We start from the raw sequence: 57,671 nt of genomic DNA on the forward strand, positions 1-57,671 counted from the left end.
GCCGGAGGGCATGGGGGCCGGAGGGCATGGGGGCCGGAGGGCATGGGGGCCGGAGGGCATGGGGGCCGGAGGGCATGGGGGCCGGAGGGCATGGGCGCACCGCTACCGCCACGGGGCGTCGGGGCCGCCGACACGATGTCGCGCCTGACACGGCCACCGCCGCTGTCACCGCCGAACCGTGGTGGAGCTGGGGCGCCGCAGGCGACCCGAGTACCTGCCAGGCCGCGGCAGGCACCCCCGTGGTGGGACGGCGGAGAGGCGGGTGTCCCGGGGCCGCCTCGGCCCCGGCGCGCCTCGACGGGCGGAGGGCCCTCGTGCCGCACCTGCCCGTGCGACCGGCCGCTCCGCACCGTCACCACCCGCCCTCTCACACCGCGCCCTCGCCGTCCGCGCGGCTCGGGCGCACCTTCACCGGTACCGCGGGTGGGTGGTGTGCCACTCGAAGCCGCCGCCCATCCAGGACCTGGTGCCCTTCAGGAACCTGTGCAGCTCCACCGACGGGATCGCCAGCAGCTCCCGATGCCCCTCCTCGAAGTCGCGCACCAGCTGGTTGTGCAGTTCCACGGTCCGTTCCGTCGCCTCGGCGATCGAGCAGCCCCTGTCCGCGGCGATCTGCAGCACCATGTTGCAGACCGGCTTCTCGTCGGCGGCGTCCTTCTCCACCGACACGAGGTCGTTCACGATCACCGACGCCGTGCCCGCCGCCGTGAGCAGCTGACGGACGCGCGGGTCGTAGTACAGCGGTGCCGGCAGTTCGTAGCCGCCTACGGCGTCGATCAGGGTCATCGACGTGTAGAAGGTGTCGTGCTGGCGGGTCGCGAGGTACTGCCACGCCGGTGGGTAGTTGCCCGTGTGGCGCCAGGCCGCGTAGGCCGACCACGACACGAACATCGCGAACGTCGAGTAGCAGACCCGTTGCACCACGGTCGGTGTGCTGCGTGCCGCCAGGTGGGCGATGCCCGAGCGCAGGCCGACCAGGACCGGGTCGGCGGCGAGCGTCTCCTCCAGTTCCGTGGTGAACTCGGCGGCGGGTGCCACCGGGTCCATCGCGGCCATCGCCAGGGCGAGCCGTGGCGGTAGCTCGGCGGGGACCGCGCCCATCTCGGTGTCGTCCGCGTACAGGTCGTCGGCCGCCCACCACGCCGCGTTGAGCCTCGCGGCGATCAGCAGCTGCTCGACGTCGGCGGTGTCGACGTGGGTGAGGACCGCGAGCCGGCCGAACTGGCCGCCCAGGAACCGTTCCGGTTCCTCGAAGCCGCACTCCCCCGCCCACGCGACGAGCCGTTCGTCGACGGCGGCCGCCAGCAGCGGGTCGTCCCGTTCGAGCACCGGCACGTAAAGCGGGGACGCCGTGCCGTCGCCCCAGGGGCGTTCCGCGTAGCCGGGTTCCGGCGGCGGTGCGACGGCCTCGGGCCGCCCGAGCCGGGCAGCGGCGGTGCCCAGCCCGGACGGCCCGGTGAGGAGGTCGTTCATCAGATCCTGTCCGCCACGATCAGCAGGTAGTGGAAGCTGCCCTCCTTGTAGGCGGTGAGGAACGGGTCCTCGACGCCGGTCGCGACCGACGACTGCTGGCGCAGCTCCCAGTACGGGATGGTGTCCTGCGTCAGGTCGACGACGCTGATCGGCACGAAGCCGTTGTCCGCCAGCGCGCGGAAGTACTCGCTGCGCGCGTGGATGTTGCAGATGTAGTGCTGGTCGATCTGGCTGACGGCCCGCGAACGGCCACCCGTCAGGTCGTTGTAGCAGCCGGTGATGCAGACGTACCGGCCGCCGGGCGCGATCAGGCGCGCGAACTCGCCGTACAGCTGCTGGAGGTCGACGTACATCGTCGTCTCGTTGGTCCAGATGCCGGTGAACGACCCCGTGTCGAAACCGGTGTCGAGCATGTTCTTGAAGTGGAACCGGACCTCGTCCTGCACGCCGCGCTCGCGCGCCTGGGCGTTGGCGAACGCCACCTGCTGCTCGGAGATGCTGACGCCGTCGACGCGGGCGCCGAACCGGGCGTGCGCCATGAAGCTGGTGCCGCCGCGGCCGGAGCCGCCGTCCATCAGCCTGCCGCCGAACGGGACGTCGCCGAACGCGTCGAGCAGCACCTCCGCCTGCGCCGTCTCCAGCCTGTGCATCTCGGCGATGATCGCCGCGTCGCGCGCCTCCGGCGGGGCCTGCAGCACCGCCGGGTCGTACTGGCCGAGCCCGTAGTGGTGGTGGTACAGCCCGTCCACCTCGCCGAGCTTGATGTTGACCGGGTCCTTCTCCTTGTTCCAGTAGTCCGCGACGGAACGCTGGTAGTCGGTGCGCAGAACCGGCTTCACAGTGGGGCTGGCCATGACCTGATTGGCTCCTGTTTCGTAAGAACGCCCTGCCGAACGGCTCTGACCTTTCCAGCCTTCGGCGCAGTAGGCGATACACCGTTCAGGCTTGGTTCGGACACGAACGTGTAAGCCGGAGAGCACGTCTGCGTGGCGCCTCCCGGCCCTCTAGCAGGCAGGCACGTCACCTTCGGGGAATCTCGCCGCCCGACCGGATGACGATCACCGGTCGGCGCCCGCGAACCTCAGCGCCCGCACCTCGTCGCGCAGCTCCCGCACCTCCCGCAGCAGCAGGTCGTCGTGCGGGGACGGGGGCGCGGGCTGGGGCGCGACCTCCTCCTGCATCGCGCTGCACACCACGGCGATGAACAGGTTGAGCATCGTGAACGTGCCGACGACCAGGTAGACCAGGAAGAAGATCCACGCGTAGGGCTTGTGCTCCATCAGGTCGCGCATCACGTCGGACCAGCCGTCCCCGGTCGTGAGCTGGAACAGCGTCAGCAACGTCGGGCCGAGACCGGAGAAGCGCGGGTCTCCGGTGTCGCCGAAGAGGTTGCTCGCGATCACGCCGCCCACGTAGACGAGCAGCGCCAGCAGGCCCAGCAGCGACACCAGGCCGGGGATCGACCGCACCAGCGCCGTGACGACCCTGCGCATGCTCGGCACCAGCGCGACCAGCCGCAGCGCCCGCAGGATGCGCAGGCTGCGCAGCACCGCGAGCGACCCGGCCGCCGGGACCAGCGCGATGCCCACGATCACGAGGTCGAAGACGTTCCACGGGTCGCGGAAGAACCGCCACCCGAACGCGTACAGCCGCGCGCAGAGCTCCGCGACGAAGATCGCGAGCGCGAGCCGGTCGACCGCGGCGGGCACCGGCCCGAGCTCGGCCCGCAGGACCGTCGACGTCTCCGCGCCGAGCGCGACCGCGTTGAGCACGATCACGCCGACGATGAAGACCTGGAACCGGTTGCTCTCCACCAGCTCGCCCACACGGGCGCGCACCATGTTCACTTGCTGCTCCTACGACGGGGTTTTGATGCCTATCGGTCGCGGAGCAGGTCGAACTGTTCACCCGGTGGTGTTGATCAACTCCAGCCTGCTCGCCGTCCTGGCGAGGTCGAGCGCCTCGCCGCCGACGATCTCGCGCAGCGGGTGGTCACTCACGAGCGTCAGCCGCACGTCCGCGTCCACGAGCACGTCCACGACGTTGGCGAACCGCTGCCGCGCCTCCCGGTCGCACGTCCGCAGCCGCGGCACCCCGGCGATCACCCAGTCGTCGAACCGCCGGGTGAGCGCGAGGTAGTCGCCGGTCGAGGTCGGCTTCTCGCACAGGTCGCCGAAGTCGAACCAGACGGTCCGCCCGCGCACCCCGAGCGCGGTGAGCGCCCGGCCGCGCACGTCGAGCACCACCGGATCGGCGGGCAGCTCGGCCCGCGGCACGACCCGGCCGGTCTCGAACCGCGACCGCGCGGTCCCGTGCAGGTGCCGGTAGTCGGTGGGGCCGTCGAGCTCGACGACGTCCATCAGCTCCTTCACCAGTGCGATGCCCGGCAGGAACAGGTGGTGGTAGAGCGGGTTCGGCAGCAGCCCGTCCGGCGGGTAGTTCGAGGTCGCGACGACCATCACCCGCCGGTCCCCGAGCACCTCCAGCAGCCGGGTCATGAGCATCGCGTCGCCGACGTCGTGCAGGTGGAACTCGTCGAACGCGAGCACCTCCACCCGGCCGGTGAGCGCCTTCACGGCCTTGGCGACCGCGCCGCGCTCGTGCATCCGCTCGGCGATCCGCTCGTGCAGCTCCTGGAAGAACGAGTGGAAGTGCACCCGCCGCTTGGCCCGCACGGACAGCGCCTCGAAGAACGCGTCCGCGAGGAAGCTCTTCCCGCGCCCGACCGGTCCGTGCAGGTAGACACCCCGCCGCCGCTGTCCCAGCTGCTCCAGCCGCGCGATGGCGGCGAGCTGCGCCTCGTCCAGCACGTACCCGCTGCGCGACACCCGTTCGCGAAGATCCACTGCTACCCCCGCGCCAGCATACGATCGGTGCCGTGAGCAATGTCGAGGCCCGGCCCGCAGAAGTGACGTGCACCTCCACCCCCGGCGACGTCGAGGTCCTGGGTCCGCGCGACGTCCCCCTGGGTGGCCCGCGCGCCATGCGGGTGCGCCGCACGCTGCCGCAGAAGCAGCGCTCGCTGATCGGCGCCTGGTGCTTCTGCGACCACTACGGCCCCGACGAGGTCCGCATGGACGTGGCCCCGCACCCGCACACCGGCCTGCAGACCGTGAGCTGGCTGTTCACCGGCGAGATCGAGCACCGCGACAGCCTCGGCAGCCACGCGCTCGTCCGTCCCGGCGAGCTGAACCTGATGACCGGCGGCAGGGGCATCTGCCACTCCGAGGTCTCCACCGACACGTCGGCCGTGCTGCACGGCGTCCAGCTCTGGCTCGCCCTGCCCGACGCCCACCGCGACGCCCCGCGGAACTTCCAGCACCACGTCCCGCCGACCGTCACGCTGAACGGCGCCGACATCCGCGTGTTCCTCGGCAGCCTCGCCGGCTCCACCTCCCCCGTGCCGACCTTCTCCCCGCTGCTCGGAGCCGAGATCGTCCTGCCGGCGGGCGCCGCCCTCACGCTCGACGCCGACCCGTCGTTCGAGCACGGCGTCCTCCTCGACACCGGTGACGTGACGCTGGGCGAGACCGCCCTCCAGCCCGGCGACCTCGGCTACGTCGGCACCGGCCGCACGTCCCTCGCCCTCTCGTCCGCGAACGGCGCGCGGGTCGTCCTGCTCGGCGGCGAGCCGTTCGGCGAGGAGATCGTGATGTGGTGGAACTTCGTCGGCCGCACCCACGACGAGATCGCCGCCTATCGCGAGGAGTGGCAGGCGGAGTCCGACCGGTTCGGCCGCGTCGACGGCTACCCGGGCTCCCGCCTCCCCGCCCCCGCACTGCCCGGCGGCCGCCTCCGCCCACGTGGCAACCCGGCGTAGAAGACGCACGCACTCCGTCACTTTCCGCACAGAACCAACTGCGGAAAGCACCACACTCCATTACTCCGAACAGCCCAACCGCATCTCGGCCCGCGTACCCGAATTGCCGGTCGCGCACACCCATAACATCAAGTCGACTGAAGCTCCACCACAAAGGAAAACGCAGGTCAGAGACTCCAGTGACGGACATCTCAGATCATTCTCGCGCCTGGATGTCACATCTCATACTTCAGGCCCATTGAAAAACAGGTTCCGATCGCATTACCTGGCAGAGGCATCCACCGGGGTTGCCAGACGTCCAAGGGGGCATGAAGAACGTGACACGAGTGGGTGCCGAGTCTGTTTTCGCCTTCATCGCACCATCCGGCCGCCCGCTTCCGGTCGAGGTCGACCTCGGCTACCGCGCCGACGACCCGCACGCCGTGACCATGACGTTCCGCATGGGCAAGCAGGAGACCGTGTGGCTGGTGAGCCGCGACCTGCTGGCCGACGGCCTGCTCACCACGGCCGGCGCCGGCGACGTGCGCCTCCGCCCGCACAACAGCACCACCGCCGTGCTGGAGCTGCGGTCCGACGTGTCGCACGCCGTCTTCCACGTGCGGTCGTCCGAGCTGCAGGAGTTCCTCAACTCGACCTACGACGTGGTCGCGCCGGGCACCGAGAACGATCACGTCGACTTCGACGCGGAACTGCGCAAGCTCCTCGGCTGACCGGCGCTTTTTCACCCGGACGAGTCCGTACCTTGGACTTTCTCCAACCCATAACGTCGGCCGGGTGACCACCACGAGTTCCACCGCGTACAGCCGAGACCTGGGTGACGAACTGCGCCGGCTGCGGCAGAGGTTCACCGGTCTGCGGGGCCGCGGCCTGGCCGTCCAGCTCGGCTGGGACCCCAGCAAGGTCTCCAACCTCGAGCACGGCAAGATCAGGGCGAGCCCCGTCGACCTGGCCCAGTACCTCACGGCGTGCGGCAAGGACGTCGACTTCCTCGACGACTTCCTCCGCCGCTACCACAACGCCTTCGACCCGTTCTTCGCCCAAAGCGCGGACGACCACCGCACGCTGACGATGGCACAGGCGAGCGCCACGAAGATCACGGCCTACGACGTCCTGACCGTGAACAGCCTCCTGCGCACCCCCGCCTACGAGCAGGCGCTGGAGACCACCACCGGCATCGCCCCGTCGGACGTCGACCGCCAGGCCGTCCTGCGCCGCCCGAGCCGCCCGGAGTGCACCTTCTTCCTGCACGAACTGGCCCTGCGCACCCACCCGGGATCACCCCAGGTCATGGAAGACCAGTACACGTGGCTGCACGCCAACTCGGCGGTCCTGCGCATCATCCCGGCGGACGCCACCACGGCCGTGCTCCACTCCCCGTGCACCCTCTTCGAGTTCGAGAGGACCCCACCGGCGGTCCACGTGGAGACGAGCATCGCCAAGGTGTTCGTCCAGGACGACAGCACGGTGGCGAAGTGCCGGGTGCTCTTCGAGCTCCTCGACGCGATCGCCCTGGACGAACACGAGTCACGGCGCAGGCTCACGGAGCACCGGGGCCCGACCCCGCTCCGAGCCCTGGCGAGGACTCAGTAGCCGTACACGAGGTCGAAGGCGAGCTGCGGGTCGAACTGCCCGGCATCCACCCCGGGTGCCTTCCCGCACCGTCCGTCCGAGTCCCCGGGAACCTTGACCCACAACAACATCTCGGCCCCACCCCCGGTCCGGGCGACAGTCCCGAGCTTGCGCCCACCGGGGTTGCACCACTCCCCGTTGTGCCCGTTCCCGTTCCGGCTCGTGTCGATCACGAAGGGCTTGCCCCCACCAGGCAACGCCCCGCTGACGGCGTTCGCGTAGGTGACGGACGCGGCCGTCGTGTGGTAGTTCGACACGTTGACGGCAAACCCGCGAACATCCCGAACCCCAGCGGCATCAAGCCGCCCGGCCATGGTCCCGGCAGGCACCCACTGGGCATTACCGGCATCCAGGTACACCCACGTGTTGGGTGCCTTCGCCTTGAACTGCTCGGTCGCATACTTGATCATCGCCGTCCGCTCGGCGATCTGCCCGCTGTCCATGCAGTTGAAGTCGGCCAGCGAGTCAGGCTCGACCACCACGACGGCAGGCCGGTTCCCGATCCCGGCGGCGAACGCCGAGATCCAGCTCCGATAGGCAGACGGCGACCCGGCCCCACCCCCGGAATGCCCACCACAGGCATCACGACCAGGGATGTTGTAGGCCACCAGCACCGGCAGCTTCGACCCGGTCCCGCCGACATGTCCGCTGACAGCGGACCGGATGTCCCCACTCCAGCTCCCGAACCACCGGGCGATCGGCTTGGACGAGATGTTCGCCTTGATCGCGGCCTGCCGCCCGTCCTGCGGATGATCACGCACCCACACGGCGGGGTTCGACTGCGGATCAACGTAAAACCCGTCGGTCATGTCCAACGGACTACCAGCGGCCTGCGCAGCAGGCGCAGCAACAACAGCCGCCAAAACGGCCACCACAAGCGCTCGAATCATGCCCAGAACCCAACCGCCCACCGCTTAAGAGGCGGTAAGTCGCACACAACCCCAGATCATGCGACCCACCCACCCGCGGCCCCGGCTCCTTCGGCAGCGCCCCTGTCAGGGAGGCGAAGCCCCGAACACCTCACCGAACCCCGGGCAACACCCCCGCCTGCAACGGCAGCAACGGCGCCACCACCCGCGAGAACGGTCCCCTGACCACCATGCCCCCCACAGCCGAAAACGGCGAGGAGGCATCGAAAACATCAGGAACCCGGGCGAAAACAGCCCACCGCTCATCCCAGGACTGGACAACGTCAAGATGCCCACCGGGCAGGAACCGGGTGAGATGCACCCCGGCGACCTCCCCGGTCTCCCCCAGCAACGGAAGCAGCCGGAACCCGCCTTCCCGCCGCAACCGCCCGATCAACTCGACGCTGTCCATCTCACCGTCACATCCCTGGCTGGGCCGTCGCATCCGGGACGGGGGCGGCCGAAGACACCTCCGCCCGGTAAGCAGAGACCGCAGCATCCCGCTCCTCATCCGACCAGCCAAGGGGTCCGGCGATCAGTTCAGCCACCTGGCCCGCCACCGATACACCGAAGTCGAGGTGTTCGACCGCGATTCGAGTCCGCCTGGCAAGAACGTCCTCCAACCCCAGCGCACCCTCGTGCGTGACCGCGTAGACGATCTCCGCACCCAGGTACCCACCCACCGGCGAGGCCAGCGACGAGTCCTGCGCGATCATCGCCAGCAGGTCCGAAACCGCAGATCCGTACCGCCGCAGCAACCGCTCCACAGTGGACAGCGACAGCCCGGACTCCGCGGCCACCCGAGCCCGGTCAGCCCACAGCTCGTGGAACCCCACAGCCCCGTGCAACGGCAACCGGGCGGTCAGCGAAGGCGCCACCGCACGCCCGAGCCCGGCAACGGCAGCGTTCACCACATCAGCGGCCATCACCCGATAGGTCGTGTACTTGCCACCGGCGATCACGAAGAACCCGGGCTCCGGCTGAGCCACCGCGTGCTCGCGCGACAGCTGGGCGGTGTCACCGGATGCCCCGTCCAGCAACGGCCGCAGCCCTGCGTACGTGCCGACGACGTCCGAAACGGACAACGGCGTCCGCAGCACGGCGTTCACATGATCGAGGATGTACGAAACGTCTTCGGCGTCAACACCGACGTCCTCGGGTGCACCGGAGTACGGCGTGTCGGTCGTGCCGATGATCCAGTGGGCGCCCCACGGGATCACGAACAGCACGGACTTCTCGGTCTGCGTGATCAGGCCGCCGTCGAGCTGGATCTTCGACCTGTCCACCAGGATGTGCACGCCCTTGGACATCCGCACGTGGAACGGCGGCGTTCCCGGCGACAGCGAGTTCAGCGAGTCCGTCCACACACCGGTCGCGCTGATCACCCGCCGAGCACGCACCACATGCGTCACACCGGTCAGCTCGTCCCGCACGGACGCCCCGGACACGCGGCCATCGGTGCGCAGCAACGAGGTCACGCGTGCGCGGGACACCACGGTGGCGCCGTGCTGGGCGGCCGTGCGGACCAACGTGGACACGAGCCGGGCATCGTCCATCTGCGCGTCGTAGTACCGGATCGCGCCGGCGAACGCGGACGCGTCCAGCGACGGTCCGATCGACGCCATCTTCGAGCGCGACAGGTGCCGGTGCATCGGGACCGCACCGGCGCCGCCGATCGAGTCGTACAGCAGCACGCCCGCGCCGACGTAGGCGCGTTCCCACTGCTTCTTCAGCGGGAAGAGGAACGGCACCGGCCGCACCAGATGCGGTGCGAGCCGGCGCAGCAGCAGGCCGCGTTCCTTCAGCGCTTCCCTGACCAGCTTGAACTCCAGCTGCTCCAGGTACCGCAGACCGCCGTGCACGAGCTTGCTGGACCGGCTCGACGTGCCCGCCGCCCAGTCGTGCGCCTCGACGAGCGCGACGGACAGGCCGCGGGACGCCGCGTCGAGTGCGGCACCCGCCCCGACCACACCGCCTCCGACGACCAGCACGTCGAACTCCGTGCCGTCCAACGCCTCCAGCGACCGGGCCCGCCGGGCCGGATCCAGCTTCGCGAACAACTTCTTCAGCTCCTCAGCAACAACAACGGTTCAGCGGACGTCGGCGTCGACCCAGTCGAACGACTTGGTCACGGCCTTCTTCCAGTTGCGGTACTCGCGCTCGCGTTCCTCGGCGGGCAGCGACGGCGTCCAGCGCTTGTCCTCCGCCCAGTTGGCGCGCAGCTCGTCGAGCGACGACCAGTAGCCGACGGCCAGTCCGGCGGCGTACGCGGCGCCGAGCGCGGTCGTCTCGGCGACCACCGGACGCACGACCGGGACGTCCAGCACGTCCGCCTGGAACTGCATGAGCAGCTCGTTCGCGACCATGCCGCCGTCGACCTTCAGCTCGGTCAGCGGCACGCCGGAGTCGGCGTTCATCGCGTCCAGGACCTCGCGGGTCTGGAACGCGGTCGCCTCCAGCACGGCCCGTGCGAGGTGGCCCTTGTTGACGAACCGGGTCAGGCCCACGACGGCACCGCGCGCGTCCGCCCGCCAGTACGGCGCGAACAGGCCGGAGAACGCGGGCACGAAGTAGGCGCCGCCGTTGTCCTGCACCGTGCGGGCCAGCGTCTCGATCTCCGGCGCGGAGCCGATGATGCCGAGGTTGTCGCGCAGCCACTGCACGAGCGACCCGGTGACGGCGATCGAGCCTTCCAGCGCGTAGACGGGCGCCTCGTCACCGATCTTGTAGCAGACCGTCGTCAGCAGGCCGTTCTTCGACGCCACCTTCTCGGTGCCGGTGTTGAGCAGCATGAAGTTGCCGGTGCCGTAGGTGTTCTTGGCGGTGCCCGGCTCGTAGCACGCCTGGCCGAACGTCGCGGCCTGCTGGTCGCCGAGGATGCCCGCGATCGGCACGCCCTTCAGCACGCCGCCGGGGCCACCGGTGCCGTAGACCTCCGAGGAGGAGCGGATCTGCGGCAGCATGGACAGCGGGATGCCCATCTCCCCCGCGATCTCGGCGTCCCACTGCAAGGTGTCGAGGTCCATCAGCATGGTCCGCGACGCGTTGGTCACGTCGGTGACGTGCAGGCCGCCGTTGACGCCGCCGGTGAGGTTCCACAGCGTCCACGTGTCGGAGTTGCCGAACAGCAGGTCGCCCGCCTCGGCGCGCTCACGGGCGCCCTCGACGTTGTCGAGGATCCAGCGGATCTTCGGGCCGGAGAAGTAGGTGGCGAGCGGCAGGCCGACCTTGGCCTTGTAGCGGTCGGCGCCGCCGCCGAGCGCGCCGAGCTCCTCGACGATCGCCTGGGTGCGGGTGTCCTGCCAGACGATGGCGTTGTAGACGGGCTCGCCGGTGTTCTTGTCCCACACCACCGCGGTCTCGCGCTGGTTCGTGATGCCGGCGGCGGCGAGGTCGCCCGCGTTGAGGTCGGCCTTGGCGAGGGCCTGGCCGATCACGAACCGGGTGTTCTGGGAGATCTCGACGGGGTTGTGCTCGACCCAGCCGGCCCTCGGGAAGATCTGCTCGTGCTCCTTCTGGCCCACGGCGACGATGGCGCCCGCGTGGTCGAAGATGATCGCCCGCGTGCTGGTCGTGCCCTGGTCGACGGCGAGAACGTACTGCGTCATCGGGGGAAAGTCCTTTCGGGATGGTCAGAACACGTCAGAACGCGAGCGAGGCGACGACACCGGCGAGCGCGCCGCCGATGAGCGGTCCGGCGACCGGCACCCACGCGTAGCCCCAGTCGGAGTCCTTCTTGCCGGTGCTCTGGCCGTCGGCGCCCTTGTAGGACAGCGGCAGGAGGGCGTGCGCGATGCGCGGGCCGAGGTCACGGGCCGGGTTGATCGCGTAGCCGGTGGGGCCGCCGAGGGAGGCGCCGATGCCGACGACGAGCATCGCGACGGCCAGCGGGCCGAGCTGGGTCGGCGTCTTGCCGAGCGCGAGGACCACGAAGACCAGCACGAACGTGCCGATGATCTCGCACACCAGGTTCCAGGTGTGGCTGCGGATCGCGGGTCCGGTCGAGAAGACCGCGAGCTTGAGGCCCTCGTCGGGCGTCTCGTCGAAGTGCGGCTTGTAGGCGAGCCAGGCGAGCACGGCGCCGAGGAACGCGCCCAGCATCTCGCCGGCGAAGTAGACGAGCGTCGACGCGACGCCGACCGGAACTCCCGGCGCGTACTCCTCCGCACCGCTGGCGAGGATGCCGACCGTCACGGCGGGGTTGAGGTGCCCACCGGACTTGTAGGCGATGTAGACACCGGCGAAGACGCCGAGACCCCAGCCGAAGTTGATCAACAGCCAGCCGCCGTCGAAGCCCTTCGTCTTCGCGAGCAGCACGTTGGCCACCACGCCCGCACCCAGCAACAGCAAGACGCCCGTGCCGAGCACCTCGCTGAGGAACACAGTCCCGAGACCCACGCTGGCCTCCCATTCGTCCTTGAACGGCTGATCACCCCGTGGTGATTGAGGCGGACCGTAATGACCGGCGTCACGCCCGCTCAACAGGTGCTGTTCGACAATGTCGACACCCCCGAACCCCGGTTGAGTGACGACGCGGTCACGCTGGGCACAGCCAAGGCGTTTCGGCCGGGTTTCGTGTGACGCCGCCCGCTCTACCTGTTCGACATTGCCGACACGGGTCGTCTCAATTACGTTCGTCGCGTGCCGGGACCCATCCAGTCGATCGAACGAGCCGCAGCCGTGCTGCGGCTCTTGGCGCGCGGCTCCGGCCACCACGGTCTCACGGAGATCGCGGACTCGCTGGGTCTAGCGCGCGGTACGGCGCACGGAATTCTCCGCACGCTGCAACGGGTCGAGTTCGTCGAGCAGGACCAGTCGACCGGCCGGTACCGCCTCGGCGCGGCACTGCTGCACCTGGGAACGTCCTATCTGGACGCCAACGAGCTGCGTTCTAAATCGATCAACTGGGCGGACACGCTGGCCGCGCGCAGCGGTCAGGAGGTGCGCATCGGAATGCACCACGACGGCGCCGTCCTCGTCGTGCACCACGTGTTCCGGCCGGACGACTCGGTGCAGACACTCGGCATCGGCGCGATGCTGCCGTTGCACGCGACCGCACTCGGCAAGGTGCTGCTCGCCTACGACCCGGCGCTGTCGGCGGCCGCGCGGCAACGGGAGCTGACGTCGTTGACGCGCAGGACGATCACGCGCCCGCAGGCGTTGGAGCGGGTGCTCACGGAGGTCCGCGCGCAGGGCTGGGCGGGCGAGGCCGAGGAGTACCTGCCGGGCGAGGCCAGCATCGCCGCGCCGATCCGCGTGCCTGGCGGCCTCGTCGTCGGCGCGATCGGCGTCTCCGGCGCGGCCGACCGGCTGTGCGACTCGGCGGGCAGGCCGCGCGCGACGCTGGTGCGGCAGGTCGTCCAGGCCGCGGAGGCGGTCACCACCTCGCTGGTCGACGAGAACTGAGGGGCAAGGCGTGCAACGGTTCGTGATGGCGATCGACCAGGGGACGACGTCGACGCGGTGCATCGTGTTCGACCAGAACGCCCGGCTCGTCGCGGTCGCCCAGCGCGAGCACCGGCAGTACCACCCGCGGCCGGGCTGGGTCGAGCAGGACGCCGTGGAGATCTGGCGCAACGTCGACCGGATCATGCCGCAGGCGTTGCGGCAGTCGGGGATCACCGCCGCCCAGGTGGTCGCGCTGGGCATCGCGAACCAGCGCGAGACGTTCGTGCTGTGGGACAGGCACACCGGCGTCCCGGTCGGGCGCGCGATCGTCTGGGAGGACATCCGCACCGAGGAGCTCGTCGCGGAGCTGGGCGAGAAGCCGGGCATCGAGGAGGTCCGCGACCGCTGCGGCCTGCCGCTCGCGACCTACTTCTCCGCGCCCTCGCTGCGGTGGATGCTCGACCACGTCCCCGGCCTGCGGGAGAAGGCCGAACGCGGCGACGTCCTGTTCGGCACGATGGACACCTGGCTGATCTGGAACCTCACCGGCGGCGTGAACGGCGGCCTGCACGTCACCGACGTGACCAACGCGTCGCGGACCATGCTGATGAACCTCTCGACGCGGCAGTGGGACCCGGTGCTGCTGGAGTTCTTCGGCGTGCCCGCCTCGATGCTGCCGGAGATCCGCCCGTCCACGGAGATCTCCGGCACGACCACGCGGGTGGTGCCGGGCATCTCGATCACGGCCGCGCTGGGCGACCAGCACGCGGCGCTGTTCGGCCAGACGTGCTTCGAGAAGGGCTCGATCAAGGGCACGTACGGCACCGGCGGGTTCCTGCTGATGAACACCGGAACCGAGCTGGTGAGGTCGAAGCACGGCCTGCTGACCACGATCGGCTACCAGATCGGCGGCGAGCCCGCGTACGCGCTGGAGGGCTCGATCGCCGTCGCCGGGTCGCTCGTGCAGTGGTTCCGCGACAACCTCGGCCTGATCCACTCCGCGCCGGAGATCGAGACGCTCGCGCGCACCGTGAAGGACAACGGCGGCTGCTACATCGTGCCCGCGTTCTCCGGCCTCTTCGCGCCGCACTGGCTCGCGCAGGCGCGCGGCCTCGTCGTCGGGCTGACCTCGTACATCAACAAGGGCCACCTGGCACGTGCCGTGCTGGAGGCGACCGGCTGGCAGACGCGGGAGGTCGTCGACGCGATGAACGCCGACCTCGGCACGCCGACGCCCGCTCTGAAGGTGGACGGCGGCATGACCGCGGACCACCTGCTGATGCAGTTCATCGCGGACGTGCTGGACGTCCCGGTGATGCGGCCACTGGTGGCGGAGACGGTGTCGCTCGGCGCCGCGTACGCCGCGGGCCTCGCCGCCGGGTTCTGGCCCGACCTGGAGGGGCTGCGCCGCAACTGGCACCTGGCCGCGCGGTGGAACCCGGTGATGGACGCGCGGCACCGGGAGGACGAGTACGCGAACTGGAAGCGGGCCGTGGAGCTCACGTTCGCGTGGGCCCGCTCCACCCCGTCCTCTTAGGACCGGGATCGACCGGTGGCGCGGCCCGTCGCGGGACGCGCCACCGTGCTTCGGCGAGCTGTCAGGAGCGGTGCTCGCGCACCCACGCCACCACGTCGTCGGCCGCGATCGGCAACGTGTCCGACAGGATCTCGGCGCCGTCGCCGGTCACGACGAGGTCGTCCTCGATCCGCACGCCGATGCCGCGCAGCTCGGGCGGCAGCGTCTCGTCGTTGGGGTGGAAGTACAGGCCCGGCTCGACGGTGAGCGCCATGCCGCGTTCGAGGATGCCCTGCTGGTAGGTCTCCTGGCGGGCGTCGGCGCAGTCGTGCACGTCGAGGCCGAGGAAGTGCCCCGTGCCGCAGACGATGTAGCGGCGGTGGTGCTGGCCGCCGGGGTCGAGGGCCTTGTCGACGCTCACCGGGAGCAGGCCCCAGTCGTGCAGGCCCTCGGCGAGCACGCGCATGGCGGTGTGGTGGAAGGCGCTGTAGTCGTTGCCGGGCCGCACCTCCGCGAGCGCCGCGACGTGGGAGGCGTGCACGAGGTCGTAGACCTGGCGCTGGGCCGCGGAGAACTCGCCGCCCACCGGGAACGTGCGGGTGACGTCGGCGGTGTAGAGGGAACGCATCTCCACTCCCGCGTCGAGCAGGAGCAGGTCGGTGTCGTTCACCCGGCCGTCGCACCGGGTCCAGTGCAGCACCGGGGCGTGCGGGCCGGCGGCGACGATCGAGGTGTAGCCGGGGCCGTTGCCCTCGGTGCGGGCGCGGCGGTCGAACGTGCCCTGCAGCCAGCGCTCTCCCCCGCCGCGCACGGCCTGGCCGAGCTCGGCGGCGACGTCGGCGAAGCCGCGCACGCTCGCGTCGACGGCCTGGCGGAGCTGGCCGATCTCCCAGTCGTCCTTGATCCGGCGCAGCTCGGCGAGGGTGGTGCGCAGCTCGTCGCTGTGCGAGCCGGTCAACGCGTCCAGGACCGGGTCGACACCCTTGGCGACGAGCGTCTCCGGGTGACGGCCGCGCAGCGCGTTCGCCAGGTCTTCGAGGGGGCGGGCGGTGATGCCGAGCGCCTCACCCCACTCCTTCGGTCCCGCCGCCGCGCCGATCCAGAACGGGCTGCGGTCGGCGTCGCCGAAGAAGTCGACGCTGTGGGCCTCCGACGGCACGGGCACGAACAGCGTCGCGTCGTCGCCGGACATCACCAGCACGGCGCCCTCGACCTGGCAGCCGGTGAGCCACACGAAGTCGCTGTCGGCGCGGAGCTCGTGGAACGTGTCGTTGGACCGGACGTGCGCCCGTCCCGCCGCCAGCGCGATCCGCCTGCCGGGCAGCGCCTGCGCGAGCCTGGCCCGGTGCGCCGCGGCGGCCTCCGCGGTGCCGGCCGGCAGGTCGATCGAGCTGTCCCACTCGCCCCAGCCGTCGCGGATGAAGGTGCGGAACCCGTCCGCGTCCACCAGTTTCGCCATGTCGCGGCGTGTCCGAGCCAATGCGCTGTCCTTCCGGGAGTGGTCTTCCCGACCACCCTTCCTCCTGCCGGAGGGGTCCCGCCACTCCCGAACGGGGATAGCCTCAGGCTATGGAACTGGAGATCCGGCACCTGCGGGCGGTCTGCGCCATCGGCGACGCGGGCAGCCTCTCGCGCGCGGCGACCCAGCTCGGCATCTCCCAGCCCTCGCTCACCACCCTGCTGCAACGGGTGGAACGGCTGGTCGGCGGCAAGCTCTTCGACCGCGGCCGGTCCGGCGCCGTCCCCACCGCGCTGGGCGCGCAGATGCTCCGGCGGGCCCGGCTGCTGCTGGTCGAGCTGGAGGCGTTCGGCTCCGACCTGGCCGGGCGCGAGGGCCCGGTCCGCTTCGGGTCGGTGCACATGGAGTGCGTCGCACCGCTGTTCGGGCGGCTGGAGGAGGTGCTCGACGACGTCACGCTGGTGGTCGACCCGTCGTCCACCGGCCTCGCACTGGCGCTCGCGAACGGCCACCTCGACGCCGCGGTGATCGCCGTCGACGAGGACGGCGACCTGGGCCTTCCCCGCGGCGTCGGGCAACGGGTCGTGGTGCCCAGCGTGCCGGTCTTCCTCGCGCTGCCCGCGACCCACCCGCTGGCCGAGCGGTCCGAGCTGGACCTCGCCGACCTCGCGGACGAGGCGTGGGTGGCGCCACCGGGTGCCGAGGACGGCTCCCTGACGTCCCTGCGCGCGGCCTGCCGGGCGGCGGGGTTCGTGCCGCGGATCCGGTTCGAGATGCCGAGCGGCGCCGGCCGCGCGCTGGTCGCGGCCGGCAAGGCCGTGCAGGTGGTCGAGCCGACCTCGCAGGGCGGTCCCGGTGTCGCGGTGCGGCCGCTCGCCGGGTCGCCGATGCGGATGAGGCTGGTGTTCTGCTGGCGCCGGGAGCGGCTGACCTGGGACCAGGCCAGCCGCGTGTTCACCGCCGTCCTGGACGCCTACGCGGCCCAGGCGCTGGCGAGCCCGGTGTTCCGGCCCTGGTGGGAGGAACGGGGCGCCGTTCTCACCTGGCCGGGCTGAGGCCGTCGAGCCAGGCCCGCCAGTCGGCGTCGTACCGGGTGCCGATGACCCTCGTCAGGTGGTCGCGCGCCCCTGCCCAGTCCCCCGCCCGGTAGTCCGCCAGCACCGCGGCGACGTCTTGCGGGTGTCGTTCCACCAGGTAACGGACCGCGAGGTAGCCCCAGTTGTAGACGCGTTTCGTGTCGTGGTCGTAGGTCGTGTCGAAGAGAGCGCTCAGCGCGTAGGTCTGCTTCTTCGCCTCGGCCAGTGCGTCCGTGTAGACCTCTCCGCGATACGTGTAGGAGAGGTACTCCGCGAACCCCTCGATCCACCACACGGTCGGCGTGGTCATGTTCTCGGCGAAGTCGCCGTGCATGTTGAACCGGCCGTCGAGGTAGTGGGTGTACTCGTGGTTGAGGTTCCAGATCGCGAACGACGGCAGCCAGTCGGCCTCGTGCGCGATGAACCGCGCCTGGTTCGCGGCGGGGTCGCCTTCCAGGTACATGCCGCCGTTGTTGGTGGAGATGTCGAACAGCACCCCGGCGTAGGTCCGGTAGTCGGCGGAGGTGTCGAAGACGACGACCTCCAGCGAGGTGTTGCGGTCACCGGCCACGGGTCCGGGGTCGCGCACGAGCCGGTGGAACACCGCGTCCTGCCCGGCGAGCGACGCGCACGTCTGCCGCAGCTGCGACCGCGTGAGCTGCTGGGCGCGGATCGTCAACGACGCGCTGCACGTGTGCCGGACGGTGAGCACACGCCTGTCGATCGTGGCGCGGAAGTCGCACGTGCCGTAACGGCCGCAGTTCGCCTTGTCGTACCAGTCGACCATCTCGGCGACGCCCACCCACAACGGTGCGAGACGCCCGACGACGTCACCACGCCTGACCAGGTCCATGAGCAGGGAGCGCGGCGCGATGTCGGCGTACTGCAGGAACCTGCCGAGCTCGCGGGTCGCGTTGTGCACCAGGTACTGGCGTTCGGTGCCGAAGAACGCCAGATTCCGCACGACGAACCTGTGCAGTGCGCGCAGCACTTCAGGCTGCGCCCGCACCGCTGCCACGAAGTCCGGCGAGCTGTGGCCGTAGTAGAGCATCACCATCCCGGCGTGCACCGCCGCGTCGTCGGCGCTGGTGTAGTTGTCCAGCAACGACGTCAGCGCGCGCAGCTCGGCCGGATAGTCGGCGACGGCCGTGTAGATCGTGGACTCGGGTGTGGTGTGGTGGAGGTTCCTGGCGATTTCGGGTGGCAGCAACGGACTGTGCGGTGCGCCAGGGGTGGCGGCGTGCGCGGGTGAGGGCGCGAGCAGGCTCGCCACCAGGGCGAACAGCAACACCAGTGGTCTCACGGGGAATGTCATTCGAGGACCTCCGCAGGGTTGAAGGTTCCCCGAGCGTCACACCGCCGGAAGCCCCGCGAGCATCCCGTCCGCTCATAGCACGCTGCTATGGACCCGCTACTCCGGTTTCGGTGGCTCCGCGTAGAGCAGGTGCCGCACCTGCGGCGGTCCCTCGGCGAGCACGAGGGCCGCCTCGTAGTTCGCCTGGTCTACGACCGTGCCCCGTTCCAGGTGCTGGCGCAGGTGCTCCTGCCAGGTGGCGACCGTGAAGGTCTCCAGCATCGTCCCAGGCTTCTCGGTGTCCCGGAACAGGCCCCACATCGTGGCGCCCGTGCGTCGCCGTGCCCTGCCGACGCGTTGCATGGCGTCGACGAACTCCCGCTCGTTCTCGGTCGGCACCCGCCACTCGACGGTGACGAGCACCGGCCTACCGGCGGTGTCGGCGATCTGCGGCGGTTCACCCCAGAACGTCGCGGGACTGACGTCCAGCGGCCGGTCGATCAACGGCAGCCACCTCGTGGCGACGACCGCCAGCACCACCATCGCCACCGCGGGCACGATCATGGCCGTGCGCAGCCCGTAGGCGTCCGCGATCGAGCCCCACACGACCGCGCCGAGCGCCTGCCCGCCCATGAGGATCAGCTGGTAGTAGGACAACGCCCTCGCCCGCGTCCAGGCGGGCAGCAGGATCTGCGCGGAGGCGTTGAACGTCGACAGCGTCGCGATCCAGCACGCGCCCGTGAACAGCATCGCGACGATCACCAGCGCGACGCTCCCGGTCAGCACGGACGTGCTCGTGGCCGCCGCGTAGACGAGGGTCGCGTACAGCACCAGCCGGTTCTTGCTCATGAGCCGCAGCAGCTTCGGCACGATGAACGCGCCGCCGATCGCGCCCGCGCCGACGCTGCCGAGCAGCACGCCGTACCCACCGGCGTCGAGCTGCAACGGCCCGCGGGCGATGGCGGGCAGCAACGCCCACAGGCCGCTGCCGAACACGATGAACAGCGTCAGCCGGGTGAGCACGCGCCGGAACAGCGGCGAGCTGCCGACGTACCGCGCACCCGTCCGCACGGCCGTCGCGATGTGCTCGGCGCCGAGCGGCCGGTTGTCCGCGGGCCGCCGCCACCGCGCGAGGACGATCAGCACGCCGAGGAACGACACGGTGTTGAACCCGAACGTCGCCTCCGGCCCCACCGACGCGATCAGCAGGCCGCCGAGCGCGGGCCCGATCGCCCTGCCGACGTTCATGTTGACGCCGTTGAGCAGCGCGGCCTGCGGGATCTCCTCGCGCGACACGAGCTCCGGCTGGATCGCCTGGAACGACGGCATCGACAGGGCCTGACCGACCGCCATCAGCGCGAGGAACCCGAGCAGTCTCGCGGGCGTCGCGCTGTCGGTGCCCGCCAGCAGCATCAGCCCGCCCGCGCCCGCCAGCATCAGCGCCTGCCCCGCGAGCAGCACGTGCCGGCGGTCGAGGATGTCGCCGAGCGCCCCGAACGGCACCACGAGCAGGAACACCGGCAGCGTCGTCGCGGTCTGGACGAGCGCGACCTGCAGGGCGGTGCCGCCGAGGTCGCCCATGAGCCACTGGGCGCCGACGGTCTGCGCCCAGGTGCCGATGTTCGAGGCGAACTGGGCGAGCCACAGCGCGCGAAACGCGCTGCGGCGCAGAGGTGCCCACGCGGAGACGGTCACCGCCTGATCTTCACACCTGCGGGACCTCCGGGCAGACCGGCGACCACGACGGGCTTGCTTTCGGTCAACACTGAAGCTATCGAGTCGATCAGACCACGGTCACCGGGTGCCGGACCACCGCCCCGAACAGGTAGCCCTGCGTGTTGAGGGGAACCTCGTCCGGCTGGCCGGCGACCCGCGCCCGCAGCACGTGCGCCCCCGGCCTCGCCTGCCACGGGACCTGCCACCGCGTCCAGCCGCCCCGCGCGACGGGCGTGGCGCGCCGCCAGGTCCGTCCGTCCGTCGAGACCTCGACCTCCCGCACGCCGTGCGGCGACCACGACCGGCCGGTGAGCACCCGCCTGCCCGCGGGCACGGTGGCGTCCCAGGCCAGCTCGAACGCGCTCTTGCCGACCTGGGTGGTCACCAGCGTGCCCCCGGCCGGGTAGGAGGGCCCGATCAGGCGGTAGTAGTCGGTGTCCCACGGCGAGTGCAGCTCGGACGTGGAGACCTCCAGCGAGCCGAGCCACTTGATGCTCGCGATCCCGACCCAGCCCGGCACGACGAGCCGCGCGGGGAAACCGTGGTCGGGCGGCAGCGCGGCGCCGTTCATCTCGTAGGCGACCAGCACGTCGTCGAGGGCCTTCTCGACCGGCAGCGGGCGGCGCACGCGGCCGAGGTTCACGCCGCCGGTCACGTAGTCGTCGTCCAGCCCGGCGGGCAGCACCGAGACCGCCGACGGCCGCAGCCCGGCGCGCCTCAGCAGCAGGCCGAGCGACACCCCGCGCCACCGCGCGTTGCCGATCGCGCCGAGCCGCCACGGCGTCCCGGACACCGCCTGGCCCTGCTGCGAGGTGAAGAAGCTCCTGCCGTTGCCCGCGCACTCGATCACGGCCTCGACCGAGACCGACGGCAGGGCTTTCAGGTCGCGCAGTGAGAGCGACAACGGCCGGGCGACCCCGGACCCGGAGATCCGCAGCCGCCAGGTGGCGGCGTCGAGCAGCGGGGTCGACGTGTGGTTGCGGACGAAGAACTTCGAGACCGGCGTCAGGGAACCGGTGCCGCGCAGGGCCTCCCAGCGCGTCTCCGCGTTGGTGCCGTGCACGACGAAGTCCGTGGCGGGCAACGGCTTCACGATGGAAGGCGCCGCCGCGGCACGAGACGGGAGCAGGGTCAGTCCAGCAGCGAGGAGCACACCGCGCCGAGAGATCATGCGTCGACGCTAGCCAGGCCCACCAACACCGCTCCCACATCGCGGGACCGTCTCAACAGGAAGTCGCTGACGTGAATTGGGTCACACCCACGACCGGGTGACATCCGCCAGGGCGCGGACCTCCGCCACCCGGTCGGACCAGCGCTTCCGAGCACTTCCCGCAGCAGGTGGGACCGCCTTTCCGGTGGTCAGGCGGCCACCGGGACGGAGTTGGCCACCACCCGCAGGCACCGGCTGCGATCATGATCACCTCCCGGCGCGCCACAGCGGAAACGTCAACGTGCGCACGGGTTCTGCTCGATACTTCGCGCACAGCACCGCAGGAGAGAAAGGCCCGAGCACACGTGATCTCGCCCGAGTACTTGCTGTCGACCCGCGAGTTCGAGGTGCTGTGGCACGCGCTGCGGCTCGGCAGGATGCCGTACCCGCTCGACGTGCCCAGCGCGGGAGACACCGAGAGCGAGCGGAAGGCGCTGGTGGCGAGCACCCTCGAAAGCCTGCGCCGCCGCGGCGTCGGCGACGACGCCCGGCTCGAGGAGCTCATGCGGGTGCTGGACGAGCACGACGTCTCCGTCGACGCCGTCGCCGGGCTCGACAGGACCGTCCGGGGGCTCGCCGCGTCCAACGGGATGCTCGCGGTGCTCGCCGTGATCGACAACGACAAGGTCGGGCTCACCGAGATCAGGCCCACGGGGCTCGCCAGGGAGATCGTCCGCCTCCTCCCGGCGGGCGAGGCGGGGCCGGGCAGCGCCCTGTCCGTGCGCCTGGAGACGTTGCAGCAGGCCGTCGCGCTGCAGGAGGCCGAGGAGGAGGACGACGACGACTCCGAGGACCCGTGGGGCGCGGCCGACGAGGAGCTCGACGACCGCCAGGCGCTGCTCAGGGCGGGACTGTCCGCACAGGACGCGAGGCAGATGGACGAGCTGGCGGCCAACCGCGTCGCGGGCGGCCAGTTCGGCGTGACGCACGGGCGGCGCCGCGCGGACGTGCTCATCAACTGGTTCGACACCCACCAGGGCCGCTACCTGATGGTCCGCTCGGACGGCTGGCTCAGCCTGTCCCCCACCGACAACGACCGGATCGCGACGCGGATCGACGCCGTCCTGGCGTGACCGGTCCCCGCCCGCGCGGGCGTCATTCTTCCGGAGTGCGCCCGCTCGCGCGTCCGATTCGACGGGTTCACCCCATCCAGTGAAGACGGTCCGACGTGGACCAAGCTCAAGAGCACCCTAAATCGATCACATTCACCACTGTGATTTGAATCACAGCCACCTCCGGCGAGGTGGGCGCGCACACTGTGATCAGGCGCGGAGCGCCCGTTCGGGCGACACCTGGAGAGCGCTCCCACAACCTGCGCAAACGATCACGTTTGTTACAGGCCGTTCACCTGGTAGTGGCCCGGTCAGCTGCGGCGAAGCCATTGTGAACGCTGGTCTCAATTGGTAACTCGCGCGAGAGAATTACGGGCGATGCACCGGGCGACCCACGATACTTCCCGCATGTACATCGTCGGTGAGAAGGACGCTGTCCCGCTCAGGGACACCGTCACCTCGGGTCAGGTGCAGCTCGACCCGACCGCGGGCGAGGAGCTCCGCAAGCAGTTGCAGGCGCAGATCGACCAGGTCGACCACTGGCTGGAGCGCGCCAAGGTCAGCATCGCCCGGCCCGTCCCGCTGGGTGCCAACCCCGTCGGCGACAAGATGCGCGACAAGTTCACCCACCGGGCGGAGGGTGAGCAGTACTCGTTCGTCAACGTCATGACCGCCTACCGCTCCGTGCTCGAGCAGACGAAGAACTCGATCGTGGCCGCGATCGACAACTTCACCCGCCTCGACGAGGAATCCCAGGCCGAACTGAAGAAGCACATGGGCACCAGCTGAGCCGAGGCCAGCTGGTTCCACCGAAGCGAGAGGCGAGCCGGTCATGCCCCCCGAGACCGACCCCAGTCAGATCGAGAACGTCCCGGTCCTCACGGATCCGCAGAACTGGGCGTCGCGATCGCACCAAGAGCTGTACGCCGCGGTGCACACGAACAACGACCCCGGCCAAGCCGGTCAGATCAGCTCAGAGTGGAGCAAGTACGGCAACGAGCTCACCGAGGCGTCACGCATGATCAACTCGGTGATCGCCTCGTCGGAGTCGAAGTGGACGGGTGAGTCCGCCGAGGCCGCGCGCGACGCGATGAAGAGGCTCGGCGACTGGGTCGACGAGACCGCGCGCACGGCCGTCGAGGTCGGCAAGAAGGTCGCCGACCAGGGCCACGTCATGGAGAACGCCCGCGCGCAGATGCCCGCCCCGATCGAGTTCGACTGGGCGAAGGCCGCCGCCGCGCTGTCGCAGCCGGGCACGGCCTCGTTCGTGCTGGCCGCGGCGGACATCGCGGCCGCCAACTCGGCGTCGCGCGCGGCGCACGACCACGCGATCCACGTCATGACCGACATGGAGAACAACTCCCGGCAGATCGACTCGTCGGTGCCGACCTTCAAGCCGCCGTTCAACCCGAACACGGGCACGGTCGAGGAGCCGGTGCTGGCGCGCACGCTCGCCGCGGGCGCTCCGACGCTCGCCAGCGCGGAGACGCTCATGGCCGCGCAGACCGCGACCGGGGCCGCCGTGTCCGACGTGCCCGCCGTCAACGGTGGCGCGGGCGCGGGTGGCGCGGGTGGCGGTGCCGGTGGCAACGCCGCCGCCTACAACGGTCCCAGCGCGACCCAGCCCGCCGCGGCGGCCTACTCGCCGGCGGCCCCCGGCTACGCGGCTCCCGGCACGGCCGGTGCCGTCAACGGTGGCGCGGGTGCCGGTGGCACGGGCGGGGCAGGCGCCGGTGGCTCGTACACGCCGCAGATGCCGAACTACAACCCCGGCAACACCAACGCCGCGGCGGCCTACACGCCGACCGCGCCGGGCTACACCCCGGCCGCCAACACGGGTGGCACCTACACCAGCGGTGCGGGCAGCAGCACGTACACGCCCCAGCTGGGCGGCGGCTACACGCCGAGCCTCGGCGGCGGCGTGACCAAGGGCGGCGGTGGCAACAGCGGCAGCTCGTACACGCCGCAGATCCCGAACGTGCCGACGGTCGGCAAGGACATCGCCAACCCGAACTACACCCCGCAGAACCCCAAGTTCACCCCCACCGCACCGGGTTACACCGGTCCGGGCGGCACCAGCGGCTTCGGCGGCGGAGCGGGTGGCGCCGGTGGTGGCGGTGCCGGCGGCGGTGGCGGTGCCGGCGGTGGCGCGGGCATGAAGGGCGGCCCGATGGCGTTCACGCCCTCGATGGGCGCGGGCGGCGGTGGCGGTGCCGGCGGCTTCGGCGGCGCGGGTGCCGGCGGTGCCGGTGGCGCCGGCACGATGACGCCCGGTGGCTCTGCCGGTGTGCAGGGCCAGCAGATGCGCGGCGGCATGCCGATGGGCATGGGCCCCGGTGCCGCGTCCGCGGCGGGCGCCGGCATGGGCGGCGCGCCGATGGCCCCCGGTGCGGGTGGCCGCGGCGAGGACGACAAGGAACACCGCTCCGCCAGCTACATCATGGGCGGCGACCTGTTCGAGATCCCCGGCGAGAACCTGCCCCCGTCGGTGATCGGTGCCGCCAAGGTCAAGAAGCAGAAGGGGTCCGAGCAGTCGTGATCACGCCGGAGTTCCTGCTCACGCCGCGCGAGTTCGACGTCCTCTGGCACGAGCTGCGGCTCGGCCGGGTGCCGTACCCGCTGGACGTTCCGAGCGAGGGCGACACGGAGCAGGACCGCCGGGTGCTGCGCGAGAACACGCTCGAGGACCTGCGTCAGCGCGGTCTGGTCGGCAACCAGCGGCTGGAGGACCACCTCCGGCTGCTGAACGACCACGAGGTCTCCGTCGACGCCGTCGCGGGGCTCGACCGGACCGTGCGGGCCCTCGCCGCCTCCAACGGCGACAGGGCCGTGCTGGCGATCATCGACGACGACCGGGTCGGGCTGCTCACCATCCGGGAGACCGGCATCGCGCGCGAGATCGTGCGGGTGCTGCCGGACGGGGAGCCCGGTCCCGGCACCGCCGTCAACGTGCGGGTGGAGACCCTGAAGGAAGCGGTCGCGATCAAGGAGGCGGAGAGCAGGAGCGCCTCCGACGACCTCCTCGGCGTCGGCGAGACCGAGGACGACGACCGCGAGGCGCTGCAACAGGCCGGTCTGTCGCCCCAGGACGCCAAGCAGGTCGGCGAGCTCGCGGCCAACCGCGTGGCGGGCGGCCAGTTCGGCGTCACCCGTGGCCAGCAGCGAGCCGGTGTCGTGATCAACTGGTTCGACACCCACCAGGGCCGTTACCTGATGGTCAACTCGGACGGCTGGCTCAGCGTCTCGCCGACCGACAACGACCGCATCGCCACCCGCATCAACGCTGTGCTCGCGTGAGCTGACTCGCGACGCAGCCGAACCACCGCCGCCGGAGGACCGTGTGAATCCCGCCAACCCCTACCAATGGGTCGAAGAGTACGAGGCCAAGCTGGCCGACCTGAAGCAGAAGTCGGAGAACCTGACCGAGAACTTCGCGGCGTCCTCCGCGACGGTGACGTCGAAGGACGGCTCGGTGACGGTGACGGTGGGCCCCAACGGCGGCCTGCAGAACCTCCAGCTGGGTCACCGCGCGGTGGAGCTGGGCTCGTCCCGGCTCACCGCGGTGATCCTGGAGACCGCGCGACGTGCCCAGAAGCAGGCGGCGGAACAGGTGCTCGAGCTGTTCAAGCCGCTCGGCGAGGGCACGGAGGCGTACCAGATGGTCTCGGACTCGATCCCGTCCGACGACGAGGACGAGACCGAGGACAACGACACCTACGACGAGATCGACGACGAACCGGAACCGGCCCCTGCACCGCCGGCACCGGTGAGCCGGCCCCCCGCCGCCCCGCAGCCGCCCCCGGTCCGCGGACGGCCCCGTGCGGCCGACGACGATGACGACGACAACCAGCCCTGGTAAGGATCAACGATGACAGCGCCAGAAACTCCACTCCCGTCTCCTCCCGGGATGCACATCACCGAGGAGAACAAGCTCAAGGGCTCGCTGTTCATCGAGGCGTACGGCAGCCTCATCGACGGCATCAGCAAGGACGCGGAGTCCGAGACCGAGAAGGCTCTCGACATCACGTTCAACGCCATCGGCGCGGCGTCGGCCACGGTGATGCTCGCCATCGACCCGCTGGGCAGCATCATCGGCGCGGGCGTCGGCTGGCTGATCGAGCACGTGAGCTTCCTGCGCGACGCCCTCAACCAGCTGATGGGCAACCCGGAGGAGATCCAGGCCAACGTCGAGGCCAACAAGCAGCGGGCGGTCGAGATCCGCCAGCTGGCGGAGGACCACAAGAACGGCCTCGCGACGTTCGACGGCTGGACGGGTGAGTCGTCCGAGCTGTTCAAGACGTCGATGGACGGCATGTACCAGGAGCTCGACGAGCTCGCGAGCGCCGTCGAGACCAAGGCCAAGATCGTCGCGATCATGGGCATGCTGGTCCAGGTCCTGCGCGACATCGTCCGCGACCTCATCGCCCAGCTGATCGGTTCGCTGATCGGTGGCGCGATCCTCGCCGCCGCCGCCATGATCCCGACCTTCGGCGCCTCGATCCCGATCTTCTGCGGCTTCGCCGTCGGCAAGGCCGTCGCGCTGGGCACGAACATCGCGTCCCGCGTCGCCCGCGTCGTCGCCGCGCTCGCCCGGCAGATGAAGCGCATCGGCGACCTCGACGACATCATGGCCAAGATCAGCAAGGGCTGGCAGCGCTTCGAGAACGGCGCGGACGTCGCCGAGATCAGCTGGGAGGCGTACAAGGCCCAGAACGACGTCGACAAGGCCGTGGACGGCGCCCGTGGCGGCTCCGGGTCCACCCAGACGTCGGCGGCGGAGACGAACGCCCGCACCGAGACGGTCCAGGCCCGGCCCGCCGAGACGGTCGCGCGCGTCGCCGCCGAGGCGCCCACGGCCGAGCGCGCGGTGATGGCCAACGCGTTGCACCGGCCGACCGAGCAGGCGACCGCGCAGGTCCAGGGCAAGCTGGCGAACGAGGTCATGCGCCCGACCGCCCAGGTCCAGGGCACCCCGGCCCACGCGCTCCTGCGACCGACCGAGCAGGTCCAGGCCACCCCGGCCCACGCGCTCCTGCGTCCCACCGAACAGGTCCAGGCCACCCCCGCCATGCGGGCGATGGCTCCGCTGGAACCCATGCAGCAGGGCACGCCGGCCATGCAGCCGATGGAAGCGTTGCAGCCCCGGCACGAAGCGCTGCGGCCGCTGGAGCCCACGCAGTCCTTCGTGCGGGCCGAACGCCCGGTGGAGCCGTTGCAGCCCATGCAGTACGGCGAGCGCATCGCGGCCGAACCCGCCCAGCCGTTCCAGCAGGCACGCCTGGCGGACACGCCCGTCCAGCCGTTCCAGCAGGCGCAGGCACGTCTCGCCGACGTGCAGCCCATGCAGTACGGCGAGCGCATCGCGGCCGAACCCGTCCAGCCGTTCCAGCAGGCACGCCTGGCGGACACGCCCGTCCAGCCGTTCCAGCAGGCGCAGGCACGTCTCGCCGACGTGCAGCCCATGCAGTACGGCGAGCGCATCGCGGCCGAACCCGTCCAGCCGTTCCAGCAGGCACGTCTGGCGGACACGCCCGTCCAGCCGTTCCAGCAGGCGACCGCGTCGGACTCGACGGTGGCGTCGGGCGTCAGCATGACGGCGGGCTCTCCGGTCCACGACGTGCAGCCGATGCAGGCGCGCGAGATGTACTACAGCGAGTCCACGCCGTCGTCCGAGCCGCTCCAGCCGATGTCCTCCGGCTACGAGCCGATGGCCAGGACGCAGATGGCCAACGTGGCCGAGACCCTCGCACCGTCGCAGCCGCGTGAGTTCTCGCGGATCGAGGCGCAGCCGTTCTACGAGAGCGTGAACCCGTTGACGGCACACGAGGCGCTGCGGCCCACCGCGGGCTTCGAGGCCGGTGGCGAGACGAGCGCGACACTGCCGTCCGCTCCCGAGCGGACGGTCCGGCGGACCGACTGAGTCCGTCCCCGCAGCCGGGATCCCTGCTTTACCCGCCCTGACGCAGTATCTGGAGAAAGCCTCTCATGGCCAAGGTGAACCCCGCCCCCGCACCCGCCGTGGAACCGGCACCTCAGCCGGCCCCGGCGAACCCCGCGGCGAACCCTGGCGCGACGCCGTCGTCGCCCAGCGCGGGCACCAGCGGTGGTCCCACCGGCAAGAACGGCTTCTCCGTCAACCCCGACTCGATGCAGGGGTTGCAGAACAAGGCGGGTGACCTGGGCTCCCGGCTGCAGGGCATCGCGGGCGGCCTGCGCGGCCTGAACTTCAGCGGCAACGCGCTCGGTCCCATCGGGCTGTTCGCGGTGCCCGCGCTGAACCAGTCCAACGACAACGCCGTCCAGCAGGCGGACAAGGCGTCCAAGGCGTTCGACGACGTCAAGACGAAGCTCAACGCCACGCAGCAGACGTTCAACAGCGTCGACGCCGCGCAGCAGAAGACCTTCCAGTCCCTCGACCCGACCACGTCGGCCAAGAACGCGCCCAACAACCCCGGCAGCGCCCAGGGCCCGAACACGCCGGGCGGCCCGAACTACCAGGCGCCGCCCACGATCAAGGGCGGCGACGTCAAGGGCGGCCCCTCGGGCACCAACGCCCCCGGCGGGGGCAAGGTCACCGGACCGGCCACGATCAAGGGCGGTGACGTCAAGGGCGGTCCCGCGGGCACCGGCACCGCGGGGGGCGGCAAGGTCTCCTCCGGGCCGCAGGTCAAGGGCGGACCGGCGAGCTTCACGCCCACCGCCCCCGGCTACAACGGCCCCGGCGGCTCGGTCAGCACCCCGCCCAACGTGAAGGGCGGCGCCGGCGCCACGCCCGGTGGCGGCACCAACGCCACCACCGGTGGCTCCTCCGTCAGCGCCCCTCCGAACGTCAAGGGCGGCGCCCCTGGCGCTACCGGTGGCGCGAAGACGCCCGCCGCGTTCACCCCCACCGCGCCCGGCTACACCGGCCCCGGCGGGACCAACACCAGTGGTGGCGCGAAGGGCGGCACCACTGGTGGCACCGGTGGCGCCAAGACGCCCGCCGCGTTCACCCCCACTGCTCCTGGCTACACCGGTCCCGGCGCGACGAACGCCAGCGGTGGCGCCAAGGGCGGCGGCACCACCGGTGGTGCGAAGACTCCCGCGGCGTTCACGCCGACCGCGCCCGGCTACACCGGTCCCGGCGCGACGAACGCCGCCGGTGGCGCCAAGGGCGGCACCACCGGCGGTGCCAAGACTCCCGCGGCATTCACCCCCACCGCGCCCGGCTACACCGGCCCCGGCGCCACGAACCCCGGCGGCGCCAAGGGCGGCACGACGGGTGGCACCACGGGCGGTGCGAAGACGCCCGCGGCCTTCACCCCGACCGCTCCCGGCTACACCGGCCCCACGACTCCTGGCGGTTCCGCCAAGGGAGGCACGACTCCCGGTGGCACGCCTGGCGGCACGCCCGGTGGCACGAGCAGCGGTGGCGGCGCCAAGGCGCCCGCGGCCTTCACCCCGACCGCTCCCGGCTACACCGGCCCGAGCACTCCCGGCGGCAGCGCCGGGGTGACGTCCCCCGGCTCCCAGAACGCGGCCGGAGCGGCCGGTGGCGCACGCGGCGGCACCGCGGCTCCCGGCGCGGCGCCGGGCATGGCACCGCCGATGGCTCCCGGTGGCGCTCCCGGCGCCGGCGCGAGCGGTGGCGAGCGCAGCGGCAACAAGTTCGGTGGCGGAGTCGGCGGCAGCAAGGGCGTCTTCGACGCGCCCAAGGCCCCCACGCCCGACAACACCATCACCAAGGCTCCCGGCACCTCGCCCTCGACGCCTCCCCCGGCACCGAAGCCCACCCCGGCCCCGTTCACCCCGACGGCCCCCGGCTACACCGGCCCCGGCGCGGTCCCCGGCTCCAACGCCGGTTCGACCCCCGGCGGTGCCACTCCGGCCGGTTCCAACCCCGGCGGCTCCACCACGCCCGGCTCGACCCCCGGCTCCACGCCGGGCACCGGTGGCGCGAAGACGCCCGCGGCGTTCACCCCGACCGCGCCCGGCTACACCGGCCCCGGCGCCGTCCCCGGCTCCAACGCCGGTGGAACCTCCGGCGGCGCGACGCCGGGCGGTGCCACTCCGGGCGGCACCTCGCCTGGCGGTGGTGCGCCCAAGGGTTCGGTCCCCGGCATGCCCCCCGCCCCCGGCACCCCGGGCACCCCCGGCGGCACGCCGGGTGCACAGACCCCCGGCCCGCAGGCGTCGACGGTCACCTCGCCGTCGCAGAACGCCCCGCGCGGCGGCGCCACCGCCGGCCCGATCGCCTCCCCGGCGGCCAACGCCGGCGGCATGGCCCCGCCGATGGCTCCCGGTGGCGCTCCCACCGCCGGTGCGACCGGCGGCGAGCGCAGCGGCAACAAGTTCGGCGGCGGAGTCGGCGGCAGCAAGGGCGTCTTCGACGCGCCCAAGGCCCCCACGCCCGACAACACCATCACGAGGGCCCCCGGCACCTCGCCCTCGACGCCTCCCCCGGCCCCGAAGCCGACCCCGCTGACGCCCCAGCCGAGCACCACGACGCCGAACACCCCGGCACCGAACACGAACACCCCGCCGCCCGCGCAGACCCGCCCGGCCCCCACGCCGCCGCCGGTCACGCCTTCGCCGGCCACCACGCCCGGCACCCCGGCGCCGAACACGAACACCCCGCCGCCCGCGTCGGCCCGCCCGGCACCGGCCGCGCCCCCGGTCAACGCCCCCAGCACCAACGCGCCCAGCACCAACGCGCCGAACACGAACACGCCGCCACCGGCGTCCGCACGTCCGGCGCCGGCTGCACCACCGGTGAACGCGCCGAACACCAACACTCCCAACACCAACACGCCGAACACGAACACGCCGAACACGAACACGCCGCCGCCCGCGGTCACGCCGTCGCCCAGGGCCGACACGACGCCGTCCCCGCAGCAGCCCAAGGCGGACACGCCGCCTCCGGCCCAGACGCGCCCGGCGCCGGTCACCCCGCCACCGGTCAGCACGCCGCCCGTCAACACGCCGAGCCCGACTCCGAGCCCGACGCCCACGCCGAGCCCGGCGCCGAACGTCACCCCGCCACCGGCCAACGTCGCCACCCCTCCGCCGAGCACGACGTCGCCCAACACCGCGACGCCGCCGGCGAGCGTGCCGTCGCCGCGGCCGGAGTCGACCGTCCCGCCCGCCACGCCGGCGCCCAAGCCGGAGGCCACCACGCCTCCGGCGGCGGTGCCGACCCCGAACACCCCCAGCCCGAGCACCCCCGGCCCCAACACCGCGAACCCGGCGCCCGCCCCGAACACCAGCACGAACACCCCGAACCCGGCGCCCACCCCGGCAACGCCGAACCCGAACGCCACGCCCAACCCGCGCCCGGAGACGACCGCTCCCCCGGCCGGGACCAGGCCCGCGCCGGAGCCCGTGCAGACCCGCCCGGCCCCGGCCAACCCGAACACGCCCGCCCCGAACACGCCCACCCCCAACGCCGACGTCCCGCCGGCCAACCCCAACACCTCCACCGGCGACCCCGCCGTCAAGACGCGCCCGGCTCCCGCCGCGCCGTCGCCCACGCCGTCTCCCGCGCCCAGCCCCAACGTCACGAACACCGGCGCGGCGCCGGACGTCGTCGTGGTGGCGCCGGTGGCCGGGCCGAACCCCGCCCCCGGCACCGACGGGGGCCGTGGTTCCGACCCGGCCAACTCGTCCCCCGACGCTCCGCCGCAGGACAGCACCACCCCGGACGCCGGTTCGTCGGTGAAGGACCTGCTGGCCGACGTCGACAATGTCGTCGTCGCGGTGGGCAACGCGAAGGGGCTCGGCCACCAGGCCGCCGCGACGACGCTGGTGAAGTCGTTGCGCGACGGCGGTTTCCAGGACAAGGTCACCTTCGTCGCCGACCCCGAGTCCGCGACGAAGATGGAGCTCCTGATCACTCCGGACCTCCAGCCGGTCGAGATCGTCAACTCGCCGAACCACTCCCCGGACAGCAAGACGCTGTTGCTGTCGGCGGGTGAGGACACGGTCGGTCCGAAGAACCCGCGTGCCGCCCTCGAGTTCCTCGACAAGAACAACGTGGACGAGGCGGTCGTCCTCAAGCCGTACGCCTGGGAGATCAGCTCGCGACTGCTCCTGCAGCGCGATCCGAACGCCGAGGGCGGCGTCAAGATCACCGATCTGGACCCACACATCAGCCCGCAGGCGCGCTACGTCTACGACGTGCCGAAGGTCGGCGACCTGAAGGACCTGGCCGCGCTCATCGACAACGAGATGCCCAACGACCCCGCGAAGGCGCAGGGCATCAAGACGGTCGCCGACGCGGTGATGAGCGACAAAGCCGACCTGATGCCGGTGTACGGCCTCGGGGCCGTGGACCTCATGTACCGCCCCGGCGTGTCCAACAACCTCGCGACGGCCCTGCACTCGCTGGACACGAAGCCGTCGATCATGATGGAGATCACCGACTCGTCGGTGTGGTTCGTGCCGAAGTTCGAGGCGGACTGGCTCAAGCGCGCGGACATCGCCTCCCCCGACCTGCAGCAGCAGATCGACGACCTGAAGCAGGGCGACGTCCTGGTGGTGAACACCGGGTCCATGCCCCAGAACGTGTTCCAGCAGGTGTTCCAGCTCGGCAGCCTGCCCGCGATCAACGAGGGCGCGAACTCCACGAACCTGACGCACCTCATCGAGAGGCCGAACATCTCCGTCCTGACCGCCAAGACGCCCTACCCGGACGTCCCCGGCGCGGACGGTGCGGCCAAGGCCGACCTGGACAAGGCGAGCGAAGGTCTTCGAGCAGACACCCCCTGGATCACACACGTCACCGAAGGTGATGCGAAGGAGGCTGCGGCGCGGGCGATGAACGTCACCGCCGCCCTCGAGACCTTCAACGCCCTCAGGGACTACGTGCAGTCGCCGGGCCGCGACCCCAACGAGCCGGCCAGCAGCGTCACCCAGGTCTCCACCGTGCTCAAGCCCGCGATCGAAGGCCAGGGCGCGGCGGTCGCGGACATCCTCTCCGATCTGCCGGAGGCCGGGCAGATCGCCGACTACATCGACAGCAAGCCGGGAAGCTCCGGGAGTCAGTTCAACTTCGGCGCCGACGACGTCGACCTCACCAAGGACCAGCTCGACAAGATCATCGACCTGCTCGAGGCGCAGAAGCCGGGGCTTCAGGACCAACTGTTCAACACCCCCGCGAGCAACGACCCGGGCGGTACGGTCGACTCCCCCGATCCGAAGACGGCGGAGAACGTCGCCCACCTCACCGACCTGCTGAAGAACCTCTCGCAGCCGGACAGCGACGTGAGCAAGTACTTCTCGCAGGTCTACGAGGACGCGCGCGCACCGCACAACAACCAGGTCGTCCAGGCCCTGACCCTGTGGCAGAACCCGCCTTCCCCCGACACGCCACCCCGGTACGCGCCGCCGGCGCCCGAAGCCCCGTCGTCGCCGACCGCTCCCCCGGCCCAGCCGGCGCCGGCCGCCCAGGTGCCGAGCCCGCCGACGACGGTGGACGCGCCGCCACCAGCCGCACCGGCCCCCGCGCCTGCGCCCGGCCCGGTCAACACCGACACGAGCACCGGCACGGACGTGGAGTCCGACACCGAGTCCGACGGACCGGACATGACCGACGTCATGTTCGACTTCGGCACCGACACCAACACCGACGCACCCGCGCCCGCACCTGCTCCCGCGCCCGCGGTGAACAACCCCGCGGACACGAACGCCGACAGCGACGCCGAATCCGATGCCGAGTCCGACGGACCGGACATGACGGACTTCCTGTTCGACTTCGGCACCGACACCAACACCGACGCGCCTGCGCCTGCACCGGCGCCCGCGGTGGACAACCCTGCGGCGACGAACGTCGACAGCGACGTCGAGGCCAACACGGAGTCCGATGCCGAGTCCGATGGACCCGACATGACCGACTTCCTGCTCGACTTCGGCACCGACACCAACACCGACGCGCCTGCACCCGCGCCTGCACCCGCGCCTGCACCCGCGCCTGCGCCTGCGCATGCGGTAAACAACCCGGCAGAAGAGAACGCTGACAGCGACGTCGAATCCGATGCCGAGTCCGACGGACCCGACATGACGGACTTCCTGCTCGACTTCGGCACCGACACCAACACCGACGCGCCTGCGCCCGCACCCGCGCCTGCGGTGGACAACCCGGCGGACACGAACGTCGACAGCGACACCGAGTCCAACGCCTCGAACTACTTCGACGCCCGGTCCAACCCGGACACCACCAGCGACGTCGACTCGGACACCGACTCCTTCTTCGACGCCCGGTCCAACCCCGACACCACCCCTGGCACCACCACTGACACCGACACGGCCGCGGACACCCAGACGCCCGCACCGAGCACCTCCGCCGACGCGCGGCCCGCTCCTGCCCCTCCGGCACCCCCGGTCGCACCGCCGCCGCCCGCCGCGCCGCCGATGCCCGCTGCACAACCGGCTCCGAGCACGAGCACGAGCACGGACAAGGCCGTGGATGGCGACGGTCCCAAGCGCATCAAGGTCGGCGCCCCGCCGCCCATGACGCCGCCGACGCCGGAGTCGCACCGGGGCAAGGACGTCTTGACCGACGAGTCGTGGCGGCATGACCCGGCGAAGACGGCGGACTGGTCGACGCCGAACAACCCGGCTGACCGCAGCACGTGGGCCGATCGTCGCAACGACACCGATGTCCGCACGGTCGACCAGATCGTGCATGACGTGCGCACCGACAGCACGGTGTCGGACATCAAGTCGTACCAGGGTTTGATCAACTACGACCTGCGGCGGATCGAGACCACGCCGGGCAACTTCGTGCAGGAGTACACCGTCAAGGTGCACCTCGACCCTGCCGCGAACGTCACGCCGGAAACGATCGCCCAGGTCAAGGACAACGCCACCAACGGCGTCAACAACCTGGTCAACAAGGGCTTCCGCCTGCCCAGCGGCGACCAGTTCCACCTCAACCTCGAGTTCACCGACAACAAGGCCGACGCCCACACCAGCGTCAAGGTCGACCCCGCCAACCCCAACCTCGACCAGACCCACTGGAACGGCGACGCCAGCCCCGAGGTCCTCGCCCACGAAACCCTGCACTACCTCGGAATCCCCGACGAGTACAAAGACAGCACCCGCGTCTTCCAGCAACACGACACGAACTCCGGCGTCCACCAGAACGACGGCGGCATCATGGGCGCCGACCTCCACCTGCCCGACCCCGGCGTCCTCCCCCGCCACCTCTGGCTCATCGAACGCACCGCCAACAGCCAGGTCATGGTGCCCGACACCACCATCGAACCCGCCGGACCGGCCACCGTGCCACCACCGGCAGGCTGGACTCCGCCCGAGTCCACCACCGACACACCGTCCACTCAGGACACCTTCACTCCTCCCAAGACGTTCGTCGGACCGGACGTGCAGACGCGGCCGATGGACGCGGACATGCACATTCCCGGCGCCTTCCCCGTCGACGCGGACGCCGACGTGCGTCCTCCGCAGACGCACCTGCCGAACCTGGACAAGGTCGGCCTGGTCGAGTCCGTCCTGCGCGGCGCGGCCTTCCAGGGCGTGGACGTCCCGAACGCGGCGCCGCTGGTCGGGTTCACCGACATCAAGACCACTGTGGACGGTGTGGTCGCGGACGTCCGCGAGAACCCGGGGAAGCACGACCACCCCGCGCTGAACCCGCCCGCCCTGTCGAACTGGGTGGCGGGCAACGTCAGCCCCGACGCGCTGGCGAAGTTCCACCCCGACCTGGAACCGAACACCCCCGGCCTCACCGGTGACGCCAAGGTCGACCAGTGGCGGGCCAACCTCGCCACCGACCTCGCCACCGGGTCGGCGAAGCGCTGGGACGTCGTCAACGCCGGGCTGGACACCACCGGCATGAAGCCGAGCGACGTCGACGTGATCAACCACATCACGCAGGAGGTCCGGCAGAACGGCGCGCTGCCGTCGTCGCCCGATCTCGTCGCCCACGCGCTCCAGACGCCGGCGTGGGCCGACTCCCAGGTCGGCAAGGTCCTGCCCGACTCGATCGCGCAGGCGTTGGACGTGCAGATCGTCGTCGACAACGACGGCGTGCGGACCGTGCACGGCCCGGCGGGCGCGACGCAGGTGCAGCTCGTCTCGCAGGACGGCACGTTCGGCGCGATCGGCTCCCCGACGCCGCGGGAGTTCCAGGCAGGCATGGAGGCGTGGCTCGCGGGCAAGTCGTCCGCCGAGATCAACCAGACCATCGGCGACCTGTACAAGGGCCGCCAGGACAAGGGCCTGTACGACGCCGCGCAGAAGACCCAGCTGATCAAGCGCGCCGCCGCCCACCCCGGCGGCCCGACGGGGTTCAAGAAGGACCTGCTGGACGAGCAGGCGAAGATCGAGCGCAGGCTCAAGGACTCCCGGTCCCAGCTGTCCCTGCTGCCCCAGTCGTTCCAGTCGCCGCAGCAGCGTCAGCAGCAGTCCCAGGTCAAGCTGGACATCGCACGGGACACCGATCTCCAGGCGAAGGTCAAGAACCAGATCGCCGAGCTGGACGCCGCCAAGCAGCGTGCGGCGCTGATCCACGCCGTCGACACCTACGTCGCGGGTCCGACCGCCGACAAGCTCACGAAGCTCGGGCCGGGCGCACGGCGCGAGCTCGAAGCGCACGTGGCGGCGGAGATCGCGGCGGCCCAGAACGCCGGGTTCGACGTCACGGAGCTGAAGGTTCTGCAGCGGCGGCTGGAGAACGAGACCAACGCGCGGGCCGCGGTGACCCAGGCCCTGCGGCACGGCGGTGTGCCCGCGCTGCAGAAGGAAGTGGACAAGGCCAGGACCGCGCTGGAGGACTTCCGCGAGGGCAAGGACGTCTACACCGGCTTCAACGGCTTCATGAACCGGTGGTTCGGCACCGGCGAGAACATGAGCCATGTCGACTTCGACGCGCTCATCGCCGAGGCCGAGGCGACCGTGGCGGCGAACGAGCGGCAGCTGGCGTTCGCCACCGATCCCGAGTACAGCAACCGCTTCACGAAGATCACGGAGATCTGGGACCGGATCCACCGGGTCGAGCAGATCAGCAAGAACCTCGGTGAGGGCGGACGGCGCCAGGCGGAGCTCGAAGCCAAGATGCGGGCGGCCGCGGACGCGCGGGAGAACCCGGCGCCGCGCGACGAGGCCGGTCCGAGCACGAACCCGGCCCCGGCCACCGGCGTGGACGCCCGGCAGGACGGCCCCCGGCTCAGCGACTGGCAGGAGCACTCGGCGTTCAAGGCGTCGTTGTTCGGCAAGTCCTCCGCCGAGCTGGACGCCCTGGCGGCGCTGCACCGCGACAACCCGGAGCGGTCGTACGCGATCGAGCTCATGTCCCGCAACCTGGAGGTCGCCGGCAAGGACGGCGGCATCGACCAGGAGCTGCGGGACCTCGAAGCCGAGATCCGGACCACCCGCGGCGACATCGACGACCTGAAGCACCTCTCCGACGCGCTGCCGGACGCCTGGAAGACCGAGCTGATGCTCACCGACCAGGCGCAGCGCCAGGCCGAGCGGAGCGACCTCGAGCTGCAGGCGCTGAAGCTCGACGTCGAGGCGGCCAGGCTGCAGAGCGACCGCCTGGACATCCTCACCGCGTACGCGCTGAACCAGCCAGCGAACCCGGACGCCCCCGGCTGGCAGTCGATGACGCCCCAGGACAGGGCGAACCTCCAGAACCACGTCGGTGGCCTCGTCGAGGACGCGCGGGCCGCCGGACGGCCCGTCCCCGAGCTGGAGCGGCTGGCCGACACGCTGGCGGGTCTCCAGGTCGACCAGGGTCCGGTCCGGCAGGACCACGCCCCGGCCGCGCCCGTGGCGGAGACGCGCCCCGACCGGCCGTTCATGCAGGACCCGGCGTCGCGGTCCACCGCCCCGGACGTCGACCTGGCCGTCCCCGGTGGCTTCGGCCCCGTGCACACGGGCTCACCCGCCCAGTCGTTCGCGGCGTCGCTCTACGGTCTCGACGCCCCGGCGCTGCGGGAGATGCAGCAGAACCCGCACTACGCCAAGAACCCCGAGCGCGCCGCCGCGATCCAGCACGCCATCGACGTCGCGACCACCGCCAGCGCGCCCCGGATCTACGACGCGCGGATCCAGTACGTGCAGGACGGTCTCGACGCCGCCAAGGCGGAGCAGAACCGGTGGACCGCCGCCGACGTGGTGCCGGACGTGCTCAAGCCCCAGTCGGTGCTGGACGAGCAGGCGGCCCGGCGGGAGACCGCGGAGCGGAACATCCAGCGGCAGCAGGACCGCCTCGACAAGCTCACGGCCAACCGCGACGCGGCGATCACGGCGTTCGCGCTGCGCCAGCCCGCCGACCCGAACTCCTACGGCTGGCGTCAGCTGAGCGACACCGACGTCGCGGCCGTGCGCACCCACGTCGACCAGCAGATCCAGGACGCACGGACGGGCGGGCACAACACCCGCCACCTGGAGGCGTTGCGGGACTTCACCCAGCAGCTCCAGCAGGACCGGGCCGCCGGCTTGGCCGACGTGGACACGCGCCCGGCTCCGCCGGCCCCGGAGGCGGACACCCGCACGGCTCCGGCCACCACCCCCGAGCCCGAGGTCCTGACCCGCCCGGCCCCGCCGCCCGTCGGCCAGGTGCTGGCAGACGCGAAGGTCCTGCCGGAGTACTTCCAGGGCAACAAGGCCCTCGGCACCGTCTCCCCCATCGAGGTGAACGGCGCCGCGAACGTCACGGCAGCCATCGCGGGCATCACGGACGCCGACGCCAAGCGCATCCAGCGGGCGATCACCGGAGACTTCGAGTCGTTCCTGGACAAGGGCAGGAACTTCCAGATCAAGATCGGCGGTGACTGGTACGAGGCCAACATCCGCGCGACCATGACCGCGCAGACCGTCGTCCCGCCCGGCGCACCGCCCACCGCCGCGGTCCCCGTCCGGCCCGTCGACACGCCGGCCAACAAGACCGACCTGATCGTGGCGTCCGGCAACACGTCGACCACCACGCACACCGTCGCCACGGCGAACGACGTCGGCACCGGCATCTCGGCCACCCAGGGCGTCGGCCCGTACGGCTCCGTCAGCGGCAAGGCGCAGCTGGCCACGCCTGCCCGGTCGCAGGCCATGTCGTCCTCGCTCACCGACTGGCGCGCGATCCGGCCGGGCGTGGGCTCGGTCGAGGCCACCGTCGAGGTCTCCTACCAGATCACCCTCGCCAACACGAGCGGTGGCATCAGGCCCCTGCCCCCGGTGGAGACCGGCACGTCCGTCAAGCTCAGCATCTCGAACGACCTGGCGGCCCTGACGGCGCCCGGCAACGAGAAGTCCGCCGTGACCCCGGCGGTCCCCGACTGGGGGGCGAAGCTCGAACACCCCGCCCCCGAGGCGGTCACGGTCGACGACCCGGTGAAGGCGTTCAACGACGTCGCGCGGAACCTGCACCCGTCGATCACGGCGATCGGCGCGCCGGGCCGCGAGGCGTTGCAGAACTTCCTGAGCCCGACCGAGATCCGCAACAACCTCGGCATGATGCTCACGGGCGCGCACGTGATGTCGCCGGACCTCGTCAGCGTGAACGCGGGTAAGGGCGCCGTGGTGCAGATGAAGGCGACCCTGCTGACCGCCGAGCTCGTCGGCAAGACCGACAGCACGGTGCTGCGCCTGCACGACATCGCGTCGCACAGCAGCGGTGTGTCGGCGACGACCAAGTCCGGTGGTGACGTCAACGCCGGTGTCGGCTTCAACTCCGGCGCCCCGAACCAGGTCGGCGGCCAGGTCGGTGTCACGGCCGGCTACTCGGCGCGCGTCGCCGAGAACGTCAGCGCGGGCATCAACACGAACCACCGGTCCGGCATGCAGGTCAAGGGCGACACCGGTCTGTACAAGGTGCGGGCCGAGATCGAGGTCAGGACGCCGAGCGGCGCCCCGGTGACCGTTCCCGTCACCACCTACCTGCGCGTCGGGTTGCCCGAGGCCGCGGCGATGGGCATGCCCGCGCCGGACGGCACCAGGAACACGGTCGCCGACACGAGCACCGCGGGCACCAAGTTCCCGCCGCCCTACATGGCGGGCGCGCTCGCGGCCGGCAACGCGCGGGTCGGCGAGTTCGCGGTGGCCTCCCAGGTCCAGACCCAGGTCGAGAACGCGCTGCGCGGCCTGGACGGGTTCGAGAAGTTCCTGCCGACCTGGTCCGACCCCGCCGCCGACCCGCGGTCGAGCAGGGGCAAGAGCTACGCGGACGTCGCCGAGCAGGCCGCGAACCAGCGCAAGCTGACCTCGCAGCTCTCGCCGACGGCGCTCAAGACCAACATGGACAGCCTGCTGGGTCCCGGTCTGACGGTGCAGCTGAAGAACAGCGGCACGACCAGCAACACCTACGTCAACGTCACCGTCAAGGCGGTCCTCGACGACGTCCGGCACGTCGGCCAGTCCGACCGCAACGTGCGGGAGTCCTCGGCGACCGGCCCGAAGCTCGACAGCGCCACGACCACCACCAAGGGCTTCAGCGCCGGCGTCGAGGGCAAGGTGGTGATCCCCGGCGAGAACGCCTCCGTCAAGGTGGTCGCCGGGCCGCAGGTGGGCGTGAAGTACAACCAGTCGAAGGCGGACAGGACCGCGGCCGGCCCGACCGTCAACAGCACCTCGCTCAACGTCGGCAGCCCGAACTCCCAGCTGTTCGAGAGCAACGTGCGGTTCGAGGTCGAGATCACCACGTTCACCCGGCACCGCAACTGGGTGCGGCACGTGACACCGGGCTCGCCCCACCTCAAGGTGCCCACGCCGCAGACCGTGGCGACCACCGGCACCGGCCCCGGCAGGCACCTCACGCCCATCACGGGCAAGGTGGGCCTCTGGGTGTCCGACAGCTCCACCATGAACCGCGACAGCAAGCCCTACACGCCGGGCACGCCGACGTCGCGGGTCTTGGACGCCCCGCCGACCATCAACACCCTGCTGACCACCGCCCCCGCGCGCAAGCCACCGGAGTTCCTGCACGTGGAGGCCGTCGCGAACACCGCGGCGGTGCACGCGCAAGCCATCGACGCGCTGAACCGCGCGGCGGGCGGTGACTCGGTGCTCACCGTGCCGGGCACCGCGTCGCGGGCGCAGCTCGACAAGATGCTGTCCCCGGAGAACATCAAGGCGAACCTGCGCACGCTGACCACGACCGGCGTCCAGGAGCAGGGCTTCAAGTACGACCGGCGGGTCACCGACCGCTCCGGCGCGCTCGCGGTGAAGTTCGAGCTGGGCAAGGCGAAGTTCGTGTCGTTCGCGGACGACACCGCCACCGAGAACGCGCACACCGGCGGTTACAAGGCGAGCGAGTCGTCGACGAAGAACCAGTCGGTCGACATCACCGCGAGCGCGAGCGCGTCGTTCAGGCCGAACCTCCCGCCCACGCCGGAAGGCCAGCCGTCCACCGCCTACGGCACCGGCGGTGTCGCGGTGGCCGGCAAGTACACGCCGTGGTCGCAGTCGAAGACCACGGCGACCGAGATCAGCGGCAGCCACGACCGCAACCGCGTGACGCCCTCCAGCGGCCGCACCGTGCTGGTCCAGATCGACGCGACCGCCACGGTGGTCGCCGAGAGCCGCTCCGGCAACTTCGTCTACGGCGGCACCCCGTACGTCGAGGGCGCCACGGTCGACCTGCCGGGTGCGGTGTTCGTCCGGGTGAGCGAGGACGTCGCGCGCGAGATGAAGGCGCTGCCCGACATCCGGCCGGAGCTGCCTCCGGCCCCGCCGATGCCGACGGGGCCGGACGTGACGATGGCGCCGCCCGCGACGGTGAGGGCCGACGAGCCCAGCTCGCTCGGCCTGTCCACGGTCGAGAGCGTGCCGGACCTGTCCAACCTGGTCACGGATCTGATCGGACGGGCCAACACCAACACCGCAAAGCCGCTGAGCGGCCCGCTGCTGCCCGACTCGGTCCTCAAGGACTCGATGAGCAACATGCAGCGCCTGGTCGACTTCAGCTCGCCCGCGAGCGTGAAGGCGATGATCGACAGCGCGCTGGACGGCGGCGTGCCGCTGCTGGTGCACCAGCCCGGCACGTTCGGCAACGACTCCTACCAGGTGACCCTGAAGGCCACGACCGGGACGCCGAGGTACGAGAAGGTCGTCAACGACGGCGTCGAGATGGAGTCGACGGTCGCCGCGGCGAAGAAGGGGACCGACGGCCAGGGCCGCGGCACCTCCTGGGCGGTCGGCGTCAAGGCGACGGGCGCGGGAGTGCCGAGCACCGACAACCCGAAGGTGTCCACCGCCGCGGGCGCGGCCGGGGCCATGACCGTCGGCGGGGCCACCAGCAGCTCCGTCACGACCTCGACCACCGACCAGGACAGCCACTTCCGCGCCGCGAGCGGACCGGCGGTGCTCTACTCCGTGCCGCTCACGTTCGAGCTCGTGGTCGAGAAGGGGAACACGGAGATCGCGAGGGCGTCCGACGACACCCCGCGGGACATGGTCGTCCGCCTGCACGGGGACAACCAGAAGGTCAGCTCCTCGCCGGGGGCGACCGCCACGGGGTACTCGGCGACGGCCGACTCGCGGCCCGCCGCCGACGGCTCCCCGGAGGCGACCGCGGCGTTCCAGCAGGACGCCCGTGCCCACCAGCTGCCCCAGAGCGCGTCGGTCGAGAACCTCCGCGGCGCGCGGGACCTGCGCCGCGCCGCGGTGGCCGCGCTGATCAACGCCGGGGCGGGACAGGGCATCACCGGCAAGGGCACCGCCCCGCTCAACAGCCTGCAGGCGACGCTGAGCCCGGAGAACCTCCAGGCGCACCTGCCGCTGATGCTGTCCGGCCCGATGGAGGTGCCGGGCCTCAAGGAGGCGGCGCTGACGTGGGGCCAGCACGCCGACCTCAAGGTCTACGCGAAGCTCGTCGACCCGACGCTCGCCGGCGTCAGCGACAACGTGGCGCTGGAGAACCTGAAGACGCAGATCACCGCCACCACCGCCGAGTCGAAGGTCACCCAGTCCGCCGACATGTCGGTGGGTGTCGGGACCGTCGGCGTCACGGTCAAGCAGAACAACGACCCGAAGGACAACGTCACCTTCGCGTCGAACGGTGTCGAGGCGAAGCACGCGGGTGAGGACTCGTCCGCCACGTCCGGCGGGCAGACCGACAACAAGGTCAACAACGTCAAGCCGAAGACCCGGACCGGCCTCGTCCAGTTCGGCGTCGAGTACCGCCTGGTCGCGACGGTCGACGGCAGGACCGCCGTCGTCGACCTGTCCGTGCCGGGCTCGGCCGGTGTCCGCATGGTGGCGTCGGACGCGCAGGCCCTGCTGGGCAAGGACTTCCCCCCGGCGCTGGACACCGCCCAGACCAACCTGAAGCAGGCGGCGGACGCCTGGCGCGCCGCCGAGGTCCAGGTCGACCAGAAGCTGCACGCGGCGGAGGACGTCTACCAGCCCTCGGCGGACCTGTACGAGCAGCACAAGACGAACCTGGACGCGTCCCAGGGTCCGCTGGCCGAAGCGGTCAAGACCCACGAGACCGAGGCCGCGAAGCTCCCCGAACTGCAGTCGAACCTGGAGGCCGCGGAACAGGCGGCGGAGCGGGCCCAGAAGACCGTGACCGACCTGGAGGAGCGGGTCGACGCCCTCAACGGCGAGGCGACGCGCGCCCGGCTCGGGGTGACCGAGCTCAAGGACAACGGCGCCTCCGTCGAGGACGTGATGAACGCCGACGCGGACGCCACGAAGGCGAAGAACACGCTGAAGCAGGCGCAGACCGCGCTGGAGGACGCCAAGACGGCCCTGAACACCCGCAACCAGGAGGTCCGGGAACGCCGGGAGGAGCTGGAAGCGCAGCAGGAGGTCGTGAGGCAGGCCGACGCGGCCCGCGAGACCGCCCAGAACGCGCACGACCAGAACATCGCCCAGCGCGACGCCGACCGCGCCGTCTGGGAACCGCGGCGGGACACCGCGAGGACCGAGTTCGGCGACGCCCAGACCGCGGCCCGCGACCGGCAGCTGGAGTGGTGGGAGCAGAAGCGCCGCGTCGACGCGGAGATCGCCAACTACAACGCCGGGACCACGTCGGCCACCTCTGGCACCGATGAGAGCGGCGGGGGCGATTCCAGGAGTGGGGCCGAGCCGTCCAGCAGCCGCACCGATGAGGTTGTGACGCCCCCCGCGGAACCGGTGGTGCCGCCGATGCCGACCTGGGCCCCGCCCGAGGTGCCGGTGGTGCAGTCCGCGCCACTGGACCCGGTCGACGAGACGACCAGCGAAGCCGTGCCATCCAGCACGGTGGAGTCCACGGACAGCCCTGCGGAGCTGTTCGTGCCGCCGATGCCGACCCGGACCGCACCCGAAGTGCCCGTGGTCCAGTCCGCGCCACTGGACCAGGTCGACGAGACGACCAGCGAAGCCGTGCCATCCAGCACGGTGGAGTCCACGGACAGCGAAGTCCAGGCCGACTCCACGCAGGACGTTCCCGAGACGCCGAGCACCAAGGACGAGCCCGGCGAGGTCGTGACATCCCCCTCCGAGTTCGTGCCGCCGATGCCGACCCGGACCGCACCCGAAGTGCCCGTGGTCCAGTCCGCACCTCTGGACCAGACCGGGGAGACCGACCCGCAGGAGGTCGTCGGCCAGGACAGGAGCGCCGGCACCGACTCGACCACGTCCACCAGTGCCGAAGCGGCATCCGCACCCCCGACGCCGTGGGTGACCGGGACGACGACCGAGGTCCGGACTTCGCCCCGCACCGCGAACTTCGTGTGGGAGCCGGTGCTGCCGGGCCAGGTGTCCACGCCGAGCACTCCGGCGAACGTCCCGGCCGACACCGCGGCCCAGCCGCAGCCGAGTGCCGCGGAGGGCCAGTCCCAGCCGAGCACGGGGCCTGCCAACCTCGGCGAGACGCAGCGGCAGCTGGCGTCCCTCAACGAGGAGGTGCGCAGCGGCCGTCAGCCGGCGCCGACCCCGAACGGCCTCTACGCCGCCATCGGCAACGCCCTCCAGCTCGACCCGGAGGGGCTGCGCAAGGAGGTCGTGAACCTCGCGGCGTCCCACAACGCGGTGACCAAGGAGGTCGCGGGGTGGACCGCGGCCAGGCAGGTCCACCCGAGCCACGTGGCCGGTGCGTTGCTGGACAACCTCAACTGGCACCTGCAGGCGAACACGGCGGAGAACATGAGCGCCGGTAGCGCGCGTGACCTGGCGGCGCGGGTGATCGCGACGCAGCTCGGGGTCAACATCCGGATTCACCAGCCGTCGGGTCACCCGGTGCTGGTGCGGCCGATGGGGCCGTTGTTCGACAAGACCGTCGACATCGACATGGTGCTCGACGGGCGTCAGGTGACCTACCGGGCTCACCAGCCGCGGCAGTAGGCGTGCGGGCGCTTCGGGAGGTGGTCACGCCTCCCGAAGCGCCTGTTCTGTCATCTGGTGCTGAACCGCCGCGACGACGGGACCAGCGCGGCCGCGGCGGGGGCGGCCAGGCAGACCGCCGCGCAGACCACGAGCACGGTGCTCGCTCCCGCGAGGCCGACCGCGGGAGCGATCAGTGCCAGGCCGATCGGTGCCAGCCCGTACGACAGCAGGAAGTCCAAAGAGGACACACGGGCGAGCTTGGACGGTTCGACCTCGCGCTGGATCGCGGTGAACCAGGGGACGTTGAACAGCTCGATGCCGATCCCGGCCACGGCGTACGCGGCGACCAGCACGACCGGGTGCACCGGCAGCAGCAACCCGACGGGGATCAGGCCGTAGCACGCAAGCCCTGTCAGCGCCGCCCACCCGGCCGAACGCGGTCGCCAGCGGGCGATCAGCACTGCTCCCGCGAGCGCGCCGAGGGTGTGCGCGGTCGTGGCCGCCGCCAGCACCGCCTCCGTGCCGTAGCGGTCCCTGCTGACCACCGGCAGCAGCACGGCCGTGGCGGAGTAGCCGGTGGCGATCACCGCGGTCAGCGCGGCCAGGCCCGCGAGCATCCACGGGTGGCGGCGTGCTTCGCTGATGCCGTCGGCGAACTCCCGGACGAGCCCGGCGCGGGTCTTGGTGGCGATGGGGCCGCCGGTTCCGCGTGGTGGCACGAGAGCCGCGCACAGCCACGCGACGGCGGTCACGGCCAGCAACGTGCGTGCGTCCGCGACGAGGGACGCCAGTGCGGTGAGGCTCGGCGCCACCAGGGTCGTCACCCGGACGGCGAGGGTGGTCGCCGCGTTGGCCTGCTGCCGGTTCTGCTCCGGCACCACCTCGGCCACCAGCGCCTGGAACGCGGGCCGGCAGGCGCCCTGCCCGGCGCCGACGACCGTCGCGGCGACCGCCATCAGCAGCAGCGACCGGCCCATGCCCACCGCGATGAGCGGTGTCGCGATCCCGGCCGTGAGACAGGACCAGAAGACGACGGCCCGCCGCGGGTGCCGGTCCGCGAGCACACCGGCGACCGGGACGGCGGCCAGGAACCCGATCGTCCTGGTGGAGAGCACGACCCCCAGCTCGACGGCCGTGATCGACCGTTCGAGCACGCCCAGCCCCAGCACGAACGGCAGGGCCCACATCGCGAGCCCCGACGCCGTCGTGCCTGTCCAGAGCCGCAGGAAGGCGGTGTCGCGGAAGACGGACGCCGGTGCTGCATTCTCGGTCACGTGGCTCACTCCGGGGTCAGGGGCCCTGAAGACCAACATCCCACCTGGCCCCGCACAGCACAACGGACGGCCACTCCCCCGCGCTCACCGGGGAGCAGCCGTCCGTTCGTCCACTGTGGACCTTCGTCAGCCGATCTTCTCGATCAGTGCGCGGCGGATCAGGAACTTGCCGGGCTCCCGCACCTGCTCGAAGGCCGCGTTGTTCAGCAAGGCACAGCTGCCGGACACCGACGCCACCTTCACGGTCGTGGACTTGTTGTTGTCGAGGTTCGTGACCCGCAGCGTGGTGCCGATCGGGAACTCACCGCTGGACGCGGCGGGAGCGCCGCCTTCCCCGGACAGCGTCACGGTCGAGCCGGTGCAGACCTGCTGACCGGTCGCGCCGTTGTTGGCTCCTGCGTTGTTGCCGGTTTCTGGTTGCTGGGTGGCCGGTGGGGGCGTGACCTGGCCGTTGCCGGCGTCGGCCGCGCCGTCGCCCGTGCAGCCCGCGGCCTTGCGTCGCTGCTGGATGAGGTCGACGACGGCCTGGCGGTTGGCGATCCTCGCCTCGGACTGGGCGTCTGGTGCGGCTTTCTGACCCGCGATGAAGTTCAGGTTGTTCTGCAGCGCCTTGTCCAGGCCGCCGCAGTCCTCGCCGGACGTGGCTGCCTGGCCCTTTTCCGGCTGTGCCTGGACGTTGTTGCCGCAGCCTGCTGCCGCACGACGCTGGTTGATCAGGTCGACGACCGCTTGGCGGTTGGCGATCCTGGCGTCCGACTGGGCATCCGGGGCTGCCTGCTGGGCCGCGATGAAGTTCAGGTTGTTCCGCAGAGCCGTGTCCAGACCGCCGCAGTCCTCGGCCGCGTTGGAGGACGTGCTGCTGAAGGCGAGGATGCCGCCCGCCACCGCGGCGACCGCGAGCATGGCGCCTGCGCCGATCATGACGGGTTTGCGGTGCCTGGCGCCCATTTCGTTCTCCCTCGGGGTCTGTGGTGTGGCGATTACACCGACTAGTACGGGGAGGGCGGAGGTCAGGTTCAAGGGAATGGGCGGGAGGTGGTTTTTAAATTCGTTTAAGGTGCGGGGCAGGGCGGAGCTGGCGAACCCGGGGAGTGCTCAGGCGGCCGGGGCGCACCTGGGGATGACCAGGGAGTTCATCGCCGGGACTGGAGCCGACCAGGCAGGAAACTTGCTGGATGCATTGCGAGTTGCGGAAGTTGTGCGGTATTCGGGGATTTGTCGCGGCTAACAGTTCGGGCGGGTGGGTTTTGCCGCGAAGCGGTCGCCCAGCCAGTTCAGGGCGTTGGTGCCCCAGACGCTGACTGTGGTCACGTGGCCCAGCAGCGGGAGGGCGGTCCACTGGACGTCGGCGCCGAGGGCGCACCACTGCGAGCGGAGCTTCTGGCCCACGGCGAAGGGGATCAGTTCGTCCAGCGTGCCGTGGTAGAGGTGGACGGGGGTCGCCGGTTTGACGTTGCCCAGCTTGTTCTCGGTCAAGCGGTTCTGCCACAACGGGTTCTGGATGACGTCCGGGGTGGTGGTCAGGGTGTTGAGGCGGGTGAACGGGGCTACCAGGGCGATTTCCGCGGCGCACGACTGGCGGATCGTGTCGATGACCTGGCGGCCTCGGGAAGTCAGCACGGAGTCGAGCGGGAGCTCCCGGTAGGCGGCGGCGTAGCCGGCGGCTGCCGCGAAGACCAGGCCCGAGCCCAGGTTGCCGTCGTTGAACTTGGCCACGGCGTTGAGGTCGGCCGGGACGCCGCCTGCGGCCGCGCCGACGACGTTCACGTTGGGGGCGTAGGTTTTCCACTGTTCGGCGGCGGAGGATGCCGCCTGTCCTCCTTGGGAGTAGCCGAACAGGCCGACCGGGGCGTCCGCGGACAGGGTCGGGATCGATGCCGCCGCTCTGGCCACGTCCAGCAGGGCTCGGCCCTCCGAGCGGGCCACCGCGTAGGTGTGGTCTCCCGGTGTGCCCAGGCCCTCGTAGTCCGTCACGGCCACGGCCCAGCCCTTGAACATCGCCTGCGCCAGGAAGGCGATCTCCACCTCGGTGCCGTTCTGCAGCTGCCGCGAGGGTGCGCAGCGGTCGGCCATTCCTTGGGTGCCCATCGCGTAGGCCACGATCGGGCGCGGGCCGTTGGTCCACGGCAGTGGTGACACCAGGACCATGCCGGACACGACCGTGGCCTCGCCTGTAGCGGTTGTCGAGCGGTAGCGGATGTCGTACGCCTTCACCGGGGCCGGCAGGAGCCTCAGCGGCTCCGGGTGCCAGGTCACCTCTTGGCTGCTGACCAGTTCGCCCGGTGTTGCCGCCGTGGCGGGTGCGGTCAGGGATAACAGCAGCAAAAGAGCGGCGAGCAGGGCGCGGAGCGGCATCGTTGGACCCCTCGTGGTAACCGGCGTTACCGCAAGCTAGGACCGAACGTCGTAGAGCGGCAATACGACGTTCGGGTCCGCGACTTGCTCGAAAGGGTGGTGTCCTACGGGTTCACGGCCAGGAAGAGGAACGCGGCGAGCAGGATCAGGTGGACGCCGCCCTGCAGCCTCGTCGCCCGGCCCGGCACGACGGTCAGGACGCTGACCAGGACCGTCAGCAGGAGCAGGATCATCTGCATCGGGCCGAGGCCCAGCAGCAGCGGGCCGTCCAGCCAGATCGTGGCGAGCGCGATCGTCGGGATGGTGAGGCCGATGCTCGCGATGGCCGAGCCGTAGCCGAGGTTGAGGCTGGTCTGGATGCGGTCGCGCAACGCTGCCCGTGCCGCGGCGATCGTCTCGGGCAGCAGCACCAGCAGGGCGATGACGACACCGACGAACGACTGCGGGAACCCTGCGGCGCGCACGCCCGCCTCGATCGCGGGCGACTCGATCTTCGCGAGGCCGACCACCGCGATCAGTGCGACGAGCAGGAAGCCGAGCGAGGTGAGCGCCGCCTTGCCGGACGGGGCCTCGGCGTGCTCGTCGGCCTCGATCACGCCGTCCTCGTCCACCGGCAGGAAGAAGTCGCGGTGCCGGACGGTCTGGGTGAAGACGAAGATCGCGTACAGGGACAGCGAGGCGAGCGCGGCGAAGAGGAGCTGCGGCCCGGAGAACTCGGGGCCGGGCGTGGACGTCGTGAACGTCGGCAGGACGAGCGTGAGGCTCGCCAGCATCATCACGGTCGCGAGCGCGCCACCGCTGCCCTCGGCGTTGAAGAGGATCGTGTGGTGCTTGAGCGCGCCGAGGAGCAGCGCGATGCCGATGATGCCGTTCGTCGTGATCATGACCGCGGCGAAGACCGTGTCACGCGCCAGCGAGGAGGCTTCGGGGCCGCCGGACACCATGAGCGTGACGATCAGGGCCACCTCGATGATCGTCACCGCGACCGCGAGGACGAGGGAGCCGAACGGCTCCCCCACTCTCAGCGCCACGACCTCGGCGTGGTGGACGGCCGCGAGCACCGTCGCCGCGAGCACCAGGGCGACCAGCCCCACGAGCACGCCACCGATATCTCGGCCCCAGGTCAAGGCGAGCAGGAGCACACCGAGGACGGGGGCGATGGTCGTCCAGGAGAGCAGCGGGAAACGCGTGGTGGCGGCCATGATCACACCTTCGCACAGGCGAAGGATCTTCCGCCATTCGGCTCAGCACCCATCCGAGGGTGTGAGAAATGTGGGGCGGGGCGCCCCTGCCGCGCCCCGCCCCACATTGATGGCCGGTGCTAGAAATCGAACAAAGCACCGGTGTGCGCCAGCATGACGCACGAGTTCGGGTAGGTGTGCTCCTCGTTCACGGGCACGCCCCGCCAGATTCCGAACATCGACACCCGGACGGGTGCGTAGAGGAACGTGCAGGCCCTGCCGTCCGGAGTCATCGCCTCCAGCTCGGTGCCGGCGGAGGCCAGCGTCGCGCAGGCGAGGGCCCCGCGCGGGTGCTGGTCACCTGCCCCGCAGGTCAGGACGGTCGCCTTGAAGGCGTTGTCCTCGACGTCGGAGTACTGCGCCGACAGCACGAGCACGGTCGCCCGGTGGTGTTCCGGGGCGGCCTGCGCGGTGCCGGCGAAGGCGAGAACGGACAAGAGCACAGCAACGAACGCAACAATGCGGCCGTACATGGAAACGGTCCTCCTGAGACCTCACAAAAACGGGCCGGTTCTCGGCCGCCGCAGATGTTGCCACCATGTTTCGTGGCACCGAAAGGGGCCAGAAAACGTTCACCGATCACATTTCCCCGCCCCGCTGGGCCGAACGGATGTGGCGATCGCCACGTCGGCCGGGACACAGCTGCCGACGGACTGTTACGGGTTGCTGACAGACGCGGCCGGGCCGGTCCGTATTATCGAATTCATGTCCAAAACCTCCAAGCGCGTCGTGACAGGCGTGCTCGTGATCGTGGCGCTCGCCGTTTCCGCCGGAGGCGCACTGGGCTACCTGGGGAGATTGACGCTCGTGTTCGACCGCCACCCCGGAAAGGCTCTCGCGATCCTCGCGGAAGTGCCGGGACCGCCCGAAGGGCCACCCTGCCCGATCGACGCCCGCTACTTCGACGAAAAGCCGGAAGGGCTTCCGCCGGACGTTCTGCGAGCCTGGCAGAACCTCCGCTCCAAGGCCGCTGAGCAGGGCGTTCAGCTGTGCCTGAACGACGGCAAGCGCAGCAGGGGCCAGCAGCGGAAGGAGTTCGACGACGCCGTGGAGAAGTTCGGCACCGAAGAACTCGCGTCCCGTTACGTGCTGAACCCGCCGGACCTTTCCATGCACGTCATCGGCAAAGCCGTCGACATTCAGCCGATCGAGTCCGCACAATGGGTCGAGAAAACCGGCGGCACCCTCGGCTGGTGCCGCCGTTACGAAAACGAGCAGTGGCATTTCGAGTACGACGCCACCTACTCGACCGGCGGGTGCCCGCCGATGGTCCCCAGCGCGACGGGCGGCTGAGCCCTCGCACAGGTCCAGACGCGCGGGGTGCGCGCCGGGTTGCCCGGCCGCGGCCGGAGTGTCCACACGCAACTTCTACGAGGAGTTCGCGTCCGAAGAGGACCTGCTGCGCGAGCTGCACGACTCGGTCAACGCGAAGGCGCTCCAGCGGGTCCGTTCGGCGTGGGCCGAGCTCATCGAGGCGGAGGCGCTGCGGGCGGCGCAGCGGGCGTGGCTCCGAAGCGGTCGTACCGGCTGACTGCGCGATCGCGGTGGTCGGGGCGATCACCGGACTGTTGCAGGAGTGGCAGGCGCACGAGCCGCCGCTGGCGGCCGAGGAGATCCGGGAACTGGTCCTGGCCGCCGCCCTGCGCGGGTAGCCGGGCCCGTCTCACCCCGCGCTGCTCGGTTCGAGCGAACCCGTCCCGAACGCCCGCCCCGGCACGCGCGGCCGTGGTCGGCTGTTCCCCGTGCGGACACTGACCGGAGCCGTCACCGCCACCGCGGCCGTCGTCGCCTACGTGGCGGCCGTGCTGGCCATCGCGGCGGGGCTGGAGTCACGTGAACGCCTCGCCTTCCAGCACGCGCCCGCGCAGTACGCCGCATTCCTCGCCGCGCTCGACCGGGGTGACGCCGGCGGCGCGCTGGCGGCCGGGGACTGGTTCCGGGCCCGCGGGCCGGAGAGCGGCCGGACGCGGCCGGTGATGTCGCTGGCGACCGGTTCCGCGGAGGACGGCGACTTCGGCCTCGCCCGCAAGTTCGCCGACGGCGTGGCCGCCAGGATCGCCGAGGACCAGGCCGTCCTGGCCGCCGCGGAGAGCGCGGCCTGGGGGCGGGTGTGGCCGTGGCTCGCGGGTGGCGTCGGCCTCGGCGCGGTCGTGCTGGTGCTCCGGCAGCGCCGTCGCGCGGCCAACGCCGCGGTCGTCGCGGTGGCCGAACGGTTCGTGCCGCCGCGGCCGTGGTGGCGGCGGCCGGTGTTCCTGGTGGTCACCGGGGCCGGGTACGTGCTGATGGTGGCGGGGTTCCTGGCCGTGGTCGCGGTGACGCGGGCCCAGCGGATTCCCTGGGACGTCAGGGGAATGCTGCTCGGTGGTGCTGTCGTCGCGTTGGTCGTCGCCTACTTCGTGCTCCGGTGGTCACGGCCGCGGTCGGCCAGGAGCGCCGCGCAGACGTTGCGTGCCGACTGGCGCAAACCCGTGCTGTATCTGAGGGACTTCGGCGACGACCGGGGTGCGGCGGTGGTGGACGGCCTTCCCGGCGCGTTGTCGTCGGGGCTGCTTTCCGTGCACTCGCGCGAGGAACAGCTCGTCAGCGCGCTCGGGGCGTTCGGGCCGGTGGTGGCCGTCGGGCAGCCGGGTGAGCGGTTGCCGCACCTCGGCGCGGCACGGTTCTACCTGCCGGACGACCAGTGGCGCGAAGGTGTGCTGGAGCTGATGGGGATGGCCTCGCTGATCGTGCTGCGGCTGGGCGACGGTGACGGCGTGTGGTGGGAGGTCGAGCAGGCCCGCGCGACGCAGCCGCCGGGCAAGCTGGTGCTGCTGGTCCCCGGACGGCACGGCGGGCTCGTCGAGCGGCTCGACGCGATGCTGCCGTCCCCCACCGGGATCGCCGGGCTGCGCACGCACCAGTGGACGTCCGCCGTCGTCGTGTTCGACGGCGGCTGGAACCCGCGGGTGCGGCTGGTCGGTCCGTTCCCCGGTGAGAAGAACGGTTACGGCGCACCGGTCTTCTACGTGGCGCGTGCGATCCAGGAAGCGCTCGCCGCCGCCGGGACGCGGCGGCGGGCGCTGGGGGTCCGCAGCAACCGCGCGATGCTCGCCGTCTTCGGCAAGGCCCTGCTGGTGGTTCCGCTGCTGGTCCTGGTCGTGCTCCTGCTGCGGCTGGTCTGGTTCAGCTGACGAGACCCCGGCGGTAGGCGTAGACGACCGCCTGCACGCGGTCACGGAGGTCCAGTTTGGTCAGGATGCGCGACACGTAGGTCTTGACGGTCTCCTGGCTGATCACCAGCGCCGCGGCGATCTCGCTGTTGGACAAGCCCTCCGCGATGAGCCGGAGCACCTCGAGCTCCCGGGGTGCCAGCGGCAGCTCCGGTTCTTTCTCGTTCACGGGTTTGATCCTCTCGGCGTACCGGCCGACGAGCTGGCGGGTCACCTCCGGTGCCAGCAGAGCGGCACCGCTCGCGACGGTTCTGATGCCTTGCAGCAGCTGGGGTGGCGGCGCGTCCTTCAGCAGGAAGCCGCTCGCCCCCGCGCGTAACGCCTCGTAGACGTACTCGTCGAGGTTGAACGTCGTGACGACGAGGACCTTGACGGGGTCGGCGACCCCGGCGCCCGCGAGCTGCCGGGTCGCCTCGATGCCGTCCAGCACCGGCATCCGCACGTCCATCACGACGACGTCCGGCTTCAGCCGCCGCGCCAGCTCGACCCCCGCGCGGCCGTCGCCGCACTCCCCCACGACCTCCAGGTCGGGCTGCGCGTCGATGATCGTCGCGAACCCGGTGCGGATGAGGGCCTGGTCGTCGCAGACCAGCACGCGAACCGGTGCGGTCACGACACGTTCCCCGCGGGGATGCGCGCCCGGACCACGAAACCGTTGTCCCGCTGCCCCGCCGTGAACTCACCGCCCAGGACGTCGACGCGTTCACGCAGCCCCGCCAGGCCGCGTCCGCTTCCACTGGACGCGACGGACCTCCGCGCGCCCTCCGTGCCGACCTCCACGGTGATGTCCCTTTCTCCGTAACGGACCAAGACGTTCGTCGGGCTGCCGTGCGCGTACTTCAACGCGTTGGTCAGCGCCTCCTGCACCACCCGGTACGCGACCACCTCGGCGCTGCCCGCGTCGTGCACGACCTCGCCCTCCTCGGCGTAGTGCACCGGCTGACCTGCCTGCCGGGTCTGCTCGACCAGGCTGCGCAGATCGCCGACGGCCCGCGGGTTGTGGTCCGGGTTCAGCAGGTCCAGCAGGTGCCGCAGGTCCGTGAGGGACCGGCGGCCGGTGTCCGTGATCGACTGCAGCGTCTGGTCGAGACGTTCGGGGGCCGCCGTGAGGTACCGCGCCGCTTCCGCCTGCACGACCATGGCCGTCACGTGGTGCGTCACGACGTCGTGCAGCTCGCGGGCGATCGACGTGCGTTCCTCGATGCGGGTGGCCTCCGCGATGTGCGCGCGGCGTTCCGCCTCCGCGTTGCGGGACAGCCGCAGCCAGGCTCCGACGCTCCAGGCCGCCACCAGGGCGAGGTAGAACGTCACGTACCCCGCCACGCCCTCGACGGACCCGCCGCGGTCGAGGCCGAACGCCAGCGCCACGTACGCGACCGACAGCCCGATCGCGGTGGCCGTCCGGTGGTGCTTCAGGTGCAGCCCCGCGCTGACGAGCGCGAAGGTCAACGCCGTGCCCGCCACCGTGTGGTAGCCGCTGAGCTGGTCGACGGCGAACGCGGCGGCCACCATCACCACGGACACGAACGGCCAGCGGCGGCGCAGCATGAGCGGCACGCTCTCGACGACGATCACGACGAGGGCGAACGCGTCGATCGGCCTGGCGGGCACGTCGCCGATCTGCGTGCCCCTGTTGTGCAGTGCGGGAATCAGGGACGCGATGATGAAGGCGAGCGCGATCGGCGCGTCCTGCGCCACGTCGGGGAGGCGGCGCCACAGCTCGGGGAGCCGCCGCAGGTGGCTGATCACGCGACGAGGGTAGCGGTACGGCGCGGCATGATGGTGCCCCGGCGCTTCGCCAGCCAGAGGAACGCGGCGGTGACGACGACTCCGGCCAGGACGGAGTACGCGCTCGCCTCCGGCCCGAAGTCGCCGCCGGTGATGATCGCGGGGCCGTTCGTCTCGCCGTCGAGCAGGCCCTGCGGGGCGTCCGCACCGGACACGCTGGTGCTGAAGATGCCGCCCTGGGCGAAGTTCCAGGCGAAGTGCACGCCGATCGGCACCCACAGGTTGCGGGTGGCGACGTACGCGGCGGCGAGCATGAACCCGGCCTCGATCGCGATGGCGAGCGAGCTCCAGAGGGTGGCGCCGGGGTTGATGATGTGCACGAGGCCGAACACCAGGCCGCTGATCGTCAGCGAGAGCCACGTGCCGATGCGCTCCTCGACGACGCGGAACAGCACGCCGCGGAACAGCAGCTCCTCCGTCACCGCGACGGCGATCATGAACCCGAGGATCGCGACCGCGCCGCCGGGCGAGCCGATGCCCTTCACCTCGTAGTCGCCGAGGAACCAGATGTTCGCGATCACCGCGCCGAACATGGCGAGTCCGATGAGGACACCGCGCACGACCGCCATCGGCGCACCGGCGAACGCGAGCTCCTGCGGCTCGCGGCGTTCGGTCTTGCGCACCACCCAGCGGTAGGCGAAGACCGCCAGCACGGCGCAGGCGATGCCGAGGACCAGGGTGAGCGGCGGGTTCCAGCCGGCCAGTCCGACCGCTGTGCTCCCGGCGAACGAGACCACGATGATCAGCAGGAGCTGCTTCACCAGACGCATTGCACTTCCTTCATCGGACGTTCGCGGCCCGGTGCCGCGATGCCGGAAACGCTATGGATCCGGGGCGCTCGAAACGTCACCACGCGGTGGACATCCGCGTGTAGCTCGCTCGGGGGACAAGATCACGGGGAGGGGTCCACGGCGGCGCGGAGCCAGGCGTAGGGCATGAACGACGCGTACTCGTCCGCCGTGCCGTTGATGGTCGCCACCAGCGACTGGTACCGGGTGTGCGGGTCGGGTGAGGTCGCGGCCTCCTCGATCGACTCCCGGTGCAGCTCCTCGACGCGCACCAGGTCGCGGGCGACCTTCCGGCGGAACTCCGGGGTGTCGTCGTCACCGGAGACCCGGCCGAGGAACTCGACGTACCGGGTGGCGATCTCGCCCGCCCGCGGCGAGTCCGAGGGCACGCCCGCCAGCTGCGCGTCGTGCGCGTCCTGCAGGATCGCCCCTCCCCTGTCGAACTCGCCCAGCATCTCCGCCGAGAGCATCACCGAGGCGCCCGCGGTCGCGAACGTCTCGCGCAGCTGGTCGCGGACGGCACGCCGGAAGTCACCGTCCCGCACCAGGTTCCCGAGCTCGATCCACGCCTCCAGCTGCTCGGCCGACGGGTCGTCCGGCAGCACGGGCCGGTGGGAGCGCAGCATGGCGAAGAACGCGTCGTCGCCGTCGACGCCCTCGGTGGCCTCGTTCCAGAACTCGTCGATGAGCCTGTCGCGTTCGTCGTCGGACATGGCCACGAGCTTGTGCATGAGGATCACCTGGCCGGCCTCGGTCTCCTGCTTCACGATCGTCCGCAGCACGGCCAGCCGGACCCTGGTCCGCCGCGCGTGCTGCTCCAGCCTGGCGAGGTGGGCGGTCGCGAGGTCGGTGAGCGTGACGCGGCCGTCCAGCAGGCTCCGCACGTCCTCCAGCCCCGCGTCGAGCTCGCGCAGCGTGCTGACGAACTCGAGCCTGGCGATGGCGTGGACGTCGTAGAGCCGGTGACCGGAGGCGGTGTGCGCGGCGGGGGCCACCACCCCGGCGTCGGAGTAGAACCGGATGGCGCTCACGCTCAGCCCGGTCCGGCGCGCCACCTCCCCGATGGCGTACAGCTTGGCGTCGTCGTCCATGAGGACCACTATGTGATCTCAAGCCGCTTGAGGTGCAAGCGACGGTCTCGACTTTACGAGTCCTTTAATGACCGTGTAGCGTCCGAGCTCCGAGGGGAGTACTTCCCAAGCGCCGACCCGGTCAGTACGGACGCTCC

The 57,671-nt window shown here is 71.1% G+C and carries 39 protein-coding genes; 17 read left to right on the top strand and 22 right to left on the bottom strand.

Annotated elements, in window-relative coordinates; genetic code table 11:
• Positions 1–408: 408 nt before the first annotated feature.
• The 4 genes from BLT23_RS21650 to zapE all read right to left on the bottom strand — a co-directional run bounded on the left by BLT23_RS21650 (position 409) and on the right by zapE (position 4,319).
• Positions 409–1,473, bottom strand: a complete 1,065-nt coding sequence (locus tag BLT23_RS21650; protein ID WP_090051665.1) for a family 2 encapsulin nanocompartment cargo protein terpene cyclase — start codon at positions 1,471–1,473, stop codon at positions 409–411.
• Positions 1,473–2,327, bottom strand: coding sequence for a geranyl diphosphate 2-C-methyltransferase (locus BLT23_RS21655; protein WP_090051666.1), 855 nt, complete (start codon positions 2,325–2,327; stop codon positions 1,473–1,475). The genes BLT23_RS21650 and BLT23_RS21655 overlap by 1 nt, the downstream gene beginning before the upstream one ends.
• Positions 2,328–2,531: 204 nt before the next feature.
• Positions 2,532–3,314, bottom strand: coding sequence for an ion transporter (locus BLT23_RS21660; protein ID WP_090052034.1), 783 nt, complete (start codon positions 3,312–3,314; stop codon positions 2,532–2,534).
• Positions 3,315–3,377: 63 nt separating this feature from the next.
• Positions 3,378–4,319: a cell division protein ZapE gene (gene zapE, locus BLT23_RS21665; protein WP_090051667.1), complete on the bottom strand. Its 942-nt coding sequence runs from the start codon at positions 4,317–4,319 to the stop codon at positions 3,378–3,380.
• A 32-nt stretch (positions 4,320–4,351) separates the two neighbouring features.
• Between zapE and BLT23_RS21670 the strand changes: the two genes are divergently transcribed.
• The 3 genes from BLT23_RS21670 to BLT23_RS21680 all read left to right on the top strand — a co-directional run bounded on the left by BLT23_RS21670 (position 4,352) and on the right by BLT23_RS21680 (position 6,883).
• The gene (locus BLT23_RS21670; protein WP_090051668.1) at positions 4,352–5,293 is read left to right on the top strand and encodes a pirin family protein; all 942 of its coding nucleotides are present in this window, start codon (positions 4,352–4,354) and stop codon (positions 5,291–5,293) included.
• A 326-nt stretch (positions 5,294–5,619) separates the two neighbouring features.
• Entirely contained in the window at positions 5,620–6,003 is a 384-nt protein-coding gene (locus BLT23_RS21675; RefSeq protein ID WP_245744084.1) for an SsgA family sporulation/cell division regulator, read from the top strand.
• A 64-nt stretch (positions 6,004–6,067) separates the two neighbouring features.
• On the top strand, positions 6,068–6,883 hold the full coding sequence (locus BLT23_RS21680) for a helix-turn-helix domain-containing protein (RefSeq protein ID WP_143035998.1): 816 nt from the start codon (positions 6,068–6,070) through the stop codon (positions 6,881–6,883).
• On the opposite strand, the gene BLT23_RS21685 is transcribed toward BLT23_RS21680, so the two are convergent.
• The 5 genes from BLT23_RS21685 to BLT23_RS21705 all read right to left on the bottom strand — a co-directional run bounded on the left by BLT23_RS21685 (position 6,877) and on the right by BLT23_RS21705 (position 12,228).
• The gene (locus BLT23_RS21685; RefSeq protein WP_090052036.1) at positions 6,877–7,812 is read right to left on the bottom strand and encodes a glycoside hydrolase family 6 protein; all 936 of its coding nucleotides are present in this window, start codon (positions 7,810–7,812) and stop codon (positions 6,877–6,879) included. The two genes, BLT23_RS21680 and BLT23_RS21685, sit on opposite strands and share 7 nt — an antisense overlap.
• A 130-nt stretch (positions 7,813–7,942) precedes the next feature.
• The gene (locus BLT23_RS21690) at positions 7,943–8,242 is read right to left on the bottom strand and encodes a hypothetical protein (RefSeq protein WP_090051671.1); all 300 of its coding nucleotides are present in this window, start codon (positions 8,240–8,242) and stop codon (positions 7,943–7,945) included.
• Between the two features lie 7 nt (positions 8,243–8,249).
• Positions 8,250–9,890: a glycerol-3-phosphate dehydrogenase/oxidase gene (locus BLT23_RS21695; protein WP_090051672.1), complete on the bottom strand. Its 1,641-nt coding sequence runs from the start codon at positions 9,888–9,890 to the stop codon at positions 8,250–8,252.
• A 30-nt stretch (positions 9,891–9,920) separates the two neighbouring features.
• Positions 9,921–11,438: a glycerol kinase GlpK gene (glpK, locus tag BLT23_RS21700; protein WP_090051673.1), complete on the bottom strand. Its 1,518-nt coding sequence runs from the start codon at positions 11,436–11,438 to the stop codon at positions 9,921–9,923.
• A 34-nt stretch (positions 11,439–11,472) separates the two neighbouring features.
• Positions 11,473–12,228, bottom strand: a complete 756-nt coding sequence (locus BLT23_RS21705) for an MIP/aquaporin family protein (protein WP_090051674.1) — start codon at positions 12,226–12,228, stop codon at positions 11,473–11,475.
• A 60-nt stretch (positions 12,229–12,288) separates the two neighbouring features.
• On the opposite strand from BLT23_RS21705, the gene BLT23_RS42075 reads away from it, so the two are divergent.
• From BLT23_RS42075 to glpK (BLT23_RS21715), 3 genes are read left to right on the top strand one after another with little or no spacing between them, the layout of a single operon-like run.
• Positions 12,289–12,411, top strand: a complete 123-nt coding sequence (locus tag BLT23_RS42075) for a hypothetical protein (protein WP_281248874.1) — start codon at positions 12,289–12,291, stop codon at positions 12,409–12,411.
• A gap of 60 nt (positions 12,412–12,471) precedes the next feature.
• On the top strand, positions 12,472–13,236 hold the full coding sequence (locus BLT23_RS21710) for an IclR family transcriptional regulator (RefSeq protein ID WP_090051675.1): 765 nt from the start codon (positions 12,472–12,474) through the stop codon (positions 13,234–13,236).
• A gap of 25 nt (positions 13,237–13,261) precedes the next feature.
• A complete protein-coding gene (glpK, locus tag BLT23_RS21715; protein ID WP_090052038.1) occupies positions 13,262–14,755 on the top strand; it encodes a glycerol kinase GlpK in 1,494 nt (497 codons plus the stop codon).
• Between the two features lie 61 nt (positions 14,756–14,816).
• Here glpK (BLT23_RS21715) and BLT23_RS21720 read toward each other — a convergent pair whose 3' ends face one another.
• Complete coding sequence (locus BLT23_RS21720; RefSeq protein WP_090051676.1) at positions 14,817–16,193, bottom strand: aminopeptidase P family protein; 1,377 nt, start codon at positions 16,191–16,193, stop codon at positions 14,817–14,819.
• Positions 16,194–16,303: 110 nt separating this feature from the next.
• On the opposite strand from BLT23_RS21720, the gene BLT23_RS21725 reads away from it, so the two are divergent.
• Positions 16,304–17,248 carry a LysR family transcriptional regulator gene (locus BLT23_RS21725; protein WP_090051677.1) on the top strand — a complete coding sequence of 315 codons (945 nt, stop codon included), beginning with the start codon at positions 16,304–16,306 and terminating at the stop codon, positions 17,246–17,248.
• Here BLT23_RS21725 and BLT23_RS21730 read toward each other — a convergent pair.
• The 3 genes from BLT23_RS21730 to BLT23_RS21740 form a co-directional block, all read right to left on the bottom strand.
• Positions 17,232–18,572, bottom strand: coding sequence for a collagenase (locus BLT23_RS21730; RefSeq protein WP_245744085.1), 1,341 nt, complete (start codon positions 18,570–18,572; stop codon positions 17,232–17,234). The genes BLT23_RS21725 and BLT23_RS21730 overlap by 17 nt on opposite strands.
• Before the next feature lie 108 nt (positions 18,573–18,680).
• Complete coding sequence (locus BLT23_RS21735) at positions 18,681–20,258, bottom strand: MFS transporter (protein WP_090051679.1); 1,578 nt, start codon at positions 20,256–20,258, stop codon at positions 18,681–18,683.
• Between the two features lie 88 nt (positions 20,259–20,346).
• Positions 20,347–21,450, bottom strand: coding sequence for a molybdopterin-dependent oxidoreductase (locus BLT23_RS21740; RefSeq protein ID WP_090051680.1), 1,104 nt, complete (start codon positions 21,448–21,450; stop codon positions 20,347–20,349).
• A gap of 344 nt (positions 21,451–21,794) precedes the next feature.
• Between BLT23_RS21740 and BLT23_RS21745 the strand changes: the two genes are divergently transcribed.
• The 7 genes from BLT23_RS21745 to BLT23_RS21790 all read left to right on the top strand — a co-directional run bounded on the left by BLT23_RS21745 (position 21,795) and on the right by BLT23_RS21790 (position 45,806).
• Positions 21,795–22,562 (top strand): ESX secretion-associated protein EspG, encoded by a 768-nt coding sequence (locus BLT23_RS21745; protein WP_090051681.1) that lies wholly within the window; start codon positions 21,795–21,797, stop codon positions 22,560–22,562.
• Positions 22,563–22,949: 387 nt separating this feature from the next.
• Positions 22,950–23,330, top strand: a complete 381-nt coding sequence (locus BLT23_RS21750; protein ID WP_090051682.1) for a hypothetical protein — start codon at positions 22,950–22,952, stop codon at positions 23,328–23,330.
• Between the two features lie 43 nt (positions 23,331–23,373).
• Positions 23,374–25,080 (top strand): WXG100 family type VII secretion target, encoded by a 1,707-nt coding sequence (locus BLT23_RS42080; RefSeq protein WP_090051683.1) that lies wholly within the window; start codon positions 23,374–23,376, stop codon positions 25,078–25,080.
• Complete coding sequence (locus BLT23_RS21760; protein WP_090051684.1) at positions 25,077–25,838, top strand: ESX secretion-associated protein EspG; 762 nt, start codon at positions 25,077–25,079, stop codon at positions 25,836–25,838. Before BLT23_RS42080 ends, BLT23_RS21760 begins: the two co-directional genes overlap by 4 nt.
• 43 nt (positions 25,839–25,881) lie before the next feature.
• Complete coding sequence (locus tag BLT23_RS21765) at positions 25,882–26,400, top strand: YbaB/EbfC family nucleoid-associated protein (protein WP_090051685.1); 519 nt, start codon at positions 25,882–25,884, stop codon at positions 26,398–26,400.
• Positions 26,401–26,448: 48 nt separating this feature from the next.
• Entirely contained in the window at positions 26,449–28,461 is a 2,013-nt protein-coding gene (locus BLT23_RS21770) for a YML083C domain-containing protein (RefSeq protein WP_090051686.1), read from the top strand.
• 65 nt (positions 28,462–28,526) lie between these two features.
• The gene (locus tag BLT23_RS21790) at positions 28,527–45,806 is read left to right on the top strand and encodes a hypothetical protein (protein ID WP_176946866.1); all 17,280 of its coding nucleotides are present in this window, start codon (positions 28,527–28,529) and stop codon (positions 45,804–45,806) included.
• Positions 45,807–45,856: 50 nt separating this feature from the next.
• Here BLT23_RS21790 and BLT23_RS21795 read toward each other — a convergent pair whose 3' ends face one another.
• The 5 genes from BLT23_RS21795 to BLT23_RS21815 form a co-directional block, all read right to left on the bottom strand.
• A complete protein-coding gene (locus BLT23_RS21795) occupies positions 45,857–47,062 on the bottom strand; it encodes an MFS transporter (RefSeq protein ID WP_245744086.1) in 1,206 nt (401 codons plus the stop codon).
• Positions 47,063–47,188: 126 nt separating this feature from the next.
• Entirely contained in the window at positions 47,189–47,965 is a 777-nt protein-coding gene (locus tag BLT23_RS21800) for an RlpA-like double-psi beta-barrel domain-containing protein (RefSeq protein ID WP_425434407.1), read from the bottom strand.
• Between the two features lie 321 nt (positions 47,966–48,286).
• Positions 48,287–49,417: a lipase family protein gene (locus BLT23_RS21805; RefSeq protein WP_090051692.1), complete on the bottom strand. Its 1,131-nt coding sequence runs from the start codon at positions 49,415–49,417 to the stop codon at positions 48,287–48,289.
• Between the two features lie 104 nt (positions 49,418–49,521).
• A complete protein-coding gene (locus BLT23_RS21810) occupies positions 49,522–50,619 on the bottom strand; it encodes a calcium:cation antiporter (RefSeq protein ID WP_090052040.1) in 1,098 nt (365 codons plus the stop codon).
• A gap of 119 nt (positions 50,620–50,738) precedes the next feature.
• The gene (locus BLT23_RS21815) at positions 50,739–51,101 is read right to left on the bottom strand and encodes an SSI family serine proteinase inhibitor (RefSeq protein WP_176946867.1); all 363 of its coding nucleotides are present in this window, start codon (positions 51,099–51,101) and stop codon (positions 50,739–50,741) included.
• A gap of 220 nt (positions 51,102–51,321) precedes the next feature.
• Here BLT23_RS21815 and BLT23_RS21820 point away from each other — a divergent pair, with 220 nt between their 5' ends.
• From BLT23_RS21820 to BLT23_RS21830, 3 genes are all read left to right on the top strand, one after another.
• Positions 51,322–51,951, top strand: a complete 630-nt coding sequence (locus BLT23_RS21820; RefSeq protein ID WP_245744087.1) for a D-alanyl-D-alanine carboxypeptidase family protein — start codon at positions 51,322–51,324, stop codon at positions 51,949–51,951.
• A 58-nt stretch (positions 51,952–52,009) separates the two neighbouring features.
• A complete protein-coding gene (locus BLT23_RS40855) occupies positions 52,010–52,189 on the top strand; it encodes a hypothetical protein (protein WP_090051695.1) in 180 nt (59 codons plus the stop codon).
• Positions 52,190–52,400: 211 nt separating this feature from the next.
• Positions 52,401–53,828 carry a hypothetical protein gene (locus tag BLT23_RS21830; protein WP_090051696.1) on the top strand — a complete coding sequence of 476 codons (1,428 nt, stop codon included), beginning with the start codon at positions 52,401–52,403 and terminating at the stop codon, positions 53,826–53,828.
• Here the strand turns inward: BLT23_RS21830 and BLT23_RS21835 are convergent.
• From BLT23_RS21835 to BLT23_RS21850, 4 genes are all read right to left on the bottom strand, one after another.
• Positions 53,821–54,480 carry a response regulator gene (locus BLT23_RS21835; protein ID WP_090051697.1) on the bottom strand — a complete coding sequence of 220 codons (660 nt, stop codon included), beginning with the start codon at positions 54,478–54,480 and terminating at the stop codon, positions 53,821–53,823. The two genes, BLT23_RS21830 and BLT23_RS21835, sit on opposite strands and share 8 nt — an antisense overlap.
• The gene (locus tag BLT23_RS21840; protein ID WP_218133830.1) at positions 54,477–55,616 is read right to left on the bottom strand and encodes a sensor histidine kinase; all 1,140 of its coding nucleotides are present in this window, start codon (positions 55,614–55,616) and stop codon (positions 54,477–54,479) included. Before BLT23_RS21840 ends, BLT23_RS21835 begins: the two co-directional genes overlap by 4 nt.
• Positions 55,613–56,425, bottom strand: coding sequence for a CPBP family intramembrane glutamic endopeptidase (locus tag BLT23_RS21845; RefSeq protein WP_090051698.1), 813 nt, complete (start codon positions 56,423–56,425; stop codon positions 55,613–55,615). The genes BLT23_RS21840 and BLT23_RS21845 overlap by 4 nt, the downstream gene beginning before the upstream one ends.
• 122 nt (positions 56,426–56,547) lie before the next feature.
• Positions 56,548–57,534: a MerR family transcriptional regulator gene (locus BLT23_RS21850; protein ID WP_090052045.1), complete on the bottom strand. Its 987-nt coding sequence runs from the start codon at positions 57,532–57,534 to the stop codon at positions 56,548–56,550.
• Between the last annotated feature and the right edge of the window lie 137 nt (positions 57,535–57,671).

The organism is Lentzea fradiae, from assembly GCF_900100955.1.
In the GTDB taxonomy this organism is placed as follows: domain Bacteria; phylum Actinomycetota; class Actinomycetes; order Mycobacteriales; family Pseudonocardiaceae; genus Lentzea; species Lentzea fradiae.

Coding starts and splice junctions, on each gene's coding strand:
- BLT23_RS21650 (WP_090051665.1), bottom strand. CDS start 1,473: ATGAACGACCTCCTCACCGGGCCGTCCGGGCTGGGCACCGCCGCTGCC.
- BLT23_RS21655 (WP_090051666.1), bottom strand. CDS start 2,327: ATGGCCAGCCCCACTGTGAAGCCGGTTCTGCGCACCGACTACCAGCGT.
- BLT23_RS21660 (WP_090052034.1), bottom strand. CDS start 3,314: ATGGTGCGCGCCCGTGTGGGCGAGCTGGTGGAGAGCAACCGGTTCCAG.
- BLT23_RS21685 (WP_090052036.1), bottom strand. CDS start 7,812: ATGATTCGAGCGCTTGTGGTGGCCGTTTTGGCGGCTGTTGTTGCTGCG.
- BLT23_RS21690 (WP_090051671.1), bottom strand. CDS start 8,242: ATGGACAGCGTCGAGTTGATCGGGCGGTTGCGGCGGGAAGGCGGGTTC.
- glpK (WP_090051673.1), bottom strand. CDS start 11,438: ATGACGCAGTACGTTCTCGCCGTCGACCAGGGCACGACCAGCACGCGG.
- BLT23_RS42075 (WP_281248874.1), top strand. CDS start 12,289: ATGACCGGCGTCACGCCCGCTCAACAGGTGCTGTTCGACAATGTCGAC.
- glpK (WP_090052038.1), top strand. CDS start 13,262: ATGGCGATCGACCAGGGGACGACGTCGACGCGGTGCATCGTGTTCGAC.
- BLT23_RS21720 (WP_090051676.1), bottom strand. CDS start 16,193: ATGGCGAAACTGGTGGACGCGGACGGGTTCCGCACCTTCATCCGCGAC.
- BLT23_RS21725 (WP_090051677.1), top strand. CDS start 16,304: ATGGAACTGGAGATCCGGCACCTGCGGGCGGTCTGCGCCATCGGCGAC.
- BLT23_RS21740 (WP_090051680.1), bottom strand. CDS start 21,450: ATGATCTCTCGGCGCGGTGTGCTCCTCGCTGCTGGACTGACCCTGCTC.
- BLT23_RS21750 (WP_090051682.1), top strand. CDS start 22,950: ATGTACATCGTCGGTGAGAAGGACGCTGTCCCGCTCAGGGACACCGTC.
- BLT23_RS42080 (WP_090051683.1), top strand. CDS start 23,374: ATGCCCCCCGAGACCGACCCCAGTCAGATCGAGAACGTCCCGGTCCTC.
- BLT23_RS21770 (WP_090051686.1), top strand. CDS start 26,449: ATGCACATCACCGAGGAGAACAAGCTCAAGGGCTCGCTGTTCATCGAG.
- BLT23_RS21790 (WP_176946866.1), top strand. CDS start 28,527: ATGGCCAAGGTGAACCCCGCCCCCGCACCCGCCGTGGAACCGGCACCT.
- BLT23_RS21800 (WP_425434407.1), bottom strand. CDS start 47,965: ATGCTCGCGGTCGCCGCGGTGGCGGGCGGCATCCTCGCCTTCAGCAGC.
- BLT23_RS21805 (WP_090051692.1), bottom strand. CDS start 49,417: ATGCCGCTCCGCGCCCTGCTCGCCGCTCTTTTGCTGCTGTTATCCCTG.
- BLT23_RS21810 (WP_090052040.1), bottom strand. CDS start 50,619: ATGGCCGCCACCACGCGTTTCCCGCTGCTCTCCTGGACGACCATCGCC.
- BLT23_RS21845 (WP_090051698.1), bottom strand. CDS start 56,425: ATGCGTCTGGTGAAGCAGCTCCTGCTGATCATCGTGGTCTCGTTCGCC.
- BLT23_RS21850 (WP_090052045.1), bottom strand. CDS start 57,534: ATGGACGACGACGCCAAGCTGTACGCCATCGGGGAGGTGGCGCGCCGG.